At 36.7% G+C, this 57,671-nt stretch carries 47 protein-coding genes, 2 pseudogenes and 2 CRISPR repeat arrays (1 of these 51 running past the window's edge); of the genes and pseudogenes, 30 read left to right on the top strand and 19 right to left on the bottom strand.

All coding sequences use genetic code 11. The features are described from left to right. Positions 1–621: the 5' portion of a hydrogenase gene (locus BFU36_RS00225; RefSeq protein WP_069281317.1), read on the bottom strand. The gene continues 354 nt to the left of window position 1, outside the view; 621 of the gene's 975 nt are visible here — the first part of the coding sequence; its start codon is at positions 619–621; its stop codon lies beyond the left edge, outside the window. A gap of 107 nt (positions 622–728) precedes the next feature. Between BFU36_RS00225 and hypF the strand changes: the two genes are divergently transcribed. Further along, positions 729–2,987 (top strand): carbamoyltransferase HypF, encoded by a 2,259-nt coding sequence (gene hypF / locus BFU36_RS00220; protein ID WP_069281316.1) that lies wholly within the window; start codon positions 729–731, stop codon positions 2,985–2,987. A 442-nt stretch (positions 2,988–3,429) separates the two neighbouring features. Here hypF and BFU36_RS00210 read toward each other — a convergent pair whose 3' ends face one another. From BFU36_RS00210 to BFU36_RS00195, 4 genes are read right to left on the bottom strand one after another with little or no spacing between them, the layout of a single operon-like run. After that, on the bottom strand, positions 3,430–4,797 hold the full coding sequence (locus BFU36_RS00210; protein WP_069281314.1) for a hypothetical protein: 1,368 nt from the start codon (positions 4,795–4,797) through the stop codon (positions 3,430–3,432). After that, positions 4,794–5,498, bottom strand: a complete 705-nt coding sequence (locus BFU36_RS00205) for an ABC transporter ATP-binding protein (RefSeq protein WP_069281313.1) — start codon at positions 5,496–5,498, stop codon at positions 4,794–4,796. The genes BFU36_RS00210 and BFU36_RS00205 overlap by 4 nt, the downstream gene beginning before the upstream one ends. Before the next feature lie 37 nt (positions 5,499–5,535). Then, positions 5,536–6,027 carry a hypothetical protein gene (locus tag BFU36_RS00200; RefSeq protein ID WP_069281312.1) on the bottom strand — a complete coding sequence of 164 codons (492 nt, stop codon included), beginning with the start codon at positions 6,025–6,027 and terminating at the stop codon, positions 5,536–5,538. Then, on the bottom strand, positions 6,008–6,634 hold the full coding sequence (locus tag BFU36_RS00195; protein ID WP_069281311.1) for a molybdopterin-dependent oxidoreductase: 627 nt from the start codon (positions 6,632–6,634) through the stop codon (positions 6,008–6,010). Before BFU36_RS00195 ends, BFU36_RS00200 begins: the two co-directional genes overlap by 20 nt. Positions 6,635–6,898: 264 nt before the next feature. Here BFU36_RS00195 and BFU36_RS00190 point away from each other — a divergent pair, with 264 nt between their 5' ends. Both BFU36_RS00190 and BFU36_RS00185 read left to right on the top strand, forming a co-directional pair. Next, positions 6,899–7,417: a hypothetical protein gene (locus BFU36_RS00190; protein WP_069281310.1), complete on the top strand. Its 519-nt coding sequence runs from the start codon at positions 6,899–6,901 to the stop codon at positions 7,415–7,417. Then, on the top strand, positions 7,401–7,694 hold the full coding sequence (locus tag BFU36_RS00185) for a hypothetical protein (protein ID WP_069281309.1): 294 nt from the start codon (positions 7,401–7,403) through the stop codon (positions 7,692–7,694). Before BFU36_RS00190 ends, BFU36_RS00185 begins: the two co-directional genes overlap by 17 nt. Before the next feature lie 161 nt (positions 7,695–7,855). Here the strand turns inward: BFU36_RS00185 and BFU36_RS14525 are convergent. Beyond that, positions 7,856–7,975, bottom strand: a pseudogene (locus tag BFU36_RS14525) (helix-turn-helix domain-containing protein); the annotation flags it as partial. A 412-nt stretch (positions 7,976–8,387) separates the two neighbouring features. Here BFU36_RS14525 and BFU36_RS00180 point away from each other — a divergent pair. From BFU36_RS00180 to BFU36_RS13735, 3 genes are all read left to right on the top strand, one after another. Further along, positions 8,388–8,660, top strand: a complete 273-nt coding sequence (locus tag BFU36_RS00180) for a hypothetical protein (protein ID WP_143576875.1) — start codon at positions 8,388–8,390, stop codon at positions 8,658–8,660. A gap of 7 nt (positions 8,661–8,667) precedes the next feature. Beyond that, the gene (locus BFU36_RS00175; RefSeq protein ID WP_083216319.1) at positions 8,668–9,180 is read left to right on the top strand and encodes a DUF488 family protein; all 513 of its coding nucleotides are present in this window, start codon (positions 8,668–8,670) and stop codon (positions 9,178–9,180) included. 191 nt (positions 9,181–9,371) lie between these two features. Next, on the top strand, positions 9,372–9,518 hold the full coding sequence (locus tag BFU36_RS13735; RefSeq protein WP_156770039.1) for a hypothetical protein: 147 nt from the start codon (positions 9,372–9,374) through the stop codon (positions 9,516–9,518). Positions 9,519–9,659: 141 nt separating this feature from the next. On the opposite strand, the gene BFU36_RS00170 is transcribed toward BFU36_RS13735, so the two are convergent. After that, a complete protein-coding gene (locus tag BFU36_RS00170; protein WP_069281307.1) occupies positions 9,660–10,811 on the bottom strand; it encodes a DUF973 family protein in 1,152 nt (383 codons plus the stop codon). 96 nt (positions 10,812–10,907) lie between these two features. Between BFU36_RS00170 and BFU36_RS00165 the strand changes: the two genes are divergently transcribed. The 7 genes from BFU36_RS00165 to BFU36_RS14135 all read left to right on the top strand — a co-directional run bounded on the left by BFU36_RS00165 (position 10,908) and on the right by BFU36_RS14135 (position 16,912). Then, a complete protein-coding gene (locus BFU36_RS00165) occupies positions 10,908–12,152 on the top strand; it encodes a glycosyltransferase family 4 protein (protein ID WP_069281306.1) in 1,245 nt (414 codons plus the stop codon). A 169-nt stretch (positions 12,153–12,321) separates the two neighbouring features. Next, entirely contained in the window at positions 12,322–13,005 is a 684-nt protein-coding gene (locus tag BFU36_RS00160) for a class I SAM-dependent methyltransferase (RefSeq protein ID WP_069281305.1), read from the top strand. Positions 13,006–13,054: 49 nt separating this feature from the next. Beyond that, entirely contained in the window at positions 13,055–14,185 is a 1,131-nt protein-coding gene (locus BFU36_RS00155) for a peptidase U32 family protein (protein WP_069281304.1), read from the top strand. After that, positions 14,178–14,858: an MBL fold metallo-hydrolase gene (locus tag BFU36_RS00150; RefSeq protein WP_069281303.1), complete on the top strand. Its 681-nt coding sequence runs from the start codon at positions 14,178–14,180 to the stop codon at positions 14,856–14,858. Before BFU36_RS00155 ends, BFU36_RS00150 begins: the two co-directional genes overlap by 8 nt. After that, the gene (locus BFU36_RS00145) at positions 14,852–15,892 is read left to right on the top strand and encodes a radical SAM/SPASM domain-containing protein (RefSeq protein WP_069281302.1); all 1,041 of its coding nucleotides are present in this window, start codon (positions 14,852–14,854) and stop codon (positions 15,890–15,892) included. Before BFU36_RS00150 ends, BFU36_RS00145 begins: the two co-directional genes overlap by 7 nt. Then, positions 15,889–16,767, top strand: coding sequence for a radical SAM protein (locus tag BFU36_RS00140; RefSeq protein WP_231961186.1), 879 nt, complete (start codon positions 15,889–15,891; stop codon positions 16,765–16,767). The genes BFU36_RS00145 and BFU36_RS00140 overlap by 4 nt, the downstream gene beginning before the upstream one ends. After that, positions 16,727–16,912 (top strand): hypothetical protein, encoded by a 186-nt coding sequence (locus tag BFU36_RS14135; RefSeq protein ID WP_342719107.1) that lies wholly within the window; start codon positions 16,727–16,729, stop codon positions 16,910–16,912. Before BFU36_RS00140 ends, BFU36_RS14135 begins: the two co-directional genes overlap by 41 nt. 46 nt (positions 16,913–16,958) lie before the next feature. Here the strand turns inward: BFU36_RS14135 and BFU36_RS00135 are convergent, their stop codons facing one another. Both BFU36_RS00135 and BFU36_RS00130 read right to left on the bottom strand, forming a co-directional pair. Beyond that, positions 16,959–17,522, bottom strand: coding sequence for a DUF1404 domain-containing protein (locus BFU36_RS00135; protein WP_069281301.1), 564 nt, complete (start codon positions 17,520–17,522; stop codon positions 16,959–16,961). A gap of 480 nt (positions 17,523–18,002) precedes the next feature. Continuing rightward, on the bottom strand, positions 18,003–18,797 hold the full coding sequence (locus BFU36_RS00130) for a hypothetical protein (protein WP_069281300.1): 795 nt from the start codon (positions 18,795–18,797) through the stop codon (positions 18,003–18,005). Positions 18,798–19,554: 757 nt separating this feature from the next. Between BFU36_RS00130 and BFU36_RS14460 the strand changes: the two genes are divergently transcribed. Beyond that, on the top strand, positions 19,555–19,767 hold the full coding sequence (locus BFU36_RS14460; RefSeq protein WP_083216318.1) for an SWIM zinc finger family protein: 213 nt from the start codon (positions 19,555–19,557) through the stop codon (positions 19,765–19,767). Here the strand turns inward: BFU36_RS14460 and BFU36_RS00125 are convergent. From BFU36_RS00125 to BFU36_RS00090, 8 genes are all read right to left on the bottom strand, one after another. Next, positions 19,756–21,093: an ATP-binding protein gene (locus tag BFU36_RS00125; RefSeq protein WP_069281299.1), complete on the bottom strand. Its 1,338-nt coding sequence runs from the start codon at positions 21,091–21,093 to the stop codon at positions 19,756–19,758. The two genes, BFU36_RS14460 and BFU36_RS00125, sit on opposite strands and share 12 nt — an antisense overlap. 5 nt (positions 21,094–21,098) lie before the next feature. Then, positions 21,099–21,683: a BlaI/MecI/CopY family transcriptional regulator gene (locus BFU36_RS13440; protein ID WP_083216317.1), complete on the bottom strand. Its 585-nt coding sequence runs from the start codon at positions 21,681–21,683 to the stop codon at positions 21,099–21,101. Between the two features lie 34 nt (positions 21,684–21,717). Next, positions 21,718–22,056 carry a YidH family protein gene (locus BFU36_RS00115; protein ID WP_069281298.1) on the bottom strand — a complete coding sequence of 113 codons (339 nt, stop codon included), beginning with the start codon at positions 22,054–22,056 and terminating at the stop codon, positions 21,718–21,720. A 268-nt stretch (positions 22,057–22,324) separates the two neighbouring features. Further along, positions 22,325–23,098: an MBL fold metallo-hydrolase gene (locus BFU36_RS00110; protein WP_069281297.1), complete on the bottom strand. Its 774-nt coding sequence runs from the start codon at positions 23,096–23,098 to the stop codon at positions 22,325–22,327. After that, positions 23,095–23,847, bottom strand: a complete 753-nt coding sequence (locus BFU36_RS00105) for a hypothetical protein (protein WP_069281296.1) — start codon at positions 23,845–23,847, stop codon at positions 23,095–23,097. The genes BFU36_RS00110 and BFU36_RS00105 overlap by 4 nt, the downstream gene beginning before the upstream one ends. A 373-nt stretch (positions 23,848–24,220) precedes the next feature. After that, positions 24,221–24,865, bottom strand: a complete 645-nt coding sequence (locus BFU36_RS00100; RefSeq protein WP_143576880.1) for a hypothetical protein — start codon at positions 24,863–24,865, stop codon at positions 24,221–24,223. 1 nt (position 24,866) lies between these two features. Continuing rightward, positions 24,867–25,568, bottom strand: a complete 702-nt coding sequence (locus BFU36_RS00095; protein ID WP_069284495.1) for a CRISPR-associated endoribonuclease Cas6 — start codon at positions 25,566–25,568, stop codon at positions 24,867–24,869. Between the two features lie 13 nt (positions 25,569–25,581). Further along, positions 25,582–26,217 (bottom strand): hypothetical protein, encoded by a 636-nt coding sequence (locus tag BFU36_RS00090; protein WP_069281294.1) that lies wholly within the window; start codon positions 26,215–26,217, stop codon positions 25,582–25,584. 629 nt (positions 26,218–26,846) lie between these two features. On the opposite strand from BFU36_RS00090, the gene BFU36_RS00085 reads away from it, so the two are divergent. The 10 genes from BFU36_RS00085 to cas6 are packed head-to-tail and all read left to right on the top strand — an operon-like array spanning position 26,847 to position 35,333. Further along, entirely contained in the window at positions 26,847–27,239 is a 393-nt protein-coding gene (locus tag BFU36_RS00085; RefSeq protein ID WP_069281293.1) for a hypothetical protein, read from the top strand. Positions 27,240–27,243: 4 nt separating this feature from the next. Beyond that, positions 27,244–27,948, top strand: coding sequence for a CRISPR-associated RAMP protein Csx7 (gene csx7, locus BFU36_RS00080; protein ID WP_069281292.1), 705 nt, complete (start codon positions 27,244–27,246; stop codon positions 27,946–27,948). Next, complete coding sequence (gene csx7 / locus BFU36_RS00075; protein WP_069281291.1) at positions 27,949–28,779, top strand: CRISPR-associated RAMP protein Csx7; 831 nt, start codon at positions 27,949–27,951, stop codon at positions 28,777–28,779. It abuts the gene before it with no gap. Beyond that, complete coding sequence (locus BFU36_RS00070) at positions 28,751–29,572, top strand: RAMP superfamily CRISPR-associated protein (protein ID WP_069281290.1); 822 nt, start codon at positions 28,751–28,753, stop codon at positions 29,570–29,572. The genes csx7 (BFU36_RS00075) and BFU36_RS00070 overlap by 29 nt, the downstream gene beginning before the upstream one ends. 1 nt (position 29,573) lies before the next feature. Next, entirely contained in the window at positions 29,574–29,738 is a 165-nt protein-coding gene (locus BFU36_RS13730) for a hypothetical protein (RefSeq protein WP_156770038.1), read from the top strand. Next, positions 29,729–32,284 carry an HD domain-containing protein gene (locus tag BFU36_RS00065; protein WP_069281289.1) on the top strand — a complete coding sequence of 852 codons (2,556 nt, stop codon included), beginning with the start codon at positions 29,729–29,731 and terminating at the stop codon, positions 32,282–32,284. Before BFU36_RS13730 ends, BFU36_RS00065 begins: the two co-directional genes overlap by 10 nt. Positions 32,285–32,290: 6 nt before the next feature. Further along, positions 32,291–32,905, top strand: a complete 615-nt coding sequence (locus tag BFU36_RS00060) for an RAMP superfamily CRISPR-associated protein (protein WP_069281288.1) — start codon at positions 32,291–32,293, stop codon at positions 32,903–32,905. A 6-nt stretch (positions 32,906–32,911) separates the two neighbouring features. Continuing rightward, entirely contained in the window at positions 32,912–33,817 is a 906-nt protein-coding gene (locus BFU36_RS00055; RefSeq protein WP_069281287.1) for an RAMP superfamily CRISPR-associated protein, read from the top strand. Continuing rightward, on the top strand, positions 33,814–34,542 hold the full coding sequence (locus tag BFU36_RS00050) for an RAMP superfamily CRISPR-associated protein (RefSeq protein WP_069281286.1): 729 nt from the start codon (positions 33,814–33,816) through the stop codon (positions 34,540–34,542). The genes BFU36_RS00055 and BFU36_RS00050 overlap by 4 nt, the downstream gene beginning before the upstream one ends. Further along, entirely contained in the window at positions 34,539–35,333 is a 795-nt protein-coding gene (gene cas6, locus BFU36_RS00045) for a CRISPR-associated endoribonuclease Cas6 (RefSeq protein WP_231961185.1), read from the top strand. Before BFU36_RS00050 ends, cas6 begins: the two co-directional genes overlap by 4 nt. A 471-nt stretch (positions 35,334–35,804) precedes the next feature. On the opposite strand, the gene BFU36_RS14520 is transcribed toward cas6, so the two are convergent. Further along, positions 35,805–36,212: a TM1812 family CRISPR-associated protein gene (locus BFU36_RS14520; protein WP_409349232.1), complete on the bottom strand. Its 408-nt coding sequence runs from the start codon at positions 36,210–36,212 to the stop codon at positions 35,805–35,807. 303 nt (positions 36,213–36,515) lie between these two features. Then, positions 36,516–37,160 (bottom strand): annotated as a pseudogene (locus BFU36_RS14515) (CRISPR-associated DxTHG motif protein); the annotation flags it as partial. A 2,240-nt stretch (positions 37,161–39,400) separates the two neighbouring features. Beyond that, positions 39,401–43,726: direct repeats of the CRISPR family, unit length 25 nt; unit sequence GATGCATCCTTAACGGGATTGAAAG. Between the two features lie 1,018 nt (positions 43,727–44,744). On the opposite strand from BFU36_RS14515, the gene cmr4 reads away from it, so the two are divergent. The 6 genes from cmr4 to BFU36_RS00005 are packed head-to-tail and all read left to right on the top strand — an operon-like array spanning position 44,745 to position 51,765. Further along, complete coding sequence (gene cmr4 / locus BFU36_RS00030) at positions 44,745–45,563, top strand: type III-B CRISPR module RAMP protein Cmr4 (protein WP_069281284.1); 819 nt, start codon at positions 44,745–44,747, stop codon at positions 45,561–45,563. Positions 45,564–45,574: 11 nt separating this feature from the next. After that, the gene (locus tag BFU36_RS00025; RefSeq protein WP_069284492.1) at positions 45,575–46,084 is read left to right on the top strand and encodes a hypothetical protein; all 510 of its coding nucleotides are present in this window, start codon (positions 45,575–45,577) and stop codon (positions 46,082–46,084) included. Further along, positions 46,081–47,412 carry a type III-B CRISPR module RAMP protein Cmr1 gene (gene cmr1, locus BFU36_RS00020; protein ID WP_069281283.1) on the top strand — a complete coding sequence of 444 codons (1,332 nt, stop codon included), beginning with the start codon at positions 46,081–46,083 and terminating at the stop codon, positions 47,410–47,412. The genes BFU36_RS00025 and cmr1 overlap by 4 nt, the downstream gene beginning before the upstream one ends. 16 nt (positions 47,413–47,428) lie before the next feature. Continuing rightward, positions 47,429–48,160: a type III-B CRISPR module RAMP protein Cmr6 gene (gene cmr6 / locus BFU36_RS00015; protein ID WP_069281282.1), complete on the top strand. Its 732-nt coding sequence runs from the start codon at positions 47,429–47,431 to the stop codon at positions 48,158–48,160. After that, positions 48,151–50,907: a type III-B CRISPR-associated protein Cas10/Cmr2 gene (gene cas10 / locus BFU36_RS00010; protein WP_069281281.1), complete on the top strand. Its 2,757-nt coding sequence runs from the start codon at positions 48,151–48,153 to the stop codon at positions 50,905–50,907. The genes cmr6 and cas10 overlap by 10 nt, the downstream gene beginning before the upstream one ends. 9 nt (positions 50,908–50,916) lie before the next feature. Continuing rightward, complete coding sequence (locus BFU36_RS00005; RefSeq protein WP_069284491.1) at positions 50,917–51,765, top strand: type III-B CRISPR module-associated Cmr3 family protein; 849 nt, start codon at positions 50,917–50,919, stop codon at positions 51,763–51,765. Positions 51,766–52,255: 490 nt separating this feature from the next. Further along, positions 52,256–57,605: direct repeats of the CRISPR family, unit length 24 nt; unit sequence GTTTTAGTTTCTTGTCGTTAGTAC. Between the last annotated feature and the right edge of the window lie 66 nt (positions 57,606–57,671).

Genomic DNA, 57,671 nt, shown 5'->3' with positions numbered 1-57,671 from the left:
AATGTTTCTAGGACATCCAAACTGTGTAGTTGTAGAGTATATGATCTTTAACCTATTATACTCATCTAAAGAGTCCTCGTTTATTTTTCCCTTAAGAATCATTGATAGTGTAGTCATTATCCACTCAGGGTGCGCAGGACAGCCTGAAACATTTATAACTGGAAGACCCTTTCTACTTCTATACTCTCTTCCTAAAAAACCGCCAAACTCTTTATTGCGAAATTGCAGACCTACTGACTCTGAAGGATTAGGGGTTGAAGCTGGAACACCGCCGAAACTAGCACAGTCTCCCACTGCTACTACATAATCAGCTATGTTAGCTATTTCACGTACCCAATCTTTCATAGGCTTCCCCGCGAAGAGATTATACTTTCCAGTTCCATTAGGCCCTAAAACCACCGTACCCTCAAATACTAAAACGTCGAGATGAATTTTTCCATTGACGATTTCATTTAATATTTCCTTTACCTTGTTTCCGCTTTCTAATGAGAGAGAGGGATGCCAGAGCAATTTAACGCTATAAGCCTCAAAGAACTCTAGAATATCCGGGCTCTCGGCATTAAGAAAAGATAAAGTGTTACCTCCACAAGCACCTCCTTGCAACCACAGTAAGTTTTTCATCAAAATAAATATTATATAAAAGAGGCATAATAAATATAATTATCTCTATTAATGAGTAGAATCTTTTATGGAAACCTTTAATTTTTTCCCAATTAAATATAAAATGAATGTCCAGTAAAAGTACTCGTATTAACTCTTATAAGATAATAGTAACTGGCATTGTACAAGGTGTAGGCTTTAGACCATTCGTGTATAGAATAGCTATGAGGTCTGGACTTAAGGGTTACGTTAAGAATCTTGGTGGGAGTGAGGTGGAAATAAGAGTTGAGGGGAGTCAAGAGCGGATAGGGGACTTCATGAACTCACTTTTTAAGGAAATACCTAAACCAGCTAGAATAGAAAAAATAATAATAAATGAAGATCAATTTGTAGGATTTGACAACTTTAGTATAGTTCCAAGTGGAAAATCTAAGAAAGAACCTAGTCAAATTCCTCCAGATTTCGCGGTATGTGATGATTGTTTAAAGGAAGTCCTAGACAAGGATAATAGAAGGCATCGTTATCCTTTTAACAGCTGTGCTTACTGTGGTCCCAGATTTTCAATGATGTACGATATACCATATGATCGAGAAAATACTTCTATGCGTGAATTTCCATTATGTGAACTCTGTAATAAAGAATATCAAGACCCAACAGATGAGAGAAGATTTGACGCACAAGGAATTAGTTGCCCATCGTGTGGACCAAGGCTATTTCTAGAAACTATAGATGGTGAGAGAGTAGATACTCAAGATCCAATAGGACTTACAGCTAAGTTGTTATCAGAGGGATATATAATAGCTGTTAAGGGTATAGGTGGATTCCATATAGCTGCTGATCCTTTCAATGACGACACAGTTTTAAAGTTAAGGGAGAGAAAAAATAGACCCCAACAACCATTTGCCGTTATGGGCCTTAACGTGGACATAATTAAAAATTATGCTTACATATCTAGATTAGAGGAGGAAATTCTAACTTCTCCGGAAAGACCAGTAGTATTGCTAAGAAAAAGGGAGGAAAATTACGAATTATCTAAATACATCTCTCCAGGGTTGGATAGGGAAGGATTCTTTCTATTCTATACCCCATTACATTACTTGGTACTAGACTCCTTTTCCAAGCACTTACTTATCATGACCAGTGGTAACAAACACGGTTTTCCCATGTGTATAGAAGAGGAATGTGTTAGGCAGAAGCTTAAAGGTGTAGTAGACTATCTTCTTTACCACAATAGGAAAATCGTCAATAGGGTAGATGATAGTGTGGTCAGAGTATCTAATAACAGAGTACTCCTGTTGAGGCGTAGTAGAGGTTATGCTCCATTATGGATAAGGTTAAATAGGAAATTGAATAATCACGTTATTGCAGTAGGTGCTGAACTACAGAACGTAGGAGGAGTTGGATTTGATAACAAGGCGCTTCTGACACAATACATTGGAGATACCGATGAAATAGAAACGTTGCAAGACTTAGATAAATACTTAGAGTTTTTCATAAAAATTTACTCTGTAAAACCTAAACTCGTAATTGCAGATAAGAATCCAGCATATCAAAGTACGTACTTGGCTGAGAAGATTGCTGAAAGATATAACGCAGACTTTATTCAAGTTCAGCACCATTATGCTCACATTTTAAGTGTAGCCTCAGAACATGGATATGAGGAAGGGGTGGGAATTGCAATTGATGGTGTAGGTTATGGTGATGACGGGAATGCGTGGGGTGGTGAGGTGATAAGGTTCAGTGGGGAGAAGTATGAGAGAAAATATCATTTAAAATACGTTCCCTATATCGGTGGAGACATTAATGCCATAAGACCTAACAGGATGTTAGCCTTATTCTTGTCATCCTTTATGAGATGGGATGAGATTAAAAGTTTCGTAAAGCTCAACGAAATGGAATATACTTTATTAGAAAAGAGCACAAAAAGAAGTGGAATAATGACTTCCAGTACGGGTAGAGTTCTTGACGCAGTTTCAGCTTTCTTAGGCGTTTGTAATCTTAGGACGTATGAAGGAGAACCTGCGATTAAATTAGAGGCTTATGCTAGAGGAGGGAGACTACTAGATCTAGAAATTCCTATAGAGGGAGAAGAGATAAATACTATAAAAATATTTGAATGGCTTATAGAGAATAGGGGAAAATATAGGGGAAATGATATAGCTTATACTGTACAATATAGGCTTGGAGAGGCGTTGATAAAAGCTGCATTAAAGGCTAATCCTACCGATAGGATTTTAGTTTCCGGTGGTGCTGCCGTAAATGAGTATATATTAAAGGGGATGATTGATAATTCAGAAGGACTAGAAATAGTGACTCCTAAGAGAGTTCCAGCAGGTGATGGAGGTATTGCTTTAGGTCAAATTTATTACGCTACCTTTTCAACTTAATTTTATAGTTCTAAAGGCGATAAACAATTATTTAAGACATTTGGTGTTAGGGGTTTGGGTTTCATCGGATCTCATATATATCAACCCTTGGGCTTCACGGGAGTCAAGCGAATTTTTCGCCTTCACCCGCCCCATTAGCGGGATAACCCCAACCCACAGTGGGGGAACATCTTGGGCTATGCCAGCCTTTCGGGATACATACCCACATCTGGCATTATGTAAAAATATTAGTATGGAGTTGTATAAACTTAATAGTCACACTGAAACTGCCGACTACGGGATGGACTCTCGTGACGGGTACATAATTATAAATATAACTTTACATCTTCAGAGTCAAGCATAGGTACTCCGCAACATATTATATAGCATTACTTTTTGTTTACTGTACACTTCCCCTTGATGATATGGACTATAATATTCCTAATAACTACATTAGTTTTCGTTAACAGTAATTATTTATAGATAGTCTTTCAACGAAATCCTTCCAAAGTCTTTCAGAAAACGGTCCATAAAGAATTATTAAATATATTAAAAAGTACGATAAGAAGAGATATAAAGAGAAAACTACATTGTTTGTGGTAATAACGTAGAGAGTAGGGCTCCAAATAGTGACAGCTAAAGCTATGAAAATCAATACTCCCATAAGAGAGAATTTGAATGGTATTTGCTCGATGTCCCTAATTTGTGGAGGTGGTCTAAAAGAGATTAGTAACCAGGTAAGTGGTACTGAGGATAAAGGTAGTGCAAATAAACTTATTCCGATTCCTAGTAGGTGATGTGCAATCTCAACTATTCCAAATGGTGAAATTACAGTGTATGAAAGTAACAATCTAGCAAACATTCTAGTCCTTATATATTTCATCAAGTTCAATCCTACAAAATCTATCCATAATCTCTCGTTTTGAAATGATTGTCCTATGAACGTAACGTAAAAGGTTACACAGTAAATCAATAAGAGGTTATTTATTACTATTGATGATTTAAATAGCATCAAAATTAAAGCCCCTACAACCGAGGGAGGAATAACTATGATAAGAGTTGGTATCCTTAAATTTTTCGTACCACTCCCATAAAATCCAAATCTCATAGTTGTTGAAAAGAACGTAGTGTAGAGGATCGACCCAAAGAATGAAGAAGGGAAAGGAAAATCTATTGGGTTCTTAAACTCAGAGGGATAAATGGTTAACGAAATAGCCCTCTCCTTAAGTTCTTTACTTATCTTGTACAAGAAAACTTCCATAAGACCTAGGAGTATTACGTAATATAATAACGAAAAGGGTGAAGGATTGATAAGTAGATATATCAGATTAATCGAAGGATATACAAAGAATGAGGCAAGCAGATATGCTAGGAAAAGTACGTTTATTAATATCCTCCTCTGTAAGTTTAATACTCCTCCTATTATAAACAAACTTGAAAGGAATAGCGAGAAGAGGATTACTCCTATCACACTGATTAATACGGATGAAGAGGAGAGTATAGAAAAGAATAGGAAGATGAGTAGGAGGATAAGTGAATCTCCCAATTGTTTAATTAGAATTAAGTTAAATAGTTTAACTTTAGTAGAAATTAATACGAAATCCATTTCAGATTTTGTTAGGTAAGAGGGATAAATTAGACCAAAGATGACAATACTAAGTGAACCCCAAAATATTATGTCTTCGCCCACTACTCCTAATTCAATATAAGGATGAGTTAATCTAACCCATGCTAAGAGGGCTATGAATAAATAAGAGATTAAACTAACGATTATGAATCCCTTAGTATATCTCGATTTAACGTAAAAGTAAAATAACCTGGTTAACCTCAAATTTTCCCACCCATAATTCTTGCTACTACTTCTTCCAATCTCTCCTCGTTTTTAGAGAGTTTTTTCAGATCATCCATTCTACCCTCCCAAATAACTCTTCCCTTATTAATTATAATGACGTACGACGTAAGCCTCTCTGCAATAGACATTATGTGTGTAGAGACGAGCATAGTGGAGTTCAATCCTCTCAAGTACTTGATCACTTCTTCTTGTGTTGGTAGGTCTAGGTAATTCAGTGGTTCGTCTAGGAGCAAAACTCTTGGTCTGTGAATTAAAGTCATCGCAATTGCTAATTTCTGTCTATTACCTCTGGACAGGGATCCTGCTGGCTTATCTAAATCCTCTAAATGAAGAAAGGAAGCTAGTTCAACTATTCTACTCTTATAATCCCTTACTCCCCTCAACAATGCTATGTATTCTAAGTTCTCCTTTACTGTTAAGTTTAAGAAAGGTAAGGCGTCCTCTGGTAAATATCCAATACAGTCCCCTGCCAAATCCGGAGTGGAATTACAAACCATTACTTTTCCCGAATCGGGCTTCAACAAGCCAGATAGTATTCTAAGCGTTGTAGACTTCCCAGCTCCATTAGGACCTAAGAGAGCAAAGGATTCTCCACAAGGTACTTTGAAGCTTAGCTCATCGAGAGCCTTTATTTTAGTGAAACTCTTAGTTACTCCTTCTAATTCTATGCAATACTCCACAAGTCAGAAATTAAAAATAAAGGATTTAGCTCTATCGCTAGAAGAAGTATAAGGTATCTAGATAGAAGGCTATTGCAAACAACGTCAACATCGCTAACGGTAGGACGTAACTATAAATAGCTTTACTCTTAACTCCTTTTCTTAACAACAAATTTCCTAAACCAGAGGTAGAGTGTAGTATGAAGAAGAAGGCTAGAGGGGCTATTAATATTAAATGTAGCTCCAAGCTGTTTCCTCTGTTTAATAATCCTAACGTCATTACTGTTATGAAAGTTGAGGTTTGGGGACCCGCACCAAAGCCCGTAATTCCTTCTAATATGGCTAAGATGAATAATATGTAAGCAGTTTGTCTTTGAAGTTCCGGGTTATAAATTGAATCCTTAGATATTGGATTGAACGTCTTCTTGTAATTGTTAACCATCATTACAATCCCTATGACAAAAAGGGGTATCAATTTTGAAATAGCCCCTAAAGAGATGATTAGAGTAGACGTTATTATTAATAATCTATTAGTCCTTCCTTGCAACATCAGGATACCCCAGACTTTCCCAATAGCCTAGAACATTCTTCGATGTTACATGAATTCTCACAAGCCACTTAGTATATGTATAACCCCACCACCTGGGAACAACCATTCTAACTGGATATCCGTGAACTTGAGGTAGGGGCTTTCCGTCAACCATGTAAGCTACTAATGTATCATCTTCCATTGCCTTCCATAAGGGTAAATCTGCTGTATAACCCTCTGCACCAAATGTCAAAACCTTAATTGCCGAAGCTTTAGGGTTAGCCATGTTAAGTATATACCTTAAAGGAACACCAGTCCACTCAACGTTTGCCCTTAAGAATAGAGGGTCTGAAACACATTGTATAGTATCTTTTATGGTGACAGAAGGCATTGAAGTTAATTCGTTATAAGTTATTTGTAAAGGATTTTCAACATCTCCATCTACTGTTAATACGTAATTATTAAGATTTATTGAAGGAGTTTCAGCTATTTGTACTACGTACCAACTTCCGAAAGGAGTTAAACCATTAGAATGTTGTAAGGAATTAATCTCATAACTACCCAGTCGATAAAGTGTTATTAAGGAAGCTGAAAGAACCATTAACTTTAAAAAGTCTCTTCTTCGCATAATTCTCTTATTATAAACTAGAAATATAAGTATTTACCAGAATCTAAACTATGTTTGAAATGAGATTAAAATCCTTTACGTTCTAGATTGGTAGTTTAAAAAGAGTACATTCACCAGATTAAGTCTACTAAAAATTTTTAAGAATATCAATAATTTTTTATAAAATATGAGGAAAAGCCCCTCCCTTCGTGGTGGAGAGGAAGTCAAGCATATAATCGCATTATGACTATACAATTTTATATCTTTAGATTCCAAATATTCACTATGGAAGAACAGCTAGAGAAGTACGCTGAGTTTCTGGAGAAGTACGCTGAGTATTTAAGAAAGAATGGGAAACCAATCATAGATATACCTTTATCGCCTGAAGAAATTTTATCTGAGGCGTCAAGAATAAGGGCAAAGTCTAAGGTTAAAGCTGAGCATGGTTGGATATACGTTGATCTCAACGAAGGAGTTGTTGAGCATTGGGCTCATATAGAAGGGGAGGTTATAATTAAGCTAGACAAATTATACAGACCGTTAAAGATAGAGATAGAAATAAAGGACACAATGGATAGTGAAAAAGTGATTAATGAGATAGAGAGAGCGAATAATGAAATAAAATTTCTAAAAGATTATATTATGGAAATAACCTTGGCAGAGGGAGTTGTTGAGCATTGGGCTCATATAGAAGGGGAGGTTATAATTAAGCTAGACAAATTATACAGACCGTTAAAGATAGAGATAGAAATAAAGGACACAATGGATAGTGAAAAAGTGCTAATGCATGCTGATCTTCTCTAATCATTTGCGGAAACACCTCGAAGATATAAGAAACTATATGAAAGGGTTTAACGATATTGACCCACTCGGTAGTGAAGTGCTATCTTTCCTTGAGAGGGTAAAAGGAACACTACAAGTTCCGAATACACGCTTAGGAGAAATTGAAAGATGGAGAGTGATTATCCACTTTAAATCTTGTGCTAAAATAAGATACATTATTGCCAAGAACAAGAATAATGAGTTAATATTAGTCACAGCCCATCCAGATCCTGATGCCGATAAATATATTGAATTTTAAACTTAATTATCTGAAAATTTTAGGATATAGTAAAAACAGAATTATTATATAAATTACAAATTAACCATATATAGCTAAATTTATGGCGTCGTTAAATGGATATAGAGATGTTATAGCATTCATCAATATCCAACTTATTGACGTACTAGGTTTGGCTAAATCTAATGTTGGAAGAACTGTTGTCTTCTCTCGTAGTTGACCTCGTTCCATAGTTTAGCTGAAGCATCAGCTAATTTTCTCAATTTCCTCTGTTGTGCTCCATTAGGGAATAATCTGACAGTTACAGTGCGGAGGTAATGGGAAAAATCGGCTCCCGCTCCTCATAGAGAAGTTGACCAGAAGGGAGTTCCATAGGAAGAGGTGGGAAAAAGAGTTTAAAAACTTTTATCCCGCCTTAAAAGGTTTGCCGTTCTTTTATCAAATAGTAAAATATTTGCGAATTAACACTCTGATTAACCTTACAATGCGATGAAAGCCTAGCCATTCATGGCGGGGAGAAAGTCAGAAAAGGCTAAAAAGTCATAAAAATATCTAAAATATTGCTAGATAATACCATATATGGGAATGTATAACCTTCAAAAATTATTTGAGTGTAAGGGAGATGTGCGATCTAATCTAAAGCCGTATTATGTAAGATAGCCAAAGACTTACTTTATAACTTCCTCATGTATATTATAATTGGGGTGCTTTCCTTTGTACCGATCATCTGAGAAATACCTAAAAGAACTTTTCGATGAAGTGACTAACGTGATAGCTCAATATAGTAATGATACTCAAAAGATGCTCAAAAAACTTGAAGAGACAATAAACAAGTATGGTGTTGTTTTACACATTGACGTAAATGAAGATGAATATATTCTCATAAACTTTATACTTGGTAGATCAAAATATAAAATAAAGATTGGGGATGGTAATTTACTGTTGTTAAATGAAAGAGGAAGGGTATTATTAGAATACGTAATCTAATTTTTCCATGATTCTATATACTGTCGGTCACTCAAACAGGACTTTAGATGAGTTAATTGAGTTATTATTAGAGTATAAAATAGGCCTACTGGTTGATGTCAGAAGATGGCCTAAAAGTAGAAAATTTCCACATTTTAACAAAGAGAACCTAGAGAAACAACCCATTGAGTACATTTGGTTAGAGGAATTAGGAGGCTATAGAAAATTTGGTAAAGACGTCAATGATCTAGGAATAGCTAAATGCTTCCAGAGTGAAGGCTTTAGAGCTTATGCTACTTACATAACGACTTCTGAAAAAGCTAAAAACGCATTAGACAATTTACTAAAACTAGCTAGTACGAGAAATGTAGCAATAATGTGTGCTGAACGCCTACCTTGGAATTGTCATAGGAAGATTATTTCCGATTGGTTTTACGCTAAGGGATTTAAAGTAATTCATATAATAGATAAAGAGCACATAATAGAACACAAATTAAGTAAATGTGCATCAATTAGGGATAATCAACTAATATATTTTTAGATAATACGTAACTTATGATAATTAGTTTTCATAGCCTTAAGGTTGCTCTTTCAATTATCCTGATGTAAATGAGCAGGTTCATTAGCCTCGCTTAAATCCCTCTATCTAATACTGATCTCAACATGAAATTCTTCTAGCTGATAAATGGAAGGCAAGCCTTTTAAGGCAGGGGTGATATTTTTGCAAAGGACATGGAGGGAAGTCAAAAAGGGGTAGTGAGAGTGTGCCCTTCTCCTCAATACGAGCCTAAGGGGGTGAGGGAAAAGGGGCAAATCTGGCTGAACCATAGCTGGACGAGTGGGGTAAACACACCTATTGGAAGTGATGAAAATGAATAAACCCATTAATAGCCCTAAGGGAACCTTTATCGCGGAAAGTCAGAATCCCATTTCACGTGTTATTTAATAAATTTGTTTAGATTCTAGACATCTCTATTTACAAAGTCGAGAGAAGCCTCGTCATTTATAATAGTGAGGAAGTCAATTATAAGTAGCTTTAGCACTTATCTTTTGCCCGTTAGAGAGTAAAAGTTCTATACTATACATAGATCCTTTAGATAAGACAAGGGCTGTCTTGAAGTTAATAATAACATCATTTATTCCCACCTTTAATTCACTTGGGGTTATGTCATTAGTCGTCAACTCCGATCCCACTAATGTAGCACTCAAAATTTGTAAAGGATGCTGAGAGTAAATTGATAATCTAGCTATCCCGCTACTACTTAGTGTTCCGGAAACTATCTCGCTAATAGTTCTTACTTGTTGGCTACCATATTGTTCACTAACAAATCCCCTCTGTTGTAGCACTCCGCTCTGTTGCAGTACTTCCGGGCTAGTATTGAGAATATTTGTAGGCTCCTTTAAGTTAGAATACAAGGTAATGAAACCTATTAGATCTAATGTGTAACCTACTGAGCTTGACAATATTCCTATAAATATACCTATGATAGTTATAGTTAGATTGATAATGGATATGTGTATAAGTGATGCGAACTCCGGTGAAGTAAGGTAAACTATTACAGATCCGACTAAGAAGAGAATTGATGCTGATGAAATCATCAGACCAGCGTTCCTTACAGAACTGTTGAAATATATCCTACCTAAGGCACTAAAATTTAAGCCTAATATTATGAATCCTACTGAACCGACTACAAAGCCTATCACTCCTAAAATTATTCCTATCGTAAGTAAAGTTTGAGCTATATTCAGAAAGTAGATACTTGAAAAAGACGTTACTACACCAGCTAAGATCACTACTCCTCCTATGAGGATAACATTTAAGGAATAGATACCACCTCTAACGTCCTTCTTACCTGAGGCTATTAGCGAATAGAATCCCTTAATTGAATTCCAGTAAAACATGAAGAATAAGGAAAAAAGGACTATAATTCCCGATAGTAGTATTCCTAAAAATAATAGCCCAGATGAAAAGGGAGATATCAAGGAGGACGACCCAGACTGTTGAGATAATCCAGTTGCCAGAGCACCAGCTAAACTAGTTTCAATCAGAGCACCGGCTAAACTAATCTCAATAAGTATTGGTATAGGTAATACCACTCCTAGGATTAGTAAAATAAGGTAAAATAATGAGCCCTCTTTAAGTTTTTCTATACCAGAAATTTCAATGCTCATTTCTCACACAAAATAACTAATAGAATACTCAAATAAATCTTTTTATGCAACAAATTCATAGTTAGTGATTTATTTTCTGCAATATAAAGCTAATTCGTGAGACTGGGGATAGTTTACAACAACTTCCTCTCTCCCATATTTGCAGGAGGAGGGGCTGTCCACGCTTATGAAGTAATCTCTAGGCTAAAGAAAAGTTTCAAAATAATATACTATCCATCTAGTACAGTTTTCATTTGGGATAAGGATAAGTTAGAGGAAAAGGCTAAAGAGTTAAGAAGAAATGGGATAGAGGTCGTTGACGAGTTCTTTTCCCTTCTTGATAACTATACTAAATATTCATCAATGTTAAGGGGTGTTAAAAAGTTTTTAAACCAAGAGAAATTAGCCTTAGAGATATCTAAGCAATATGATGTAGATAAGGTAGATTTTCTATATGAACCAGATCATACCTCATTCGACATCTTTTATTTAGGGAAAAAGAGAGAGTTCGGTTTAACTCTACATGTACCCTTATTTTATGATGATTCTCTACATTATTTGAAAAGATTAATGAAATTCTACACGTTTAATCCTTATACTGGTAAAGGCTTCTATACGAGGTTTTTTTATAACCAATATGTCAAGAGAAAATATATTAGACTTCTAAAAGAGATTAAGCCAACCTTCGTCGCTGGAGTATCTGAGGGTCCCTTAGCAGATACCAATTTAAACAAGTTTGGAATAAAAACTGAACTTCTAATACCGGGTAATGCATTTGACCCCGAATTATTAAAATATAGGAATAGGGGTAAAGAGGAGTATATCATTTTCTGGAGTAGGTTAAACCAGGATAAAGGTCTGCCAGAGCTACCAGATATCTTGAAGATGATGAGCAGAAAGGTCAAGCTAATTATAGCAGGAAAGTTTTTCGACAGATACAACGAAAGAGTCTTTTGGAATAAAGTTAAGAAATATGGATTAGAAGTGGAGTACCTAGGCTTTTTACCCAGAGATAGGTTAAATGAGGTAGTATCTAAGGCGAAACTATTTATCTATCCATCACATGTAGATGGCTTCTCCCTAGTAGTTTTAGAAGCCTTAGCCTTAGGAACCCCTGTTATAGCTTATGACATTCCTGCAATAAGAAGCGTTTACGGAAGATTAAAGGCTGTTAAAATCGTTAAAGAATTTGATAAAGCGAGAATTGCAGAAGAGGCTTCAAAGATTTTATCCCTGAGAGAAAAGGAAATTGAGGATTTAATGAACGATGAAGAGTTAATGAGGTTCTTAAATCTTTACTCAAGTTGGGATAACGTAGCTAGTGCTGTTAAAAAAATAATAGAGAAATATTCTTCTAGTTAATTATTAAATTGAAATTCTATCTCTACTATTATTGTAAAATTTTCTCTTGCTTTAAAAAATGAGGAAAACTTAGCCATTTATGGAGTGTAGGAAGTCAAATGAAACAGTGGAACTTATAATTCTATACATGATTAGCTAAAGGTTAAAAAGCTTTAAAGTTACGTATTATATTTCTATTAACGTGGTAAGAGTTAGTAATGAGGAATTACAGAAAATTTATAATGATCTACCAAAATTTTATGATAGGGCTAACGCTTTAGTTTCCTTCTTTAAGGATGTAGAATGGAGAGCAACCCTGGTAAAATATATATCTAATTACTACCCCGATACAAGAAGAATATTAGACGTCGCAAGCGGTAAGGGTGAACTATCTTATATCATAAATAAAATGATCAAAGGTGAAACGATCATGGTAGATTATGCTGAAAATATGTTACTAAACTCTTTTGTTAAAGCAGACCGAGTTCAAGGGTCCTTCTATAAATTACCGTTTAGAGATGAAAGTTTCGATTGCGTAGTAAGTAGCTTTGCTTTACACTCTGCAGACGATATTGGGGAAGTGGTAAAAGAAATGGCTAGAGTATCTAGAGGTTGTGTTGGAGTGATAGCGATGGGAAAATCAGATAACATGGTGTATAGAAAGTACGTATCGTTTTATTTAGGCTATATTCAGCCTTATTTAGCGTGTTTAGTTGGAGCTAAATCGAGGGATTATAAATACATTTTCTACATTTATCAAAGGATACCCACAAATACCCAATTGAAAAATACTATAAGCAAAATCCTTAACCTAAAGATCTTTGAAGAAAAAGCTCTTGGAACAGTATACATATTTTTAGGTTCAAAACGTTAATCAGTCCAACATTAAATCCTTAAATCGTTTTTACGACAGTAAATCTATTATGAGGCTTGTTTTAGCAACTAATTTTGACGATTCCCTCTTGGAGAAGGTTAGGAATTATCCCGTTAAGTACATTTTTGGGAGCCAAACGAAAAGTATAACTGGTCATGGTAGGGCATCCTTCATATTACCTAAAGTAGACGATGAGAGGTTAAAGGAACATATAGACATAGCTCATTCTTATAACATAAAATTCCTTTATACTATGAACACTGCTACATTGAATGGTAAGGAGTACTCGTCTACATTTCTAGAAAGTTTAAAGAAAGAAGTAGACAAATTAATTAATATCGGAGTTGATGGTTTTATTCTAGCTCTTCCATTTCTAGTTTATTACATTAAGAAGGAGTATCAAAATATAGAAGTTTCCATCTCATCCTATGCTAGGGTACATAATATCAGGGAGTTTGAGGAATACGTTAATATGGGAGCTAACACCATAATCGTGAATGAAGATGAGAACAGAAATTTTAAGCTGTTGAGGAGCCTAGTATCTAACTTCAGATATAGGGCTGATATTGAACTGATACTTAACAACTCCTGTCTATGGGGATGTCCATACAGACTATCTCATGATATTGTATCATCAATAACTTCTTCCCATGATGGTTTAAACAACGTGTGGTTCGAGTATCCTATACTGTTTTGTGCAACGGAAGTTAGGAATGACTTGGCAAACATAATAAGGATGAGGTGGATTAGACCAGAAGACTTATCATTTTACGAGAACATTGGAATAGATAGGTTTAAGATAGCTGGCAGAAATAAGAAAACTGAATGGTTAGTAAATGTAGTAAAAGCTTATGTTGAGAGGAAATATGAGGGTAATTTATTAGATATTGTAAGCTACCCTCAAGGTAGAGCAGTGCCAAAAGTAATGAGAAAGGTTAACGGACCTAATTTTTACGATATACTTGAAAAAGTTATCGTGGACAATACGAAATTTCCTAGGAATTGGATCACGTTCTTTGAACATAACGACTGTACTAGTAGAAGCTGTGAGGAATGTAAATATTGCGATATAATAGCGGAAAAGGTAATTACGATTAACGGTAAGTCACTTTCTGAAACTAAATCTGAGAAAGTCACTCCTCCATTAGAACTAGTTCCGAGGTTCTCCCAAAATGGTTAAACTAAACGATTACGTTAGAGTGTTAGAACTCGTAGAGCCTAACTTTTTCGGAAGAATCTTAAATCATAACGTTGTCATAATCGATAAGGGGCCTAACGGAGGTCTTATGATGATAGATACTAGCTTGCCGGAGAATCTGGATAACGTAGAAAAATACTTAGGATCATGGGGGTTCTCCATTGCAGACGTATCAGACATAGTTTTAACGCACTTTCATCCAGATCACTTCGCAAACGCTATGGAAATCAAGAAAATAGCAAAGGCTAAGATATATGCTCATGAACTCGAGGAACTAACTATTTTAAATGACGTAAACTATAACGAAGTTAAGCAAGAGTTTAACGTCAGTGAAGAGGAGTTCAAGTTAACGATGAAGAGGATAAACTCTATGCATTACAAAATACCTGAAATCGACGTTCATCTAAAAGGAGGAGAGGAGTTAGGTCGTTTTAAGGTAATCCATACCCCTGGGCATACAAAAGGTCACATAGTTTTGTACAATAAAGAGGTTTTAATAGCTGGAGATGCGATAAGAAATTATAACGGACTTAAGCCACCTATAAAGTTCTTCTCTTGGAATTATGAAAAGGCTATAGAGTATTTTAACTATCTACTTAATTTGGAATACAAATACTTAGTCCCTTATCATGGTGAGGTGATAAGTAAATGTTAGCCCCTTATGTCGTAGTTTGGGAAAGTACAAAGGCTTGTGATTTCGCTTGTAAACATTGTAGAGCGAAGGCAATTCCGAACAGACTACCTAATGAGCTAGAGGAAAAAGAAGTGTTTTCATTAGTAGACGACCTATCCAGTTTAGGAGTGAAGATCTTCGTGATAAGTGGAGGCGATGCATTAAAGAGAGATGACATCTTTGAGATAATCCAATACTCATCTAAGAAGATAAACACTGCATTATCTCCGAGTGGGAGTAAGATAGATATAAACATTGCCAAAAAACTAAGGGACGCTGGGGTCTCTATAGCTTCAATAAGTGTTGATGGACCAGAAGAGATTCATGATGAGTTTAGAGGAGTTAAGGGCGCATTTGAGATAGCATTGAAAGCAATCAACTCATTCAAGCAAGTCGGTATTCAAGTTCAAATAAATACTACTATAAGTAAGTATAACATTAATCACTTAGAGAAGGTTAAGGAGACAGTATTATCACTTAACCCAATTTATTGGGATATCTTCGTATTAATTCCAGTTGGAAGGGCGACTAGTGAAATGATGATAACTCCAGAGGAGAACGAAATGCTTATGAGGAAAGTTTATAATTGGAGGCATAAGGAAGGGATTAACGTAAGGATGACCTGCAACCCATATTATATAAGAGTATCAAATGAATTAGGTAGAAAACCACTACCGCCTGATACCAAATACGGGAGGAGAAGTATTGAAGGAGCGAGAGGCTGTATGGCTGGAAATGGTTACGCCTTTATATCCTATGACGGTACAGTTTATCCTTGTGGATTCTTACCCATACCAGCTGGGAATATAAAGTTTAAGAAGTTCAGTGAGATCTATAATGAATCACCAATCTTCAATTCACTAAGAAATCCTAACTCACTTGAAGGAAAGTGTGGAATATGTGAATACAGAACAGTTTGTGGAGGGTGTAGAGCTAGATCTTATTCATTAACTAAAGATTATCTAGCCGAAGATCCCTTCTGTTTATATACACCAAAAAGGGTGAGGTTAGCTTGATAAGTATTTCCAGGTTAGTTAATGGTAGACCAGAAAAAGCAGATGAAATAAGGTACTCTGGTAAAAGAGACTACTATCCAAAAGTACTAGTGTTCAACGTAACTAGAAATTGTAACTTAAAATGTGTTCATTGCTACTCTAACTCTGGCTTATCCAGATTTCAAGATTTACCACTATCAGCTTGGCTTAATGCAGTGAAAAAAGCAGCTGAAATGGGTGTAAAACACATTCTATTATCCGGAGGAGAACCATTAGATAGAAGGGACTTAAGTTCAATAGCTAAGGAGGCATATGACTATGGAATCTCAGTAGAGCTATCAACAAATGGTACTATGCTAACAAGGGAAAGAGTAGAGGAGTTAAAGAAGTATGTCAGTTACATAGGAGTGAGCATTGATGGACCAGAAGAAGTTCATGATAAGTTTAGGGGAGTTAGAGGAGCATTTAAGAAGGCAATGGAAGGCATAAGATTAGCTAAGCAAGCCGGAATAAAGACCGGTCTAAGGTTTACGATAACTAAACTGAATTATAGATACGTTGATTTCGTGTTTGATATAATGAAAAAGGAGGGAATTAATAGGGTTTGCTTTTATCACCTAGCATACTCTGGTAGGGCTGATATGAGCTTAGACATTGATAACAAAACTAGGTATGAAGTTGTGAACAAGATTATTGAGAGGAGTAAAGATGGGGAAGTGTTAACTGCAGATAATCCGGTAGATGGAATATTAGTATACATAAAAACTGGGTTTAGTAACGAGGTCCTTGAGTTATTAAAGAGGAATGGTGGAAACAAGTCTGGAGAGAGAATAGCAGATATAAGCCCCAGAAGGAATTGTTTATCCGGACCAGTTCACTCCAATACCCATAGGTAACATTAATAATCTTAAGGAGATTTGGGATAAGCCAAATGACTTAGTTGGAAAGTTAAGGGAGAGATGGAAGTACGTTAAGTGTTCCCATTGTCCCTTCTTCACTGTATGTAACGGCGGTTTAAGGGGGAAGAGCATTGGTTGCTAAAGGAGATTTATGGGAAAAAGACCCTTCATGTTATTTAGACGAGATCTTAAAATATCTTGAACATTCCCCTCAACATTTTCACTATAACATAAACGAAAATAATCATCATAACGGTGAACATAACTATTCCAGTTAATATCTCTTGAGTAGGAGCGTATGGCGAAAAAGTATATGCAGCGTTGGAGTATAATGGAAACTCAACTAGAAATAAAACTGCTAAAACGGAATCTGCGCTCATCCACAATATAAGCAAAAAGACCTTCAGTGCATAAGAGAATTTATTAACACTTAAACCTCCCAGAATCCCAGCTAAGAATAAGGTTACGTCATTGCCGATCCTCCAGTCTACGTAAGCACTAGCTAAGTTGAAGAATAATGGTATATGCCAAAATGTTGCGATAACTATGCTAGGCAAAACGTAAAGTATCTCCCCTCTCAAAATCTTATATGCTATGATAAAACCAGAAATGTATAATAAGTAATGAGATAACATGAATAACCATTCGTATTTGAACTCCATAATTTCAGTATAAGGATTGACTGCTAAGATTAGGAGAATTATTGGTAGAGATAAGTTCTTGATATTGACTTGATCCTTGAGAAGTTTCATATATTTATATTAGATTTAATGAATTAAAAACATTCGTTACAAAACGAGGAAAGCCTTCCCTTCAAGCAGGAGGGATTCAGGTATTTATAATGGGCGTTATTGAGGTAGACTTATATGAAATCAGCTCTGAATTATGCGTGGACAACAATTTCGTCCAACTGTAAAATTTTTTACTTATGCAAGAGTCTATTGTGGAAGAATATTTTCAGCTAGCTATTGTGTTTCTCGTTAAGTTAGGTGAATGCTAGGAAATCAAACCCATACTCGTGCCAATAAATAACTCTAAAAATACTTTTCCATCTAAAGAAAATTCAATTTATATCAAAACAACCAAATTGTTGCCCACACAAAGAATCGTATCAAATCAAGAAGTCCTGTGAAACACAAAAATTGTTTCTTTAGAATCCTGCACGATAATCCTCCTCCCAGCCTAAAGGACATGCTGAGGTATTAAAAATGTGTTTTTAAAATAAAAAATCATTATGCTAAGTTCTCCAACTTCTCTAATATGCTTTCTTCTGCTGCTCTGTAGACTATTAACTCTCCTCTTCCATTTAGGGAGAATAATTTACTCAACGCATCTTCATTCAGATATTTCATGTTTCCAAGTTTTAATATAGCGTTCCTTATTTCACCATTCTTTACAATACCTACTAATTTGAAGTTGTCTCCCTTAAGCAATAAGTACACTGAATCTAACCTTAATGCATCTTTAAGCTTTAGTATTAACTCATTCATATCTCCACTAATTCTCATAACCTCTGTTAGGTTGTATTGTATGTTAGGTCCTAATTTCGGTAGGTAATAGAAGAAGTGTTTAGTTATCAAGTGCTCTGCCATATTTCCGTACCACTTAGCCCTCTTCGTATAAGCCTTTCTTCGGAATACGTCAAAGAATGAAGAGGAGTACTCCACTACACACCTAGCGTTTAAGATATCATCTTTAGTTATAAAGGAAAACGAAATTTTCAGATTTCCATCGTCACTTGAAAATCGATACGATATCTCATCCATTATTAACTGTGGTCCTTCTAGAACACTATCTATTGCGTAAAGATTGCCCTCTTCATCTTGATATAAGAATGCTGCTTTAAACTTATTTGCTGGATCAATAGCATCCCCTTGAGGAACAAAGCTTTGTTTTTTATTATCAAATACCTTATATAACGTTATATGACCAGAGGCACCAGAGAAGATGTAGGGATCGGTTAGTACGTTAAATATTGAACCCCTACTTGCCTTAATTTTCAAACTTCCGTTGTATTCTTCCTTCATGAGCTAGTAACAGTTTTTATATTTTTAAAGTTTTCGTTGAAATAATCAAGATTTAGAAAGTTTAGTTTTAAGGAATAAGAGACACAACATTACTCTTCAATTCATCTATATAAATTTATACTTCAGTTAAAGTATTTATAGTGTATTTCATAAATATCATACAAATGATCAGCATGAATTATACTTATGACAATAAATTAAAAGTATATATTTAGCTTTTACTCTTTTTTAAAATAATTACCCAAATTTGCTAAAGAAGCTTCGATTTTCACAAATTATCCTTAACTGACCTCTTCTCCGCCCTAAATGACGAGGCTTTCCTCAACTTTGTAGAAGAGCATTTCTTAAGGTCTTTCCTCAACTTGTAAATCGTTTATACGAGATTTTAAAAGGACTTGCCAATTAGAGTATCTGACAAAGGAAAGACAAGCCTCGGGGTAAAGTTTTTAGTGAAGGAAGATTATTGAGGGAAGCTAAAAAAGGGGTAATAAGAACGTGTCCTTCCTCCTCAATATTAGTCTCGAGGAGAGTGGAGTAAGGAAAAAGGGATAGAGGTTGAACAATTGCTGGACGAATGGACGTTAAAGCCTACTAGCTATGAAGTGATGAAGGCGGTAATCCAGTGAACCGCCCTAAGGGGTAAAGGTTAGCTCTATCCTCTCTAATGTTTGCTACTCTTTTATCAAGAAACTTTTATTAGTCAATCAAAAATTTCACTACACTCTCTACAACTTTTTAGGAGCCGTATAAAAATGAAATGTACCCATACTTAATAAGCAAATCTGTGAACGAGGGCACAATGTCTTATCTTTTCGTAATTAATAGTGAGAGTAATCCTTTAGAAAGTTATATGGTGAGAATCCAATATACCCAAGGCAATTTGAGGGCTAGCTGTAGCTGTAAAGGATTCGCAATAAGAGGTAATTGTAAACACGTAAAATTAGCTTTAAGGAAGATCTCACGATACTAGCTCTTTCAAAATCCTTCGCAATTCTTGGAGTAACAATTCACGATCTCCATTAATAATCTTGTTTATCTTCTCGTTATCTATTTTAAACACCTTTACTCCAGCAGGAACATCGACATTGTCTACGTTAGATATTATAAACTTGACCACTTCATTATTGGTTTCCTCATCCCTCTTTATCCTCGAAAACTTCATCACATTTTTTAACTCTTTACTATCTATACTGTTCCTATTACTAATCTTAATATCTCCGATGTAAACCTTATTTTTAGTCCTAAAATAAATATCTGGAATAACTGTTTGGTTATCTGGATTTACCATTTTCTTTCCCTTATCATGAACGTATTCAATACCAAATTGTTCTCTTAAACTATTTATACCATCCCTAATTATACCCTCCAACTTCTTAGATACCTCTTGAGGACTTTCTATGCTTGGAAGACCACTTAAGAACCCTTTTATACACTCAGAAGATGATCCAACACAGTTATGGAGAGCCTCCTCATACCTCTCCCTAGCATTTATTAGGATTTCGTTAACGGTCTTACTTCCCTTCACAGCATTTGCCAATACATCAGCGTATTCTTCACAATAGGCACTTAAAATTCCTCTTACCTCATCGTCATTTATTGGGGGTGAAAGATTAATCCTTAAAGCATCACTCTCTAGTCTTCTCCTTATTGCACCATCAGTTATTGATTCAAGAACATCTGGGATTATAGTTAAGACGAGTTTAAAGTTCAAATTAGAATTTAAAAGTCTGTGTAAAGGCTTTATTATCCCCTCTACGTTCCTAGTCTCGTCAATTAGCAATACAACGCTCTTTCCTAATCTACTTATATCATCAATCAAACTTATCATATCATCTATACTATCAGAGTAAGAGTTACAGTAAATCTTGAATACGTGAGCGTAATCATCGTTATAATCACGTTTCTTGCATCTTATTTTTAACCACGCGTTAAATTCCTTGAATAGTTTAGCAGATCCTCTGTACCCTATGTTTTTCCTATTTTTATACAAGAAACCATATGCCTCTTCTCTTAGCCTATCCATATTAATATTTTTCCAAAATTCCTCAACTAAGTTATCCTTACCAGCTAGGTCCATGAAGACTACATGAAAACCACTATTAGCTAATCTATCTTTTAGGGATAGAAGTAAAGCAGTCTTTCCCATCCCCGGATCGCCTACGATGACCCCTACCCCAAACCCACTCTTTATTATAATACTTTCCAACTCCTTAACACCCTCGACCCACCTCCTTCCACCCAATTTAGGCTTAGTATTCCATTGCGTCACAGTATACTCGGGGAATTCACAAACCATTAAGATCACCTCTTCTTTATAATGCCATAAAGAACTCCATGCAAAATCATTCCCTCTTGTCCACCTTGTATTAGTTCATAATTTTTCATAATGTGTTCCCTAAAGCGTCCATAAAATTGCTCTTCCGTCATCCCCAATTGCTTCCTTATATTATCTAGTCTAGCATATCCAAATGAGTCCTTAACGTCTTCATATATTTTATCGAAGTCCTTTTCAGTCTTACTATTTCCAAAGTAAATCTCCAAAATTTCTAGGAGCGCTTTTTTAATTATACTTTCTAGCCCTTTTTCCAAAGCCTCTTGTACTACTTTTTTAATTATACTTTCTAGCCCTTTTTCCAAAGCCTCCTCTCTTTCCTCCCTCACCTCCTTAACGAAATAATATCTTTTAGTCTTTCCCTTAGTCTTCTCTTTTATTGCACCTTTTTTAATTAAATCATCTAATAACTTCTTTACTTCCTCTCTTTTTCCCTCATCAGCCTTAGCACGAACACTTATACCTAATTTACCATATATTACGCTAATAGTTACTCCATCCTTATTTGAACCTTTTATAATTTCTAAAATCTTATCTTCCTCAATCTCAGTCATTTATAATCTATAAGTCTGTCACATTTAAAAATTTTCACGTTATTATAAGTAATGCCAATATTATAGCAATTAGTAGAATCACAAATGCAAATGTAGCATTTTCGTAAGTTTTTGGTCTAAACGTATTTTTTGCTAAATCCCTCTCATTCCTTAAATAATTATATAAACCATAAGCTATCACGATACCTCCCAAAATTATCATTATCTCTCCATATAATACTGAGGCACCATTAATGCTCTTTTCTCCCCTTAAAATTTCTAAAAATAGCGCAAATTTTGCTATAACAAACCCAAATCCTATTAACGCTATCCCTGTTCTAATCCACGCTAAGAAAGTTCTCTCATTTGCAAAGTGATCTGAGGGCGATGGCATTAATAGAATTAAACACGTATGAGATTATAAGTACTAGTTTCTTACCTCACTAGAGTTTGTCATTCTATATGCCGAGAGATAAGACTCAAGAGAAAAAAGCAGTAAAGCCTAAAAACACTCAATTCAAATGGGACTACAACCAGTATGTCTTCATGACGTCATTATATCCACCCTAGTTATTGTTGCAATGATGAATCGTCTCTCGACTCTCCCTTAATCGATGAGGAGAACTCTCGTCATTTATGGCAGGGAAAATTTTGCTGAAAAATTATTCTTGCTGAAAATCTACTTCCATTAAGTCAATCCCAACTTTATCCAAACTACTTAACCAGTCAATGAATTTCTTGACATTCTCTCCTTGAAATATTGAACCATGCTGTGGAGCTATTATATCTATTTTTAAATCCTTAATCCTCTTTAGCCATAGATCTATAGCCTTTCTCGTAGCTATATAACGCTTATGAAAGCCTTCCATTAACTTCTTGTGTTCATCGAAATTCTCGACAAAGAGGTACCACTTACCCTCTGGAAATACTGCAGCACCTAGATCACCAGAGAAGTAAATTTTAGCTCTAGGGTCGTAATAGTGAAAGTTTCCCGGAGAGTGCATGAAATGGGCTGGGATAGCCTTTATCATTATATTATTACACTTTATATCCATGCCTTTATCCGGTATGTCAACAATCTTAATTCCTCCAACCCCTATATGTGGTAAAAATCTCTCCCACAACGCTGAAACGTAAATTTTAGCCTCTGGAGATACATCGAGCCATAAGTTTAAGGAACCTATAACATCAGGGTCTTGATGGGAGTAAAGTATTGCAATTATGTTGTTAGGATTAATAAACTGTTTAACGTTCTCATAAACTCTCTCAAAGACGAAATATCCTCCTGGATCTAATAATACTCCTTTATCTCCATCAACTATTAAATATTGGTTCGTTAAAATCCCTTTTTCGTACTCGGACTCATCTAACCCTAACCATACGAACTTATGATCCTTATCCTCAAAAATGACATAAGGTTTGTGAACCTTAGTCATTGTAATACCTCCAAAGCCTTCGGTGAGATCATAACGTAAATGTTGAGTTTAAATTCTCCCACAAGCTTATTTAGTACCTCCTCTTCTCCAAAGTACTCCTTATTGTTATCTAAGATGTAAACTCCCTTTAACTCACCATTTATCAGCAAAACCCTGAAAGTAGAGGAACCTGTCCCGGAAACGTATATAACTGGATATTGTGCATATTGGGCGACTATTTGTTGTAAGTAATCTACCAATCCTCCTTGAGTAACCGTTACCTCTTCCGTGTCAATTAACTTAGACTTGATAATTAGTTTTGTTAAATACGACATCTTAGCCAATTTATGAGAGTAGTCCTCAAGTTGAGGTTGAACTTCGTACCTTGATATCTCTTTTTCTATACCCTGCCTTAACTCACTTAGTATATTATGTAAGGCATTACCTACAATCCATTCCTTCTCGCCAGAATATGCTATGGAAATCCTTACCTTATCATCGTTTTCAACAGTGAATAGGATCTTAAATGTATTCCCTTTTTGATCAACCAATTTATATTCTATGATCTTATCTCCAAAATAGCCTGGTTCAATACTGAATTTAGACTCAAAGGAGAACAATAGGAATCTACTGAAGCGAAATTTTACGTAAGTATTGTTTTCTACGCTAACTACGTTAGGCAGAATTGATATGAGGTTTTGTATATTCTTAGCCCAACTCAAGATTAACGCATTCTTTTTCCCTTCTATTGTGAGTGAATCAGTCTTCATGAAATATTTTATAGACGTCTCTACGTATTAAGTCTTTCTATATAAGCTTTTGTTAAACCATTTTTAACGGCGTTAATTATATACATTGTTTAGTAAAAAAGTGGGTAAAATATAAATTTATTAAAACTAAAATGACTTATATGAACGAAGAAAAATTAGGCTGAGTTATATTTTAATTATATATAAGATTATCAAAGGACTTATACGTAATTTTTATAGTCGTTAAACAATTTTTATGCAATATGTAGTCTAGATAATAATCTCTTTGAAGACTCGCTTCTTATTAATTGGACTTATAATAGAAATAACAATTTTGTTTAAATAATCTGTAACCACCTCTAGTGTAGTTATTTCTTATCTATACGTAGGTCGTTTAACTTATTTGCTCAACACAATGCTTAAAGTTCAAACTTAATGCTTCTAAAGCTATTAGTCCCTTCTTACTGATAGTATACTTATCTCCAGACTTCTCTATGTATTTATCCTTTTCTAGTTTGTTTAACACCCTATACGCAGTAGACTTACTCAAATTCATCTTACTCGTAAACAGATCATGTATATCCTTACTACTCAAGGGCTTATTTACTAAAGCTCTAAGTAAATCCAGATCCCTATCATCTAAATCTATACCCTTAAAAATTGACATATCTATCTCAAATCTGTCACCTTTCTCGTCGTAAACTACAGCAATTCCTTCCCTATTCATCAATAAGAATGCTCCAATTAATATAATGTTTAGCTCAACAGCCTCAGGTGTTAGCACTAGTTCGTAATGATTCCCATTTGAGTTTGTCTTTATCCATTTTATAACGTCAATGATGGATAGCATAAGGTCAGCGTTTAACTCAATGACTTTCTTGTTTACCTTTATGCCAATAATTTTCATGAAATGTTCTAAGGTAGACGTATCAGTGTTAGCGTAGGTCAATACCTTAATCTCTTTAACGTTCTTAGTGTAATACACCTCTTTAAAAATATAGTCCATACTGTTGATTAATGGAGTGATGATAATTACCATCTTAATCACCCCTCACTCTTACTCTTCCAAACCCGTTTCGTCTAGATGATCCAATTCCCTTTGACGCAACGCTCTCCAATACTTTATAAACGATATCATCCTCGTTCGTGAGGGAATATCTGAGTTTTCCGACAAGTCCTATCACCTCTTTTCCGGCATAAACCACCTTTGCGTATTTAACGATAGATGGGTCTTCCCAAAGTAAATGGTCTAGCCTATTTAATAAATAATTTAACTTTTCCTCACCCCTCTTAAGCCCAGTTACGTCAATTAAATTGTTAAAAAAGACAACAGACGGTCTATTAGTAAATATCTTTCTCTTGCTCTTTATGAAGGGATTCACTAGTAAAGCGGGAGTTAAGACTTCTAGTTCAATCTTCTTATATCCATCAATCTCAATTTCACTCACTACAACGTCTTTAACTCTCCAAAGTGTGTTGAACACTTTTCTATCTTCCAAGTGAGCTAATGCCATAGTAACACTATCCTCATCTCCACCAACCTCAAAGGAGTAAAGCTGACTTGGAAACACTTCTAGATAGGTTGGAACTTCAGAGTACTTTATAAAGTATTTACCCTTATATTTTAACGGAGATATTGCAACGTTTTTGGGGTTTATTAAGAGCGTTTTGCCGACCTTACTGGAAAAAGGAGGAATTATAGCGTTATTTTCTGGACTAACATAAACTTCAGCCAACAACATTTCTATCACCTCTTTAAGCCGTCATCACTATAGTTTTCTCTAGTAATTTCTCGCAACAATCGTTTACCTCATCTTCTGTGGGAGACGACAGCACGTCGACTATATACATGTCTATTTCTTTTATGACGGCGTTATATTCGTCCACATCCTTATATAATGCTATTATGAGGTAGGAGTATTTCAAATTGTTTTTTGAAGTATTCGTCCAAGGGTTTGCCTCGTTTATCCAAGCATAGATACCAGCTTGTGCGATTCCTTTTTCAAATATATCTCTGTACCATCTGTAATTCCAATAGTTGCTCGATTTTCCATCTAATTTCCCTATATTAAAACTCTTTATCTCAGCTGGTTTTCCCTCGTAAAGCATGTCGGGCTTTCCGCATAACAATCCTCTACAATGCTTCTCTTTAATTCTCTCCCCTCCTAGTGCATCTATTACTGATGACTCGATAGATGGCAATACTTCTACATCTCTAGACAAATTGCTTTTGTGTGAATTAATAAGAGTCTTAGCTGTGCAAAGCAATCTCAAGTCTTTATTCAGCATAAGGTACTCTTTTTTAGCATGTATGCCAGTATTTTGTTTAAATTGCAAAGTAGCATTAAATTGAAAGTTAGGGTATACACTAACACGTAGTAGTGGGTTCATCAATGAATCCCCCACTTCGTTTATTTTTTACTTATGTTACTAACATTTACTTTAAAACTTACATTTACTTTTGCTTCTAAAAAAGGTAATTTAGGACTGAGAATATTTCTATTGATCATGGACATTATGTTCACCGTACTATACTATTGTTTTTTTTAAAATTTAAAGTTATCTTTGATCTTGATTTGTGGCATTTAAATCCTTCTTTGACGAAAAAAAGAAGATCATTTGTGGGAACTACCTAATGTATCATAATTAATAGAAATATTTTTTCCCTCAATCAATTCATTATAGGTTCCCGAATAATGATATGAATTTTCCCATATAAAAGTCTTTCCGCGTTTTGCCCTTAATTTACTCATCAAAAAAGAATTTCTTAACAAAGTATAATAGGAAATAATAAATATGAATAAAAGTTTAATAAAGTAAGCCTTTTCCTTTAGGCTGGGAGAGAGAATCAGTTTGATAATTTAATTAATCCTCTCTTGAATCTCCCTAATAGGATTAATATTAAAGTAATATTTCAAATGACTAATAATATCTCAGTACATTTTATTTAATAATTCTCAAAAATTGCACAATAAAATAGACAGTAAAACTTAAAAGATGTAAAAATAGATATATCAATAATGTCCACACAACAATCTTCCAACGAAAAGCTTCTAGACGTTGCTACGATAATTGCTATTTCTGCTTCAAGACCTGCTGGAAGAGATGCAGGTCCTTCAGTTGACTCATCGACTATCAACAACTTGTTGACCTTTATACAATCTAGAAGGGACGTGAATGAGTTATTAGCATTTATCATGAGACAAACTGGTAGAGGAGAAATAGACCAAAACACTGGCAAGCTGTTATTACAACATTTGAGAGGACTTAGTCCAGATAAGGCTATTCAGCTATTGGGTTACGTTAAGTGGATTTACGAAACTCTCACCTCAAGAGACATTAAGATGGATAGAAGTAAGCTAAACAGTGTGAAGACCTTCTCAGAGCTTGTAGAGCTCATAGCTAAGGGATGAAATTATGAGCTGTAAGGATTTAGACGTCATAAATACGATCATAAAAATAGAGGGTAAACTAATTAACTTAACGCCTTTAAGGGTTGGTCAAGGTAAGGCACAAGAGTTCACAGAGGCAACTGATAATCCAATCATGAAAATAAAGGGAAAGCCTGTAATACCTGGATCCTCATTGAAGGGAGTATTTAGAAGTATGGTAGAGGCTTACATAAAATCATTAAATGACCAGAAATACAGAGTATGCGATATTAGTGATGATGAGTGTACATCATGTGATAAAAATAGCTATTGCATACCGTGTATAATATTTGGGTTCAAAGACTTGGCTTCAAGAGTTTACATCTTAGATTCTATAGCAGAGGAGTTCTCAATTGGGCAGAGGACTATGGTGGCGATAAATCGAGTATTTGGGGGTAATCTGCCCGGGAACCTTTATACGCTTGATTTCGTAGAGCCGAACTCTAGGTTCGACTTCTCAATGATAATATATAATTTAGACTTAGTAAACCAAGAGAAAGAGGATTGGAAGAAAGTTTCAGTAAACGCATTGAAGTACGTGTTAAAGACTCTCGTTACAGACGGTATTTTTGTAGGGGGTAAGAAGAGCGCAGGATATGGTCTAGTCAAGCTAACTGGTGGGAAGTTGAAGTATTATAAGTCCCCTAACCTTCTAACCCCTAAAGAGTACGATTTAAACCAGGTGCTCTAGATGGTAGACTACACCTTTATTAGGAAGGATTTGGTAAAGAGAATAGTAATTATTGAAGGAGAAGTCGTTACAATAGCTCCATTGAGGATAGGAGTAGGTAGGGGAGGTAGCTTAGATCCTACTAGTATAGCTAGGGATACCATATTGAAGGATCATAATGGGAGACCAGTCATACCTGGTTCATCATGGAAAGGCATTTTCAGATCTACCGGAGAGAGGTTATTGTCAGCGAAAAACGTCGAGGTATGTAGTGGTGTAGGAAATGACAACTGTTTAAGGAAGAGAGGGTTGGATGACGACTTCCAAAACTTATTAAAAAGAAATAAGATTAATGAGGCATTAGAAATGTTTTGGAAAAAAACTTGTCTAAATTGTAAACTCTTCGGGACAAATATGGTAATAGGCAATGTTAGGTTCTTAGACTCAGTGGCGTTAAATTACTCGATTGGTATGAGAACAATGGTAGCAATAAGCAGAACAGAGGGGGCAGCTGCAAGGGGAGCATTAGTGCAAGTCGAATATGTCGAACCCGGCTCAACGTTCTCTTTTAAATTAATCGGATATAACTTACCGAGTTACGTCATTGGTTATATTGTAAATATTATGAAATACATTCATGATGGTCTAACACAAGTTGGAGGGCATAAGAGTAGGGGCTTTGGTTTAGTTAAGTTCTCCAAGCTGAAGTTCACCAGTACAGGTGATAACAAGATTGGAGATGAGGACGTTAAAGTGGACTTAAATTCAGTAGAAGGAGATCAGTTCTTCGAATTAATGAAACCATACATAGAGGTCTTCCAGAATGCAAAGATCCAATATCCAGAGAAGTGAATATACTAGGAGAAACTCTAAGGGCATTGACGGTGAAATAGAGCTAAGGCTCACAGTGAAGTCAGACTATTTACACGTGGGGAGTGGACTTCCAACGTATAGGTTAATGAAAAAAATAGATAACATTAACGCTTTACTTGAACAAGCATTAAAGGGTAGTATACCAGATCTCTCAGCCTACTTTTCACCAAAACTCCACTTAATGACTAGGTATAGTAATGGTTTAGTCATAATCCCAGGGTCAACAATAAAGGGACTGGTGAGGACTAGACTAGAGTTAGCAATCCCAGGGAGCTGTTACATAGTCTCTAGGGAAGCAAGCAACACGTCTCAGACGTATAAGAAAATATTCAGACCTAAGGATAAGGAAAGTGAAAAATTTGACGTAGTTAAGTTTCCCAAAGTTTGCCCAGTCTGTGACCTCTTAGGAAACAGTGGCTTGGCTAGTAGAGTAACGTTTAGTGATTTCATAGGAGAAAATGTCAATTCTCAAAACGTTAACGTAAGGGGAGATGAATACGAATGCGTAACGAAGAACTCCGTATTTAAGGGAAGAGCTATCTTCAAGGGATTGAAGAGCGTGGAAATAGGGATGTTACTTTACGGTTTCGGGTTTAGAGTTAATAACAACTCCTTAATTTCTAAGACAATGTTATTAGGAAGGTTCAAGTTCTCTGACAGAAGGTTTGGAAGAGTCCAGTTCTCCCTCGTGAGCTCTGATCCCAAGTACGTTGACTACTTAAAGGAGTTTGTAAACGCGTTCAAACCATCAGATTTTAACGAGGAGTGGTAAGATGAAGATATGTATTCGTTATGACCTATCAGTTGATTTGGATTGTAAAGACCCCAATGGCTATTTATTCGTAGATGAAGTTAATTTTGTAGATAATAAGAGTGACCACTCTTTCATTGAATGGAAAAAGGGTAAGTATTTGAAGAAGGTGGTAAAATGGTCCTAAGAGGTAAACTATTGTTACCGGACTTTAAGGTGAGCTTCGTCGACGAGAATAAGGTAAGTAATCTGGAAGGCAAGATAGTTGACGTCCTGTTCCAGTTGGCGAGTTTTTCATGTGAAATAGCTGATAACGATGAGAAGAAAGCAATTGATATATACGCTGACGTACTGTCCTTCCTATATAAGATGCCAATGCTATTTTCATACTCACCTTATACCTCTAGCAATTACGTGTTCAACGCCTTTGAATACTTCTTCATCTACGTAATTTTTAGGCACTTGGAGGACATCAGTTCATTAAAACTTGAAGATGTTTTTAAACAGCTAGAAAGTAAGAGGAAGGAATACGATAAGCTAATCACTTATATTGTAACCTCAAGTGATATCAGAGAGATCTATGAGGCATTGCTTTACACTCCAGCTGACACCAGACCGGGCTATAACTTCACTTCCCTCGTATCACACTTACAGCTTTCCTCCTTACTAACCTGGGCTTTACAGCCAGAGTCAGTTGACCTAAACTACTTAAGAATAGCAGGACTCCTCCATGATATTGGAAAGCTAATTAACCCCAAACATCACGTTACAGCCTCATCTGAAATCCTTAAAAAATTAATTGAGAGTGCTGACAAAGCCGGCTTATGCATGGGCGAATCATTAGATAAGATAAAAGATTTGGTTGAAAAGCATCACACTAGAGCAGAAAACGTTCTAAACATGGCAGATAGGTTGGCTGCATCAGCAGATAGGTTAAGTGGTATAGTCAATAGATACCTCAAGGAAATTCCTATGGGAGAATGTTATAACGATGCTAACTCTTACGACTGCATTGAGAAATATGGTAAAGAGAAGTATGAAGAGGCCAGTAAGACTTTATTTAAGCGTATAGTTGGCGAGACCCTAGAGTTGAGCAGGTTCACTAAGGATTCTAAGTTCTTTGAGTTTCTGAACACCCAAGAGGTCAAGAGGTCTGAGGAAAGGAAGTTGGGAAGCCCTAAAGCCTACCTAGTCTACATAGACTTCCCCGGTATCCAGAAGTTCATAACCAGCTTCCCTAATTTAAGGGATATGTCGTTTGCAAGCACATTAGTCGATTTCTTAACCTCAGTCTACGCCTTCATACTCATTGATACTGAGTTCAAAAACCTTGGAAAATCCAGAATACCTGCAGAGGCATTACTAAGTGGATATGGGGGTCACTCGTATATTGTAGTGAGAAGCGATCTAGGCAAGGACCAAATTAAGAAACTATTTGAGAACGTCATTGAGCCAATTGACGTTAAGTTGGACGTGAAAATAGTCGATTTCATTTATGAGGACTACGTTAAAAACTTCAACGAAGTATGGGCTGAGATTTCATCGCAACAGTACGAGAAGTATTTAATCAACTTTGACGAACAGATTTACTCCTTAGGTCTTCATGAAGTCTGCACTAGCTGTGGGATTAGACCAGCTATTGATAGGAGTGAAGACGATTTACTCTGCGAGAGATGTAAATTCGTTAGGGAACTCTCAAAGCAGAGAGGTTTTGTAGCTAGGGTTAACGCGAATTACTTGTTAGACGGGACTCCAGTCAGACCTTTAGAATACGCTCAAAAATATCTCGGTGAAGACTACCCAGTCAAAGCAATGGAGTTCATAGCTGGTTATAAGAAAAAGGAGGACAATAAATACGTAGCCTTAATAAAAGCTGATGGGAATAGGGCTGGAGTAATCTTTATGACGAGTGTGACTTTTTCAGACTACATCGATAGGAGCTTCAGGCTAGACTATGGAATAAAGAAGTCGTTCTACGAGACGATATCTGAGCTAGCTAGAGTGAATAAAGACTTGGCGAGTAGGGTATTATCTGGTGTACTATATCTAGGTGGGGACGACGTTATGATATTAGCCCCATCAGTGGTTTCCATACCATTAGCTACTAAACTGTTTGAGAGAGCGGAGAAGAACACTGGCTTCACCTTCAAGGTCGGGGTAATATCAGTCAAGCCAGACCATCCAGTACAGTTCGCTTACCACGCGGTAAACGAGTTAATGGAGAGGAGTAAGATAGAGGACGCTAATAAATCTTCAATATCGTGTCTAGTCTTCTCATCAACACTGGCATCAGAAGGGGTGATTAAAACTGAGCTCTCTAAATACAGTGCCATTCCCTCTAATGGAAACAAAAAGTCATTCCTCTTGGTGTCAAACGATTTAGATGAGGTGAAGGAATTGTTAGACCTAATAAGCAATAAGCAAGACGTTTTCAGCTTCATATCACAACTATACGATAAAGACGCAACGAAGGAAGCAAGGGAGGAAGCGAGGAAGGAAGCGAGGGACCTAATCAGACCGCTAGAAGATGTAGTGAGTTACGCAGATACATTGTACGGCACTGACAGATACTTCTACGAAACAGTAGCTTATATGGTAAGAAAGAGGTTTAGGAGTGATGACGAATATACGAAGAGACTACTGACACTACTATTGAGTAAGATAAATAAGAACGTCATCCCACTTTACGATTTCTACTTCATGTTAAAGACTATAAGAGTAGGTATAGGGTGAAGAAAAGTGGAGATCACAATACTCTTAAAAAACCTCACCTCTTTGACAATTGCAGGAGGGAGTACAATAGGCATAGTCGACATCCCATTTAACGAACTTGGGATCCCCTCCTCATCGTTAAGAGGAGTGATGAGGACAGCGGTAAGTAACCTATTGCCAAACGGGTTTACATCCTGTGGTGAAATAGAGCCTAATAGGATGAGAAAGGCACACGGCTCCTCCCCTTGTGATGTATGTAGACTTTACGGTTACCCAGACTCGAAAGATGGGGGATGCTTCACCATCTTAATGGACCAAGTGGTAGAGGAAAAACACTTGATAACGAGGGTATCAATTGATGATAAGACACAAAAGGCTAAGGACGGCTCACTGTTCACCCAACAGATCATAAAGCCTGGTAGAGAATTTAAGGCTAAAATCATTTACAGATGTGAAGACGATATTAAGCTGTTTAACCTATTACTCTACTCACTGTCCGCATTAAGGTATTGGAGGTTAGGGAGGAACGCTATGGTAGACGTTAAGGTCTTGACTAAGAAAGAGGAGGTATGTAACAAGGTGAAGTGTAACGACGAGACTGAAAAACTGCTTGATTTTCTATCAGATTACTTGTGGAGGTGAAAGTCCGTGGACCTAGCGTTATTAAAAATAACTGTAAAAAGATACATAACGACCCAACTGAGAAAGGTCAAAAACTACTACTTCTCAACAGCTGACTACATCCCATCCACAACGTTAAGGGGTGCTATTCTGGCAGAGTACTATTACCAAAAAGGGAAGATAGAGGAGGACTTCTTCGTATCCCCAGCTTACCCCACAAACACTTTACCTTCCCACTACTTCAGCCCAGCTAAGGAGAGGAAGGGCAAAGACTTCATTGAGGCTAATGGCGTTTTAAACGAAAAAGAGAAGGTGATAGGGGAAGGGAGAATATCTGAGGCAATGAAGGTAGAGGGTAAGCCTAAGATTGGTGCCCTAATAACTTATAAAGGTGATGAGAAAGACCACCACGTCTATCAACAGTTCTCAGCTGAGTCTACAATACAAATGCACGTCGCAATAGATAAGAAGAGCGTATCGTCATACCAAGGGATGTTATTCGCTTACGAGTATAAGAAATTTGATGAACTTTGGGCTTTAGCTAAGCCAAGTGAGGTCATAGACTTGGTCAAAAGAGTAGGCATAGGTAGGAGTAAGAATAGGGTGGGGAACATAGCTGAGGTCAATAAGGTAAGGGAGATAAACCTAGATGATCCAAAAGGTTTATCCTACTGCCTATCCCAGTGCCTCCCATCCCTTTTCGGTAAGAAGTTCTTCGACGCTAAAACTATCATAGGGGAGACATCACTTTACACAGGCTGGTTTACTACTGACACAATATCCGGGAATAAGCCAGTCTTCAAAACCCTGAAGGAGGGCACGTTAATATACATTGATGAGTATTATGACTCAAGGATTATGGCTTCAGGCTTGAACTTCATCCTCAAAATACCAGACCTAAAGTACTTACTAGATAAGGTGAGAGTACAATGACAGAAGTCTATATATATAGGTTAAAGTTTAACCTGCCAAACGGTCTGAGGATAGGGGGAGTATACGATACTACTGAACCATTAAGGTTAGGTAGTGAAGAGTACTTAATCCCCTCCAGTAGCCTCAAAGGCATGTTCAGAAGGGTCACAGAGATCATAATGGGTAGCCCAGAACACTTCAACCAGCACGTGAACAGCAGTAACGTATATAGTAAGTATAAAACCTTAATAGATGAGTGCAACCAACACCCTAAAAAATGCGTTGACGATGTTGTGAGAATAGCCGTAGCTAAGGGAATAACTGATGAAGAGGAGTTCAATAAGCTCTACAACCAGTACAACTGCCCCATCGAAAGGCTATATGGAGGGGACTACTTCGCTGGTAGTATAACTATATCTGACGTGTTAGTTAAGGCAAACATAATCCAAAGACCTCACGTAGTCATCGATAGGAAGTCCAGGACTAATCTGGAGAGGTTTTTATTCAACGAGAAGATCCTCGACTTGAGCTCAATTGAGGTCATGGTGATTGTAAGGGGAGAATACAACTATATTCCTTGGATGAGGACGCTAAAGTTCATGAGGGACGTAGGTACTTTCATAGGTAACAGCAAGTCTAGGGGGATAGGGTTCATACAATTGGACGATAAGGAGAGCAGTGTGGCAAAAGTTTACTCACTATTAGATAAGCCAATATTCAAACCGTTAAGTGATGAGCTGAAATGATGATATATTCTATGAAATTCGAGGTCGAACCAGAACATGACGTCCTAATCCCACCCTTTACCTCAAAGTTAGGAAGACAAATCCTAGTCAACATGAGTAAAAGCTACTCAGAAATAGTCCACGACCCTAGGCCTTACAAGCCAGTAAGGGTGAGTGTAATTAAGGACATAAATGAAAGACCAATCTTTTTTACCGGTAAGGAAAAAGTCGTGTTAAATGGTAGAGCGAAATACTACTTCACTTTTTCCTTCATAGGTAACAGTTTTTTTGAAGAAATACTCCAAAACCCACAACAAGTATTGACTTTTTGGCAGACCAAGTTCAGAGTCCAACTGGTTGACGTCAAGATAACGGAAAACGTTGAAATAGAGGACGCGAGGCTCTATAAGATTTCTTTCCTAACGCCAACACTATTACAACCAATAAGACCTCCAATCAAAAGGAAGAAGAACAGGTTCATTTTATTCCCTTGCGTCCCCTACTTGATCTCCTCAATACTGAGGCACTGGAACTCTAACAGTGATGAAAAGATAAGCAACGTCCTAAGCTCTAAAACGTTGTACTACTTTAGGGAAGTGGACTATAGGCTAAGGCCTATAACAGCCTATTATGGGAATAAGCCAGTCAGGGGATTTGTAGGGTGGACTATATATCAACTATCAGCTAGGAAGAACAGTAAACTAAGAGATAACATCAGAAAGTTATTAGGTTACGCGAATTACCTAGGCGTAGGTAAGAGTAGGGCTATTGGGTTTGGGGAAGTTAAGGTAACCCCTCTGACACTGTCATAATCATCTCTGTAATACAGTGAAACTCCAATCTGATATTCTTAAATTCTATTCCCTGCTAGTCTGGTCTCGGTAATACGGTGAAATGGAAGCAGAATTAATTATGGTTGAAGTTTTCCGTGTCGTTCAAAAAACTTTTATCTTTAAAGTAAAATATCATAATAATGTGTACTAACAAAGGAAGGACAAGCCTCGCCCTTTAAGGTGGGGAGGAGGTAAGTTACCGTTTCCCCAAAAAATCAGTTAGGTACTAACTACTGGTCGTGATGAGACTCCCCGTGGCATAATCATCCATCCTGTCAACCCAGATATACAACAGAGATGAGCATCCCTCCATAGCTAGACTGGTTATAGTAAAGGTCCTATGTAGAGGTTAATGGTAACGCTGACCAATAAGATATTTCCTGCTACACGTCAAGACTGGGTAAAACGGGGACATAACGCGGTCTACCCCCACTTAAGGCTTTGCCTAGACTACTTCGAAAGGAATTCCTTAACTTTTTCCCAACATTTCCCGTACGATAGGAATATGTTCTCCTTGCTCACTTCATTAGTGACTTTAATCTCAACGATCTCCTCTAGCAGCCCTCCGTGGGCTATGAAGTTCCTCTTATTATCTTCACTTAAGACTTCCTCACATCCTTGGGCCTCTCCGGTGTTAGATTGAGTACACATAGGGTATATATCCTTATAATTCACCTTGCCCTTACTAGCTATCATTTCTGCATTATCCCTCACGCAATTGAACAACTTGTCGAGCTCACGTATGATGATAGAGGACGAAGCCTCTGATATGAGCTTGTATACTATGTCAGTTATGTCCCTGAGTAGCTTTACGCTCACGTCCCCATTTACGTTGAAGTTGTCCTTAATTGTCCTCATCAAGAGCTTGAGGTAAGTGTCGTTCATCTTCTTCACTCCCTGCCCTATGAGGTTGTAGTCTACTCTCAACTTCCCCTGTTCCTCACTTAACTTCACTTTACTGTAAATCTCGTCTAGCTTAGGGATCTTTTCGTTAAACTCTTTTAGGAAGTATACGAGGGCTAGTGGAGCGTTATAGTTTAGGGTGTTGTAAGCTATACGCAGTTCGTTGTTACTCAGCTGGTCAAGTGCCCTTATGCTAGGCTTAGCGTCACTGTACACTTTAGCCATTAAGAACTCGCCGATGGTCTTGGGGATGGCGTTGTAGTAGCTAACCTTTACCTTAGTCTCTCTCTGCTTTACCGAGAGTATACTTGCTAAGTCCCTAGCTAATAGCTGTGTCATTATCGTGAAGTAGTTGATCCCGTGCGTAGTGTCGACGATTATTTCCTCCACGTTTTGGTTTATTTTCTCGTAGAGCGCTACTAAGCCCACTGAGTACATGAAGTCGTAGTCGGAGGTAGAGCTGAACGAGGTGTAGTATGGTGTAGGTTCACTCTCTAACTTGATCTCTATGCGTGAGGGGAGTACTAGGACTTCGTGATTTTTTATCCCTAGTTTAGAGACTATGCAAGAGATATAGTTACGGACCTTTTCCACTAGGTCCTTGTAGGAGCCTATCCTCTCGGTTGGCCACGTCTTCAGATTGTGTATTAGAGCTGCGTTTTATACTAGAGTATAGTTTTTCATTTTCGGCACACGACTTAACGTCTTCGTGTATCTTAGGTTTTGGGCTAGTGAATCTTGTACGAATATGTAGAACTTCTCTATGTCACTAAACATTTCGCTGATCAGCTTGAGTGAGGATATCGATTCAACGGGCTCTTTATCCGTCTGCTCGCCAAAGTATTTCACTTTTCTCCATGCAGAAGGGTCTCCCCAGGAGGCAATTACTATCTTATTACCCATATTTTTTCATAATTTATATATAGAGATCTACTTAATCAATGTTACTTAAATCACCTTTGCTCTAGGGTAAGGGGCTGACAATCTCTTAAGTACTACCACGACTACGGTTTATCTATGAGGCTGACCTTCTCCCCTTAGAGCGGTTCACTGGTTTACCACCTTCACCACTTCATAGCTAGTGGGCTTTAGAGCACTCTTCAAGCAATGGCTTGAGTCTTCAGTCATCTTTTAGTCTTCCCTCCACATACATTAAGTTACAAGCATTACGGATTACAGTAATTCAGTACCCTTGGGTCAATTACCTTATCTAGAATTTCCAGTTTCCCCTCCCTTCCAGAAATTCTTCCCTTAGTCTATCGCTTATTATCTTAAAATTCGAATTTAATTTTTCTTCGCATTTAACGCAGCATTAGGAGACTGAAATTTATTCGAGTTTCAAAATTACTTTCGTATATCCTGCTAACGTAATTTCGTAACTTTTGCTCTCCCCCGTCTTCATTTATCGTAGGTACTAGTGGAATGAACACGGCAGCCCTTACGTTCTGGTTTACCCACTAACTATCTACCAATTTGGTATTCTACGCTATTATGTAGGTAGTATTTCGTAAAAAACGAATTTATTTACTGCTTTATCAATTTCTTATGTTTATAGCGTAGTCCTATGTACCCCTGCTTAATGGTATACTCTTATATTTTTCGATTTTCTTCATAAAATTATAAAATTCCTCGGCCAGAGAGAACCTTAACCGATTCCCGTACCTTCATACTTCTGCGTAGGTTTCGTTTATCCTCCTCTACTTTCCTCAACCACTTCAGATAGACGTCTCTCCTCCTGTAAGGTATATTCCTATAACACTGGATACGCTGATTACAGAATAGCGGTTCGTTCTATTTCCAACCCCTAAGCTCTTCTGAAATATTTCCTAGGTGTTTAGCGTATATTTGGTCTAAAGTAAAGAACATTTATAAAGATAATACCAATTCATGTATGAAGCGTCTGGCACCGGGATAAAAAGGTATTCATATTGCCCCTTAATTATCTATATCGTAATATATACCAGAGAAAGGAAAATGAGGCCAAATTACGGCAAAGAAATAGATTAAAGATAATAATATATTAAAACTTCCTATAAACCTCTTTAAGAAGCCTTCATTCTTTTTCAGGAAAATACAACGCTTCCCCAGATTTTGTGTTAAGATTCCCAAATTTTTGGTCTCCTTTAGGTATAAAGGAATCCCATAACGTATGGAGAGATCATAAGCTTCAGATAATGTTCTTTTCTGTTAGAGGAGAGTAAAAATAAAGTTAAAGAGATTTCTTTACTATCCTATAAGGTTGTCTACACAGACGAGGTTTGTGGACAACAATTTTGTCCACTTCAACTTATGTCAATAGATTTCGAGTAAATTGTGTTGAAGAATATTTTTAGCCATCTCGTTATTGTGTTTCTTGTTGAGTAAGGTGAGTGTTAGGAAATCAAACCCATTCATCTACTCGTCCCAATAGATGAGTTGCCTCACACGAAATACTTTTCCATCTAAAGAAAATTCAATTTATATCAAAACAACCAAATTGTTGTCCACACACCACAAAATGGAAATATTTTTTACATCCCCACCTATGAAGCTTTCCTCAACTATGAAAGAAAAGCAAAAGATACAGAAAAATATGGGTAAAAATTATTGCTAATTCACGTGTATAGTATATATAAAGTAAAAATTATTGCTAATTCACGTGTATAGTATATATAAAAGGGGGAAAATATAGATTTATTTAGATATAAGAAGAATAGATTTTATATCCTAATAAAACCTTTTTATTCTAACGTCAATCCAATTTTTACGTTACAACGCGCTTATTTAAGCCTCTTTATAAACATAACTATAACGTAGTCTTAAAAATCGTTTTATATATTCTATCATTTTCAATAAATCTTTAAACGTCTTATTACGATGTAACAACCCTAATGTACGTTAATTCAAACAGTATTTATCCGTCTTCATTAAGTGGTTTAAAAGTGTGAAAGTATGAGTCTCAATGCGAGAGTTGCGATAATCATTTGGTGAATTAAACGTTTATAAATTAACCCAAACTTTCAAATAAATTAAAAGTCCATGCGAGGGAAAAACGTTAAAGACTATTACTAGGAAAAACCCTCGCATGATAGGGGAAGGTGAGTAAAGTAAAATTTATTATAGGGGAAGGAGAAGATAAGGCATAGGGGTTAATAAACAAATCAGATGCATCCTTAACGGGATTGAAAGTTACGTGGATATGATTTCCCATTTGATCCGCTGGAATGATATGATGCATCCTTAACGGGATTGAAAGTTATTGGGACAAAAGAGGAAATTCAACAGTTTATAGAAGGATGCATCCTTAACGGGATTGAAAGAAAATGTCAGAGAGTTTATAAGTATACGCACTTTGAATATGATGCATCCTTAACGGGATTGAAAGATAATGCAATGAAAGATGTAGCTTCTGTCGTTGGCCCAGCGATGCATCCTTAACGGGATTGAAAGTTATTATAAAATGGAGGGCAAAGATCTAGATTATATTAGGATGCATCCTTAACGGGATTGAAAGTCCTTTTTTTATTAAGTGTACACTGGGGAGTAAACAAGATGCATCCTTAACGGGATTGAAAGAGGGAAGGAGTCACTATATAGTCTGAGGGTTTACCTTGATGATGCATCCTTAACGGGATTGAAAGCTATTTTTTATCCCGTGCCAGAGTTCCTGCAGGTTCTTTGATGCATCCTTAACGGGATTGAAAGAGATTTCGCAAGATTTCGCATAAGATCACAAGAAATCAGATGCATCCTTAACGGGATTGAAAGGTATAACAGTTTCGGTGTACCTTCTGGCGATGTATCTGGGATGCATCCTTAACGGGATTGAAAGACATCTTGAAGTTTAAGGGGTTAATTTTCCATAGGTTTGATGCATCCTTAACGGGATTGAAAGTTAATCTCTTTATTGCCGAAAAGACCATGTCGTGAGTAACGATGCATCCTTAACGGGATTGAAAGTTAAGCCTTTTTGAAAAAATCGAAAAATTAGTTTTTTGATGCATCCTTAACGGGATTGAAAGTATAAGCTCGCTCCTAGTGATGTTACGTTTCAACGCTAGGATGCATCCTTAACGGGATTGAAAGTCTAATACGTACTTTTTACCCTTATCCGCACCTTTTAGATGCATCCTTAACGGGATTGAAAGAGAGCAAATATATCAAACCCTTCCCTAGGTCTTACTCTCAACGATGCATCCTTAACGGGATTGAAAGACTCCATATTTCTCTTTAAACTTCTCAGCTATCCTCTTGATGCATCCTTAACGGGATTGAAAGAAATGTCCAATAATTTTCCTATTACCAATCACTGACTTTAAGATGCATCCTTAACGGGATTGAAAGTCATTTGTTTCACCCTTATAATAAGGTAATAATCTTTAGATGCATCCTTAACGGGATTGAAAGATTGATTCGATTGCTGGACTCCTTTCCTTATCTCGCAGATGCATCCTTAACGGGATTGAAAGGAGATTGGAATGATAAAGTATAAGATCAGTGAGATATTGATGCATCCTTAACGGGATTGAAAGGGTTCACAAAATTTAGGGGGCACATCAAGAGAAAAATAGTGATGCATCCTTAACGGGATTGAAAGCTAAAATCTAGGGGCTCATAACGAATAATATTCATCACAGATGCATCCTTAACGGGATTGAAAGACGTAAACGTTGAGCTCATCTTTAACTACTAGCCTTTTGATGCATCCTTAACGGGATTGAAAGGCCCATCCTCTGGGATCCTTAATGTTAATAGGGATGGATGCATCCTTAACGGGATTGAAAGCAACACATTAGAAGACTATGAAGTGTTAGAAGAGAATATGATGCATCCTTAACGGGATTGAAAGTCATGACAGTCACAGCCAAGCTCATAGCTCTCTTTGTGATGCATCCTTAACGGGATTGAAAGGTATAATTTTGTAAAAACATAGGTCTAAAAAATAGTGATTTGATGCATCCTTAACGGGATTGAAAGATCTCTGACATTAAGTTTGTAGACCAACACATTTTGTTTACTGATGCATCCTTAACGGGATTGAAAGGTCTTTTAGTTAACTTGTGACCTGTGAACTCTGCAAGATGCATCCTTAACGGGATTGAAAGTTGTTAAAGGTTCTTGGCTAAGCGCTATTAGTATGTCCGGATGCATCCTTAACGGGATTGAAAGTATCTCAACAGTTTCACCATCTCTCATTAGCCACCCTGATGCATCCTTAACGGGATTGAAAGAAAGAAATTATGAAAACGTATATTAATAAACCTTTTATAGATGCATCCTTAACGGGATTGAAAGTATCGTTCTTGACTACGGTGCAGACCCAGCATCCAAACGATGCATCCTTAACGGGATTGAAAGTAAACTATTTTCAGTTTATTAACATCTGCGTATAAAAAAAGATGCATCCTTAACGGGATTGAAAGTAAAAAGAATTCATAGCTGTTACTGGGTCTGCTCTCATCAAGATGCATCCTTAACGGGATTGAAAGAGGATTTTTTGTTTAATTTGGGTTTGTGTGGTTTGAGACTGGATGCATCCTTAACGGGATTGAAAGAATAGAAATCTTTTGTATAAAAAGTTTATATCATATTTTTTTGATGCATCCTTAACGGGATTGAAAGATTTCTTCTAAAATCTTTATACTATAGAAATTGATTTTTTGATGCATCCTTAACGGGATTGAAAGACATAAGCAACATTGTGACTCTGTGCCCCATTCGGTATGGATGCATCCTTAACGGGATTGAAAGAACTGTGTGCTCTGCTGAACTAGAGCAAATGTTTGTTTACTGATGCATCCTTAACGGGATTGAAAGTATCGTTCTTGACTACGGTGCAGACCCAGCATCCAAACGATGCATCCTTAACGGGATTGAAAGTAAACTATTTTCAGTTTATTAACATCTGCGTATAAAAAAAGATGCATCCTTAACGGGATTGAAAGTAAAAAGAATTCATAGCTGTTACTGGGTCTGCTCTCATCAAGATGCATCCTTAACGGGATTGAAAGAGGATTTTTGTTTAATTTGGGTTTGTGTGGTTTGAGACTGGATGCATCCTTAACGGGATTGAAAGAATAGAAATCTTTTGTATAAAAAGTTTATATCATATTTTTTTGATGCATCCTTAACGGGATTGAAAGATTTCTTCTAAAATCTTTATACTATAGAAATTGATTTTTTGATGCATCCTTAACGGGATTGAAAGACATAAGCAACATTGTGACTCTGTGCCCCATTCGGTATGGATGCATCCTTAACGGGATTGAAAGAACTGTGTGCTCTGCTGAACTAGAGCAAATGTTTGTTTACTGATGCATCCTTAACGGGATTGAAAGGTTTACAAAATTGTATGGCAATCATACAGCTTATATGAGATGCATCCTTAACGGGATTGAAAGTCAATTTTAACATTGGTAATCAGTGACATATAATAGACGATGCATCCTTAACGGGATTGAAAGTATGTACTTGTATTTTTGCTAAAGCATAATATTGTGGCTTGATGCATCCTTAACGGGATTGAAAGTGCTTATCCTCATTTTCCCACTTTAGTAATCCCAGTTCACGATGCATCCTTAACGGGATTGAAAGCCTAGGAACGATAGACCGTAAATTACATCAAAGATCCCGATGCATCCTTAACGGGATTGAAAGTCTCTCTTTCCGTAAACTTAGTAACGCTAGGTGGATCTGATGCATCCTTAACGGGATTGAAAGTTATAGTTTGATTTAGGTAAAGGAATGTCTCACCACCTGATGCATCCTTAACGGGATTGAAAGGTCCCCCATGCCCTATGTATGTATTCCTTATACGGTTCCGATGCATCCTTAACGGGATTGAAAGATGCCATCAGTTACGAGGATCAGTGTCCTTATCTTCCTCGATGCATCCTTAACGGGATTGAAAGCTAAATTGTTCCAACCCATGCTATTCCTGTGTCTGCTCAAGATGTATCCTTAACGGGATTGAAAGTCACTTTGTTATTTGTTGTACAAATTGGCTAAGAACACGAGATGTATCCTTAACGGGATTGAAAGAATTCCTGGATTTGGGGATCGATTTGTGCTTCACACATTTGATGCATCCTTAACGGGATTGAAAGTCAAATTTTATACTTTTACCTTCTTTTACCAAAAAAACTCTGATGCATCCTTAACGGGATTAAAAGTTAGATTTATAATTTTATTCCCTATTTCCGCAGTACTTTTTCGATGCATCCCAAACGGGATTGAAAGGTAGCTTACTATGTTGAAGGAGTTGGAGAATTAAAGATGCATCCCAAACGGGATTGAAAGCCAGTAGGCAGTTGAACATATGCTGTTATTGCGTAAAGATGCATCCTAAACGGGATTGAAAGCCGAAGAGGTCAAGTCCGAATGTGGACTCAAGTAGAAGAGATGCATCCCAAACGGGATTGAAAGCTTATTAGCTTATAGATATCGTCTACTGTTAAGTTGTCAAGATGCATCCCATAAGGGATTGAAAGACAAAACTTGATACATTGAAGTAAACTGGGAATATACTACGATGCGTCCCACAAGGGATTGGAAGATATAACACTTCCCCATAAAAAATGGTTCTCTGATTCTCTCGATACACGAGAAATATAAAGATGAATCGATGAAGTAAACTATCTAAGGGGAAAAGGACAGTTAACATGACTGACAATCAGATAAGGAATAGAGTTGTGAAGAAGAGACAGTTGAGTGTGCACTCTTTGGTGGGGGGAGACTCTTCAAGTTTTTAGCCGGTTTAAAGATGTATTATAAAAAGGAGAAAGAGGTTTAATTCTCTAATTGTCTCAGTTCCGTAAACCTAGTTTATTAGTTGAATGGTTGTAGTAAGAGGAGACAATGAATAACTAGTATTTTGTGGTGAGGTTTGAGTTTGTATAAGCCGTCATAATACGAAGTAATTTATTGTTTTGGGAATCTAATAGTTAAGTTACGAAAAAGCTAATAAGTTAACAATTATTACGTATGTGGTCAAGTTAGGGGGGCCGTATACAGATTAAGGGCTTAGGGTACGTACCTTAGAGTAATAATTGTCACCTTAAGTGGAAGTATAGATGATAATTACCCTTTACTCATCAAGTTAGCTCAAATATGATGATAGTAATGAAAAAGATACAGCTTTCATGACTTATTGAGCAATGCAATCTGAAATGAAGAGGAGATATACAAGATTTAATAGTCTAAAAATGCTCGCAGTGTTCTCGGAAGTGAAGATATTTAAGAGATGTAAATTAGCCCAAGCGTAGGCGATTGACGGCTATCGCGCGTACCTTGAGGTGTACACAATGTAGTGTATAGGTGATGTCCTTAAAGGAGGTGGGAGTAAATGGGCTAGCATCGTTTACACGATATAATAGTACTACGTCCGCATGTATGGAACTGAGACTAATAAATATAAAGTTGTTTGTGATAGATCTCATATTAAAGGGTCAGAAATTCATTAACTAGGTTCCATAAATGTTTATATTATCCTTTGTAGAGTAAATAATAATGGGGTCGAAGTACTTATTTCTTTCCTATGCTGTAACGCCAGTGCATGTAGGTGCTGGGAGGTCTCCCGGAGTAGTAGATCTACCGTTCCAGAGAGACTCCATGGGGTACCCAATAATCTATGGTTCAAGTTTTAAGGGAGTGTTAAAGTCCCACCTTCTCCAGAAGAATAAAAAAGATTTGGCTACTTGTGTTTTCGGGAGCGAGACAGAAGATACCTCTAACATGGGAAAATTTATATTAACGGATCTCATACCAATATTATACCCCACAGCTAGCTTAAATGAAGGTTACGTGTATATTACTACTGAGTATCTGATTAATAGGGTGGAAGACCTTTTAAGTGTTCTCGAATGTGACTTTAAATCTCTATATAAAGAGGATAACGAGGATAAAAGTAAAAGTATAAGCGTACTCCTAGGCAGTGTGAGTAGTAAGAAAGTACTTACTTTAACTGACGAGATCAGAAACCTTGGTAAGCTCATTAGGGAAAAGAGCTACGTACTAGATAACGAGATAGGCTTACAACTCGTAGAGTCCTCACTAATTAGAGTTACAAGAAACGTGCTTGTAGATAAGACTAAAAAGTCTAACAATATCTGGACCGAAGAGTACATACCCCACGGTACAATATTAATAGGAGGAGTTATAGATGGGGATAGAGAGAATAGTGTATGCGAGGATCTTATTAAAAGTGGTAATGACGTTGCCAAGCAGTTTCTGGAAAATTTTAACAACAAGGCGGTATTCATAGGAGGTAAGGAGACTATTGGAAAGGGTCTTATAAAGATGAAGGTAATAGAATGTAAGAAGTCTTAAAGGTGAATTTCATGAATAATGAGTACGTTAAATTTGCGGCTGATATTGGTAGGAAAGTAGTAGGATGTGTAGCTAGTGACGAAGGTAAAAAGAGCGAAAAAGCAAACGCTTATGAGCAAGATAAGAAGGCGGGTCTGGTGAGGAGAGCAGTTGATTTCCCTTCCCTAATGCTTACAGCCGGTTTTTCATCTGCATTTATGTTCTACCTCTCAAAAGTAGAAAATTACAAAAAACTAAAGAATGTCTTAAAGTATATAGAATCTGATGACAAGAAATCTCTTGAAGATATGTGCGATGAGGTAAAAAAAGATGAGGGTGTGGGTTATACTGGGTATATATCAATCTTGATCAAAGCGCTAAAGAAAATAGGTAAACCTATTCCTAACCTTGACTCCTTATCTGACGATAAGCTTTATACTGAGCTTTTGAACATAACTGATAACGTTGACTTTAGGGATGAAAGGCTACTCTTACCATATTTATATGAGTTGAAAAAGGTATTGGAGGCGTTACCATTATGACCATAGATCCAAAGTCCCTACTAGATTCTCTAAAACAGGAAGTGAATAATTACTACGAGAAAAGGGTTGCCGCAAGAATCAATTTTAAGTCTGTGACTCCTTGGTGGGGAGGAGATTATGAGGGGCATACTTCAAGTTGCGTAGATGAGGACGAAATAGTGGGCAGACTCAGGTGGTTCCTCAGAACGGTCTATAATAGGTTCTCAGCTAATGATCTAAGTAGTTATGATGAAGCTGAAGGATATGTATCTAAAATTTTGGGCTCTACTAATAATGCATCTCAATACATGTTTAAGGTGAAGGACTGTGAATCAAGAACGCAAAATTATAAATACTCAGACTTAGCAAGGGTAAAATTAGTATTAATGGGGAAGGACGATAAGCAAGATTATCTCCCATTAGATGAAATGCATTTTATGTTAGAGATCTTGAGGACGTCAAATAATACGAGTTATGACGAGTTAATTGTCGGGGGGACTTTAATCACTTTAGCATATATAGGGATAGGAAAGGGGGCTAATAGAGGATTTGGTAGGTTCCTTCCACTGAACTGCAACCTCCAGGTCGCCGATAATATATGTAAAAGCATAATCAGCGGTGACATACAGCAAGCCTTCAGAACCTTTTATAACAATTTTAATAAGAATGTTAAGACCAATAAAGTCAACAAATGGGAAAATTCAGCAGTACCGTTAGCACCTTTAGTGGACAAGAGTAATAATGAGGCGGTGGACGTGATAACTAATACTCAGTGTAATAAGAGCGATGTAATTATTGCATTAAAAATAATTCAAGATGCTTTCTTAAAGTCAAATTTCAAGATATATGTATACCGAATAGAACATAAAAACGATCGCAAAAAGAAACCGGCTCCATATATACATACGTGGATCTTTGGTCTTCCCAGAAATGTGGGAGACACCGGTTACTTTAAGGATAACGGGAAGCATCTTACTATGTTGAGAAGGCAGTCAATGTTCATAGTTACACCCGTCAAGAAGGATAATTCCTATGATATATATATATTACCGTTCTTATCGTTTTATGATAATTTGAATCAAAGTAAAGAAATTGTACACATAGGTAAGCACAAGAAAACAGGGAAGCATAGACTTAAAGTAGCTGATATAATTTCGTCAAAAGTGGATAAGGATGAGATCTGGTACAATGTTGAACTACGGCTTGCTAATAAGAAGAGTAATTTATCATTTGGGAATTCAAATGTGAACTACTACGATGATAGGTTGAAAGGTCTTATACAAAACTATACAAGGGAGCTATTGAACTTAATAAAGAAAGATTTATGTGGAGGTAGTAATACTCAATAGCCTCGTGGTGTAAGAAATGCCCAATAATCTATTAAGTGCAATTCAGAGGTATAGGATTGAGATAAGGTGTACTAAAGATAAGGCTAAACTGAAAGACGATATAATGAGGGATTTGATAAATTATAATCCAAATTATGATCTGATTAAGGCCCACTTAAACGATTTAGAAACCTCTCTGAAGAACTCTGACCTATGTTATATGACTCTCACTTTTAAAACATTACGTAAGTTCATTGCTGGGTGGAGCCTCTTATATTTCATAACTGAAGTACCATTAGCTTGGGACCTCATATTAGACTCCCCCTATATACCAGCTTCCGAAATCAAAGGAATATTGAGGGACCATTTTATGGAACTTACTAACAACGGTGTATTGACCGATTGTGTCTTTGGTAGTAAAGGGGGAGTGGGTAAAGTGATCTTCCTCGACGCTTATCCAATTGAAGCTCCTCAAAATAGTATCCTTACATATGATATTATAAACCCGCACTATGGTAGGGCTAAAGACGAGTATGATGTTCAGCCCGTGCCAGTCAAGTTCTTAGCCATAAATGAAGGGGTCAAGTTCAAGACATTTATAGCCTTCGATAAAGAAGTCTTAGAAGAGTGTAAATCTAACTTGAAGGAAAGCGTTACTATCACATTACTTAGAGCCTTAATTCTCTCAATGAAGTCAGGTTGGGGTAGGAGGACCAGTAGGGGTTATGGTGATTTAGAACTATTGGAGGTTAATCAAACATGTCCCTAGACCACAAAATGATTGCTTATTTTCATGACCCCCCTTGGAAAGCGTGGAATATAGCTAAGAGAAAGACGTTCTTGGCTGATAGTGGAGGCCACGAAGCAGACGCTAAAGAACTATTAGAAAAATTAGGGATACGAATTAATAACTCATTCCCACAATATGTTAAGATAGCTGATAAGTTATCATCTACTATAGATAGATGGGTAATAAGCGAGCTGTATAGCAGTAATAAAAAAGAGTCCAATATAGTCACTGAAATATCCTTTAAACTAAACTTATTCTCTCCAGAATACAGGTTTAGGAGCCAGAGCCAAAGAAATGTATCAGAAAATCAAGTTAAACAATACGTAGATAAGCTGAGTAAGATCGTAAACCAGGAAAACAAGTTTAAGTATCATTTAGTCTACTTCTTAGCACCACTACTATGGTATGAAATTTTTCCTAATACTCCTCCCTTAGCTGATACAAGAGTTCCAACTCATACAATCTTTGATCACGCTATCGCTACTGCAGCGATGACTAACATAATAAGCTGTGAAAGAGGTAAAGTGAAATTCAAGGGATCCATCGTGGTAATAGAGATCCCTTCAATTCAAGAGTTTATATCATACAGTAGGAAGTCGAGGGATTTGTGGGCATCGAGCTGGCTCACATCCGTCCTTTTATGGAATTCTATAAAGGGGTTTGTAGAGAGATATGGTCCAGACGTTGTCTTAAGGCCAGAGCTTAGCTTAAACCACTTCTTTATAGCGTGGCTATATAACTCAGTCTCTAAAAGCGTAAAGGAGGAAGTTAAGGAGTACGCCAAAAAATACGCAGGTTTAACAGATTACCCTAGGATAGCCATGATGTCAGAGAGAGTAATATTGCTACTTCCAGAGGAAGATGAGACTAAAATAACTGACGAAGTATATAATGGGTTTAATGAAGTTTGGAGAACAATAGCTGAAATAGCGTTGGAAGGAATCGAAATTCCTCAAGAACAAGAACTAGAAAAAGAATATTTTGAAGAGGCTAAGAAGATCCCTCCAATAAGACCAATTGTAAAGGTCTTTAAGGTAAGTGAGATATACAAGGAGTTCTCTGAAAAGGTAAGAGCTGAGATTAGTTGTGATCACACTCCACCTCTGACCTATTCTCTTTTCTTTGAATACTTATTGAATAAAGCTTTACTGTACACTAAGGTGAAGTACTCTTACGGGAGTAGAATAATTAAGACTATAGAGAAACTTACTCAAAAAACCGATTTCAAGATCTGTACAGTATGTGGGGTACTTCCTGCTATACTTTATGATAATGGGGACAAGTTGGACGTGAAGGATAATAACGCCGAGGATAGGCTATGTCCATATTGCGCAATAAAGAGATTACTAAAGGGTAAAGTAATATCTAACGTTGTGCAAAAACTAGATCTTCTGATAAGTCAGTATAAATGGAGGTTCCCCTCTACATCAGAGTTAGCAATGTTAAACTTTGCTTATCACATGAAAGACGAAGTAAGAAATTTAGTTTCGACTGACTCCAGTGAAGAAATAGGTGTTAAAGAAGATTGGATAAACAAGTTATTTGAAACCCCGGCAATCGCGGAAAATTACTGTAAGTGTTACTCTGGGAACAAAGAAGCGTGTGAAAAGCTTGTTATACTTGACAAAGAAAACCTAAAGAAATATGGAAACCTTTACTTTGCTATTGTGAAGGCTAACGGGGATAATTTAGGTAAGTTATGGAAAGGGATATTATTATCAAAGGAAGGTAAACTCATGACTCTAAAAGAGTACTTAAATACAGTATTAGGATATTTAAAAGAAATAGGGTACACGATAGAACTGGATGTAAATAAGGTGGAGGATGAGATAAAAGATGCTAGAAAGAAGCTATATAATACTAATGAAAATTTAGAAAGTGTCCCTATAACCATGTCGTATGCTTACACCCTCTCAAGGACACTAACTATGCAAGCTATAGTAGATAAACAGCTCCTTGAGGAAAATAGGGCATACCCAATTTACCTGGGAGGAGATGATATATTGGCACTATCTCCAGTAAGGTATATGGATAAGTTTGTGGTATTAGATAGTGTTAAGAAGACTAGAGAAGCCTACTGGGAATACTCAGACAATCCGAACACTGAGTTTGACGGGTTTAAGTCATTTAATGGGATAGTAGTAGACTCCTTGAGGACCTACGGTAGAAGTTATGCATTATTTATAGCACACTATAGGGATCCGCTGACTATGTCTATATCCCTAGCTAACTATTACTTAGAATTAAAAGATGAAGTGATAAGGACTGACGATATAAGAGTGGAAGGGGAGATGAATAAGACGGAGAAGAATGAGATAAAGAGAAAGGACGTATTGTTCGTGTCATCGGGCAGGGGGATGGCTAAATTGGAGTTTTCCGCCTTGAAGATGAGTGAAGGGAATAAAATTGAACTTCAATTTATTGACCTCATAAACTCTATAGACGAGAAAATAAGGAATAAAGATTTATCAAGGAGCTTCATATATGATTCGCTGGCACTTGAGGACTATGCGGTCCTAGCATGTGATAAGGCTAATCTATATACAGAGATTTATCAGTCATTAGTTAAGAGGACTGTCTCCAGGAACGCTAAGAACGATAAAGTCTCCGAAAGCGTTTTAAAAATGATATCTCAAATAACGGATTTAGGAGAATGTATTATAGTTAAAGATAAGGTAAAGGAGGCTTATCTCAACATGATTTCGTCGCTTGCGGACTTATTTTAGGTGATGCCTATGTATCTCCTCATAACTCCAATAAGCTCTACGATTTTTAGGTGGGGAGGAGTAAGCTCAATATTAATTTCAGGGTCTATTAATACAGGGTATTATGAGCCATTACCCCTACCATCGACTATCTATGGGTTCTTGAAATATACCTTGGTGATAAATAACATAATAAAGGACAATGATCCAGTACCAAAGTTTAGAGGTCCCTTATTTTACGTAGAGAGTGAAACAGAAAAGGTCTTATGTGTCCATTCATATCCCCAAAAACTGAGATGCAATAATGACATAAATATTAAAACTGATGAGGGTTGGTATGAGCATAGATTAGGTATAGGCTTAGATAGAAAAAAGAAAATCACAAAAGAGGGATACATATACATGGAGAAGATGCTTAACCTACAATTAATTGCAAATAAAATAATAAGTAAAGCGAAGAGGTATGGAGTACTGATAGACGTTTCTCTTGATGAACATGTCAAGGATAAGATAAATGGCTTTGTTGCACCTTTTGGAGGAGAGTCAAGACCAGCGAAAATCCAAGTAATAGACTTTGACGATGTGGGAAAGCTTATAAGAAGGAATGAAGTGCTACTAGCCTCTCCCGCCATAGTTGATCCAAGAGATGATGATAATATAGTAAGCTGGGATGATAAAAAAGTCAATATCGAAGCTATAGAAGGTAAAATAACGTATAGGGTTGTATCCTTAGGTTTCGAGAGAGGGAAGAGATCACAAATGAAACTGGGACTCATGCCAACGGTTAAGCTTAATGTTGAGGTTAACAAGAACTCAATATTTCAAGAAGGGATAGGATATCTAACTGATAGAGGCTGGGGTTCAGTCTGCATAATTTAGAGTCAAAAGGCATGAAGCAAGAATGTCTAACATGCATAAGTTACACTTAAGTTTTTGGTCGGATCCTTTTTAGTCTTTAGCAACTACTTATGTAATGGCAACGTAAATTAAGTATCAGTATTTAAGACACTTACATCCATAGTTTATTTTTAGATCTATATCTACTTAACTTGATTTACTCATAGCGTGTGTGTGGACAACAATTTAGTTGATATAAATTGAATTTTCTTTATTGTGGAAAAGTATTTTTAGGGTTAAGTTATTTTATTAGGGCGAGAAGATGAATGGGTTTGATTTCCTAGCACTCACCTTACTTAACAAGAAACACAATGACGAGATGGTTAAAAATATTCCTCAACACAGTTTACTCGAAATCTATTGACATAAGTTGGAATAAAATTGAATTTTAAGGGGGGTGGATGAAATTGTTGTCCACACACTCGTCGTTAGTACAATCTCTTCGGCAAACTCAACATCTTGTTCCCTACAAGTTTTAGTTTCTTGTCGTTAGTACAAGCCATGAAAATCAGTAGCCCCCCAGATTTATGTGTTTTAGTTTCTTGTCGTTAGTACACTATCTCGAATCGAAGTCCTGCAGGAGCGTCAAAGTTTTAGTTTCTTGTCGTTAGTACAATCAATGGCAGTGTTTTCAGGCTTAACGGCAAGTAGTTTTAGTTTCTTGTCGTTAGTACGCTGCTACTATGTTTAACATACCACCTTCTGCTATGTTTTAGTTTCTTGTCGTTAGTACAAAGCGTGGATCGAGCTAGGAGAGAACCCTGAAATGTTTTAGTTTCTTGTCGTTAGTACAATATATTGGTACAAGATAACACTGGGAAAGCTGCTGTAACCACGTTTTAGTTTCTTGTCGTTAGTACTACAAGCCTAGCCTGGAGACAACCTGGTACTCCGGCAGCTTGCGTTTTAGTTTCTTGTCGTTAGTACAATTGGTATGGGGGCAATTTCATAAGTTGGGTTACCAGTTTTAGTTTCTTGTCGTTAGTACATTGTGTTTGTCCTTGTAAATGCTTTACGGCTAATGTTTTAGTTTCTTGTCGTTAGTACATTGTTTTGATCTAAGACGGCGTATCTCATTTTCATGTTTTAGTTTCTTGTCGTTAGTACTCGTCAACAAGATTTTGGATACAAATACGTTGAAAGTTTTAGTTTCTTGTCGTTAGTACAATTGCATATTCACCAATAAATCCTAAATTAAAACAGTTTTAGTTTCTTGTCGTTAGTACAATAGGATAATTATAACTACACCAATTGTGAGTAATGTTTTAGTTTCTTGTCGTTAGTACAAAATACCTTTGTTTTGTTTTTATGCAGACATACTCGTGTTTTAGTTTCTTGTCGTTAGTACGATGATATTGTTGTTGTGGGGGTATTGGAAAAGCCAGTTTTAGTTTCTTGTCGTTAGTACAAGAGATCATTTACCAAACTAATAATATTAAGGTGTTTTAGTTTCTTGTCGTTAGTACTACCAGCTGGAATTTGAAAAGAATTAGGATTTTGGTTTTAGTTTCTTGTCGTTAGTACTTCTGAAAGGTACAGTGTCAGATGGGGAGAACAAGTTTTAGTTTCTTGTCGTTAGTACTAAGATATCGCCATCCCACAAACCTACCCTCCTCGTTTTAGTTTCTTGTCGTTAGTACGCTTAAGATAAATGCCCCTCCAATAGTCCCTAGGAGCGTTTTAGTTTCTTGTCGTTAGTACCCTTCAGTTCAAACCGCGCAGCGCCAGCCCTCATTATGTTTTAGTTTCTTGTCGTTAGTACTCTCAACCGTTTGCACTACCATCGTGTCGTTTTTAGTTTTAGTTTCTTGTCGTTAGTACTTTACCGATAAGCTTTCAGAGATGTTTGGATTTAGGTTTTAGTTTCTTGTCGTTAGTACTATGAGGCGATTACTGGGGGTACTGCATCAGTCCAAGTGTTTTAGTTTCTTGTCGTTAGTACTACACTAATATATTGGTTGTAGCCTGGATTCCACTGTTTTAGTTTCTTGTCGTTAGTACAACTTTACACTAGGAGATGCTACCAACAGAGAATTGGCGTTTTAGTTTCTTGTCGTTAGTACGATTTAGGAATCTACAAGCAACTGGAATATGCGCTAGTTTTAGTTTCTTGTCGTTAGTACACATCATCACCTTTGCTCAACGATCTGGCAAGCAATGTTTTAGTTTCTTGTCGTTAGTACACAGACTACTACCACAGCAGTCCAAGCGATCCAGAAGTTTTAGTTTCTTGTCGTTAGTACAAACTAAGGCTTAAGAAATTAGAGCAGCAACTAGTTTTAGTTTCTTGTCGTTAGTACAGCATTTCACGATCAGCGATATCTATTGTGTAGTGTGTTTTAGTTTCTTGTCGTTAGTACTGAGGATTACGAAATGCTAGGACAACCCATGGAGTTTTAGTTTCTTGTCGTTAGTACATATCACGCCAGTAACAAATATCCGCTTATTCCTCTCGATGTTTTAGTTTCTTGTCGTTAGTACCCTTACCGGGGTTTTTTGGTGGTGGGGGTGTTAGGTTTTAGTTTCTTGTCGTTAGTACACCCTGTTGAAAGTGGCATTATTTGCTGAGATGAGAGGTTTTAGTTTCTTGTCGTTAGTACATTTGGAACGGAACCACATGGATATATTAAGTCCCTAAGCCAGTTTTAGTTTCTTGTCGTTAGTACCTATTATCTTTTTCGCTGTCTCCCTTTTTTCACATGTTTTAGTTTCTTGTCGTTAGTACTTGTAGCAACTATGTCTCTAACTTGACTCAATGGCGTTTTAGTTTCTTGTCGTTAGTACAAGATTATCGATTTTGATGATCCGGAGGTTCAAAAACATAAAGTTTTAGTTTCTTGTCGTTAGTACTTCGCTGATGTAGTTGCCAGTGATTTCAGAAATAGTTTTAGTTTCTTGTCGTTAGTACAATATGCCTTTTTTCCCTCGGTTCTCATCGTGAGTTTTAGTTTCTTGTCGTTAGTACTTAATATATCCTATCTTGACCCCCCTTAGATACTCGTTTTAGTTTCTTGTCGTTAGTACTTAGTGGACTCTATGTTTACTGGGTAAATAAGGGTTTTAGTTTCTTGTCGTTAGTACATAAGCGGATATTTGTTACTGGCGTGATAAGTCTTAGTTTTAGTTTCTTGTCGTTAGTACAAGACGTCTATACCAGAGCAAAAATAATGAAAAAGAGTTTTAGTTTCTTGTCGTTAGTACGTTTTGTATAGTTATAGTTCAATGTGGTTGTGTTGTTTTAGTTTCTTGTCGTTAGTACTGCAATACGTTAACCCTTAAATCTACCGCACTAATTGTTTTAGTTTCTTGTCGTTAGTACCTTGTAAAATACGACGTAACCATCGATGCTTGGCGAGTTTTAGTTTCTTGTCGTTAGTACATTGGAGAAAACCATATATTATTGATAGATTCATTTTGTTTTAGTTTCTTGTCGTTAGTACAAGTAAAGAAACAAAACGCAGAATTTAGGGGATGGAGTTTTAGTTTCTTGTCGTTAGTACTATATACCACCCCGGTTATCTTAATCATATGAGTATTGTTTTAGTTTCTTGTCGTTAGTACTTTTATTGGAATTATCATCAATCTTCCATCTCTCATGTTTTAGTTTCTTGTCGTTAGTACTCTGATAACCCCTTTATTACTTTGGAAACTAGAGATGTTTTAGTTTCTTGTCGTTAGTACAGGTATGATTATCCCACATGGTAACATCTTTCATGTTTTAGTTTCTTGTCGTTAGTACGGCTGCCTGGAAGGTCTATGCGGGTAGCGACCAGTTTTAGTTTCTTGTCGTTAGTACACCTTAATGTTTCCACTAGTATCTAACGGGTTAACGTTTTAGTTTCTTGTCGTTAGTACTGTGGGTCAGTCCACGGAGAGCGATACAGTGTCGGGTTTTAGTTTCTTGTCGTTAGTACACATAATATCCCACTAAACCAGAAGTCCTTTCTGATGCGTTTTAGTTTCTTGTCGTTAGTACATGTCCGATACGCCGTCCCATTCAATTACGTTTATGTTTTAGTTTCTTGTCGTTAGTACACAATTAATTTCATCTGAATAATATCATTTGGATTGTTTTAGTTTCTTGTCGTTAGTACCTTTTGAGATCGTTAAACAACACGATTTGTAGATAGTTTTAGTTTCTTGTCGTTAGTACGATATTCCATTATTATATGAATACCAGAAGGTTACTAGGTTTTAGTTTCTTGTCGTTAGTACGCTTCTAACAAAATCGCCCCATCTCTCTATGTACAGTTTTAGTTTCTTGTCGTTAGTACAAAAGAGGAAGCTCTCGCGTTAATGGAAACAAGATTGTTTTAGTTTCTTGTCGTTAGTACCTCTGTCCCAAACTGTACCTACCCAATACCATGTAAGTTTTAGTTTCTTGTCGTTAGTACATATGGATTAGAATTACTGATACCAGTACCAGAGTTATTGTTTTAGTTTCTTGTCGTTAGTACTCTTTTTTCAGCTTTCTCTTGTGGAAATTTTTATGTTTTAGTTTCTTGTCGTTAGTACTTCATTAGGTTCCCTAATGTCTTTGTCGATCTCTGTTTTAGTTTCTTGTCGTTAGTACTTCAACTGGTCTGTAGAATTACCAAATTGGAGCTAGTTTTAGTTTCTTGTCGTTAGTACCCTGAAGGTAGATGATTGGGCATGCTAGCCTGTAGTTTTAGTTTCTTGTCGTTAGTACAAAGTCTAAAAGCGGATCAAAATTCTCGGGATTTTCGTTTTAGTTTCTTGTCGTTAGTACCTCGCGGTAAATACACCCCCCCACATTAAAATTTCTGTTTTAGTTTCTTGTCGTTAGTACGAAATCGAGTTAGGGCTTAAGGCATTTCGAAAATGTTTTAGTTTCTTGTCGTTAGTACAAACAGTTGAAATTGTAGCTCTAAAAATAGCCATATGTTTTAGTTTCTTGTCGTTAGTACCTACCTTACCAAACCAGACTCAAACTGAACTCAGGGGTTTTAGTTTCTTGTCGTTAGTACGTGGAAATCTTACTCAGACTGTCTACACTTCGGGTTTTAGTTTCTTGTCGTTAGTACTAACGCTTAACGGCACATCATATACGCTTAATGGTGGAAAGTTTTAGTTTCTTGTCGTTAGTACCCACCACTACCACCGGCACCGGCACTACCGGCACGTTTTAGTTTCTTGTCGTTAGTACCCTGCATTCCATGTCCTCTTCACCGAGAAGTTTGAGTTTTAGTTTCTTGTCGTTAGTACCTTTCTCCTATTTACCAATACGGGAAACAACTACAGGTTTTAGTTTCTTGTCGTTAGTACATCTGGATATGCCGTTTGATAAGGCTTACTGTTCAAGTTTTAGTTTCTTGTCGTTAGTACTTCTATATTATTATACTGTAAAACTACAGACGTCTGCAGTTTTAGTTTCTTGTCGTTAGTACCTTTCTCCTATAATAAGGGGAGTTGAAGACATAAGTTTTAGTTTCTTGTCGTTAGTACGTGGTAATGAAGTTGGTGGAAATCTTACGCAGTTTTAGTTTCTTGTCGTTAGTACTAAAATGTTTACATCAAATGTAGAATTTTTTACTAAGTTTTAGTTTCTTGTCGTTAGTACATGAAGACCCAGAACTTCAACAGCTTAGCACTTCCTCCGTTTTAGTTTCTTGTCGTTAGTACTTTATTCATTTTTTGGATGTAACAACTATTATAACGTTTTAGTTTCTTGTCGTTAGTACACTGTAGCTGGTAAGGAAAATGTGTTTTATTGTGAGTTTTAGTTTCTTGTCGTTAGTACCCTCTGGCTCAGGTGGTTCTGGAACAGTGGCTCCTAAGTTTTAGTTTCTTGTCGTTAGTACTAATGTGGGAGGACTCTTTACCGCGAGAACTCCGGGTTTTAGTTTCGTTAGTATTTTAGCATTTAC

Source organism: Sulfolobus sp. A20 (genome assembly GCF_001719125.1).
GTDB lineage: Archaea > Thermoproteota > Thermoprotei_A > Sulfolobales > Sulfolobaceae > Saccharolobus.
This window is presented reverse-complemented; position numbering and strand designations above follow the sequence as displayed.

Bases quoted from the DNA above. Each gene is read 5' to 3' on its own strand.
- BFU36_RS00085 (WP_069281293.1), top strand. From the start codon at position 26,847: ATGTCCACACAACAATCTTCCAACGAAAAGCTTCTAGACGTTGCTACG.
- cas10 (WP_069281281.1), top strand. From the start codon at position 48,151: ATGTCCCTAGACCACAAAATGATTGCTTATTTTCATGACCCCCCTTGG.
- hypF (WP_069281316.1), top strand. From the start codon at position 729: ATGTCCAGTAAAAGTACTCGTATTAACTCTTATAAGATAATAGTAACT.
- BFU36_RS00105 (WP_069281296.1), bottom strand. From the start codon at position 23,847: ATGAAGACTGATTCACTCACAATAGAAGGGAAAAAGAATGCGTTAATC.
- csx7 (WP_069281292.1), top strand. From the start codon at position 27,244: ATGAGCTGTAAGGATTTAGACGTCATAAATACGATCATAAAAATAGAG.
- BFU36_RS00195 (WP_069281311.1), bottom strand. From the start codon at position 6,634: ATGCGAAGAAGAGACTTTTTAAAGTTAATGGTTCTTTCAGCTTCCTTA.
- BFU36_RS00050 (WP_069281286.1), top strand. From the start codon at position 33,814: ATGACAGAAGTCTATATATATAGGTTAAAGTTTAACCTGCCAAACGGT.
- BFU36_RS00125 (WP_069281299.1), bottom strand. From the start codon at position 21,093: ATGGTTTGTGAATTCCCCGAGTATACTGTGACGCAATGGAATACTAAG.
- BFU36_RS00175 (WP_083216319.1), top strand. From the start codon at position 8,668: ATGATTCTATATACTGTCGGTCACTCAAACAGGACTTTAGATGAGTTA.
- cmr4 (WP_069281284.1), top strand. From the start codon at position 44,745: ATGGGGTCGAAGTACTTATTTCTTTCCTATGCTGTAACGCCAGTGCAT.
- cas6 (WP_231961185.1), top strand. From the start codon at position 34,539: ATGATGATATATTCTATGAAATTCGAGGTCGAACCAGAACATGACGTC.
- BFU36_RS00170 (WP_069281307.1), bottom strand. From the start codon at position 10,811: ATGAGCATTGAAATTTCTGGTATAGAAAAACTTAAAGAGGGCTCATTA.
- BFU36_RS00070 (WP_069281290.1), top strand. From the start codon at position 28,751: ATGCAAAGATCCAATATCCAGAGAAGTGAATATACTAGGAGAAACTCT.
- BFU36_RS00005 (WP_069284491.1), top strand. From the start codon at position 50,917: ATGTATCTCCTCATAACTCCAATAAGCTCTACGATTTTTAGGTGGGGA.
- BFU36_RS13440 (WP_083216317.1), bottom strand. From the start codon at position 21,683: ATGACTGAGATTGAGGAAGATAAGATTTTAGAAATTATAAAAGGTTCA.
- BFU36_RS00135 (WP_069281301.1), bottom strand. From the start codon at position 17,522: ATGAAACTTCTCAAGGATCAAGTCAATATCAAGAACTTATCTCTACCA.
- BFU36_RS00065 (WP_069281289.1), top strand. From the start codon at position 29,729: ATGGTCCTAAGAGGTAAACTATTGTTACCGGACTTTAAGGTGAGCTTC.
- BFU36_RS13735 (WP_156770039.1), top strand. From the start codon at position 9,372: ATGGAGGGAAGTCAAAAAGGGGTAGTGAGAGTGTGCCCTTCTCCTCAA.
- BFU36_RS00200 (WP_069281312.1), bottom strand. From the start codon at position 6,027: ATGTTGCAAGGAAGGACTAATAGATTATTAATAATAACGTCTACTCTA.
- BFU36_RS00130 (WP_069281300.1), bottom strand. From the start codon at position 18,797: ATGAAGGAAGAATACAACGGAAGTTTGAAAATTAAGGCAAGTAGGGGT.
- cmr1 (WP_069281283.1), top strand. From the start codon at position 46,081: ATGACCATAGATCCAAAGTCCCTACTAGATTCTCTAAAACAGGAAGTG.
- csx7 (WP_069281291.1), top strand. From the start codon at position 27,949: ATGGTAGACTACACCTTTATTAGGAAGGATTTGGTAAAGAGAATAGTA.
- BFU36_RS00115 (WP_069281298.1), bottom strand. From the start codon at position 22,056: ATGCCATCGCCCTCAGATCACTTTGCAAATGAGAGAACTTTCTTAGCG.
- BFU36_RS00190 (WP_069281310.1), top strand. From the start codon at position 6,899: ATGGAAGAACAGCTAGAGAAGTACGCTGAGTTTCTGGAGAAGTACGCT.
- BFU36_RS00090 (WP_069281294.1), bottom strand. From the start codon at position 26,217: ATGAACCCACTACTACGTGTTAGTGTATACCCTAACTTTCAATTTAAT.
- BFU36_RS00185 (WP_069281309.1), top strand. From the start codon at position 7,401: ATGCTGATCTTCTCTAATCATTTGCGGAAACACCTCGAAGATATAAGA.
- BFU36_RS00110 (WP_069281297.1), bottom strand. From the start codon at position 23,098: ATGACTAAGGTTCACAAACCTTATGTCATTTTTGAGGATAAGGATCAT.
- BFU36_RS00100 (WP_143576880.1), bottom strand. From the start codon at position 24,865: ATGGTAATTATCATCACTCCATTAATCAACAGTATGGACTATATTTTT.
- cmr6 (WP_069281282.1), top strand. From the start codon at position 47,429: ATGCCCAATAATCTATTAAGTGCAATTCAGAGGTATAGGATTGAGATA.
- BFU36_RS00145 (WP_069281302.1), top strand. From the start codon at position 14,852: ATGTTAGCCCCTTATGTCGTAGTTTGGGAAAGTACAAAGGCTTGTGAT.
- BFU36_RS00095 (WP_069284495.1), bottom strand. From the start codon at position 25,568: ATGTTGTTGGCTGAAGTTTATGTTAGTCCAGAAAATAACGCTATAATT.
- BFU36_RS14460 (WP_083216318.1), top strand. From the start codon at position 19,555: ATGTACCCATACTTAATAAGCAAATCTGTGAACGAGGGCACAATGTCT.
- BFU36_RS13730 (WP_156770038.1), top strand. From the start codon at position 29,574: ATGAAGATATGTATTCGTTATGACCTATCAGTTGATTTGGATTGTAAA.
- BFU36_RS14520 (WP_409349232.1), bottom strand. From the start codon at position 36,212: ATGAGGACAATTAAGGACAACTTCAACGTAAATGGGGACGTGAGCGTA.
- BFU36_RS00025 (WP_069284492.1), top strand. From the start codon at position 45,575: ATGAATAATGAGTACGTTAAATTTGCGGCTGATATTGGTAGGAAAGTA.
- BFU36_RS00155 (WP_069281304.1), top strand. From the start codon at position 13,055: ATGAGGCTTGTTTTAGCAACTAATTTTGACGATTCCCTCTTGGAGAAG.
- BFU36_RS00150 (WP_069281303.1), top strand. From the start codon at position 14,178: ATGGTTAAACTAAACGATTACGTTAGAGTGTTAGAACTCGTAGAGCCT.